The 57,671-nt window shown below is 69.9% G+C and carries 48 protein-coding genes and 1 riboswitch (2 of these 49 cut by a window edge); of the genes, 25 read left to right on the top strand and 23 right to left on the bottom strand.

Translation table 11 applies throughout. The features are described from left to right. The 3 genes from OO69_RS07660 to OO69_RS07650 all read right to left on the bottom strand — a co-directional run. On the bottom strand, positions 1-846 hold the 5' portion of the coding sequence (locus OO69_RS07660; protein ID WP_051800831.1) for a thiamine pyrophosphate-dependent dehydrogenase E1 component subunit alpha. 294 nt of this gene lie to the left of the window's left edge; only the first 846 of its 1,140 coding nucleotides appear in the window; it begins with the start codon at positions 844-846; its stop codon lies beyond the left edge, outside the window. Between the two features lie 69 nt (positions 847-915). Then, on the bottom strand, positions 916-1,677 hold the full coding sequence (locus OO69_RS07655) for an SDR family NAD(P)-dependent oxidoreductase (RefSeq protein ID WP_033279696.1): 762 nt from the start codon (positions 1,675-1,677) through the stop codon (positions 916-918). Between the two features lie 57 nt (positions 1,678-1,734). Continuing rightward, positions 1,735-2,880, bottom strand: coding sequence for an acyl-CoA dehydrogenase family protein (locus OO69_RS07650; protein ID WP_033279695.1), 1,146 nt, complete (start codon positions 2,878-2,880; stop codon positions 1,735-1,737). Positions 2,881-3,057: 177 nt separating this feature from the next. Between OO69_RS07650 and OO69_RS07645 the strand changes: the two genes are divergently transcribed. Further along, the gene (locus tag OO69_RS07645) at positions 3,058-3,507 is read left to right on the top strand and encodes an Lrp/AsnC family transcriptional regulator (protein WP_033279694.1); all 450 of its coding nucleotides are present in this window, start codon (positions 3,058-3,060) and stop codon (positions 3,505-3,507) included. A 114-nt stretch (positions 3,508-3,621) separates the two neighbouring features. Continuing rightward, positions 3,622-4,428: a class II aldolase/adducin family protein gene (locus OO69_RS07640; protein WP_051800830.1), complete on the top strand. Its 807-nt coding sequence runs from the start codon at positions 3,622-3,624 to the stop codon at positions 4,426-4,428. A 17-nt stretch (positions 4,429-4,445) separates the two neighbouring features. Here the strand turns inward: OO69_RS07640 and OO69_RS07635 are convergent, their stop codons facing one another. Together OO69_RS07635 and OO69_RS07630 are read right to left on the bottom strand one after the other, a co-directional pair. Then, on the bottom strand, positions 4,446-5,375 hold the full coding sequence (locus OO69_RS07635) for an oxygenase MpaB family protein (protein WP_033279693.1): 930 nt from the start codon (positions 5,373-5,375) through the stop codon (positions 4,446-4,448). A 30-nt stretch (positions 5,376-5,405) separates the two neighbouring features. Beyond that, on the bottom strand, positions 5,406-5,843 hold the full coding sequence (locus OO69_RS07630) for a hypothetical protein (RefSeq protein WP_033279692.1): 438 nt from the start codon (positions 5,841-5,843) through the stop codon (positions 5,406-5,408). 82 nt (positions 5,844-5,925) lie between these two features. Here OO69_RS07630 and OO69_RS07625 point away from each other — a divergent pair, with 82 nt between their 5' ends. The 5 genes from OO69_RS07625 (at position 5,926) to OO69_RS07605 (ending at position 17,941) form a co-directional block, all read left to right on the top strand. After that, positions 5,926-13,752 carry a type I polyketide synthase gene (locus tag OO69_RS07625; protein WP_033279691.1) on the top strand — a complete coding sequence of 2,609 codons (7,827 nt, stop codon included), beginning with the start codon at positions 5,926-5,928 and terminating at the stop codon, positions 13,750-13,752. A 252-nt stretch (positions 13,753-14,004) separates the two neighbouring features. After that, complete coding sequence (locus tag OO69_RS07620) at positions 14,005-14,208, top strand: cold-shock protein (protein WP_019056860.1); 204 nt, start codon at positions 14,005-14,007, stop codon at positions 14,206-14,208. 180 nt (positions 14,209-14,388) lie between these two features. Then, entirely contained in the window at positions 14,389-15,954 is a 1,566-nt protein-coding gene (locus tag OO69_RS07615) for a DEAD/DEAH box helicase (RefSeq protein WP_033279690.1), read from the top strand. A 64-nt stretch (positions 15,955-16,018) separates the two neighbouring features. Next, on the top strand, positions 16,019-16,345 hold the full coding sequence (locus OO69_RS07610; RefSeq protein ID WP_033279689.1) for an SCO5918 family protein: 327 nt from the start codon (positions 16,019-16,021) through the stop codon (positions 16,343-16,345). 150 nt (positions 16,346-16,495) lie between these two features. Beyond that, complete coding sequence (locus tag OO69_RS07605; RefSeq protein WP_033279688.1) at positions 16,496-17,941, top strand: glyceraldehyde-3-phosphate dehydrogenase; 1,446 nt, start codon at positions 16,496-16,498, stop codon at positions 17,939-17,941. A 100-nt stretch (positions 17,942-18,041) separates the two neighbouring features. Here OO69_RS07605 and OO69_RS07600 read toward each other — a convergent pair whose 3' ends face one another. Next, on the bottom strand, positions 18,042-20,120 hold the full coding sequence (locus tag OO69_RS07600; protein ID WP_051800829.1) for a DUF1996 domain-containing protein: 2,079 nt from the start codon (positions 20,118-20,120) through the stop codon (positions 18,042-18,044). 334 nt (positions 20,121-20,454) lie between these two features. Further along, a riboswitch (cyclic di-AMP (ydaO/yuaA leader) is annotated at positions 20,455-20,628 on the top strand. Positions 20,629-20,636: 8 nt separating this feature from the next. On the opposite strand from OO69_RS07600, the gene OO69_RS07595 reads away from it, so the two are divergent. Next, positions 20,637-22,325 carry an NlpC/P60 family protein gene (locus OO69_RS07595; protein WP_033279687.1) on the top strand — a complete coding sequence of 563 codons (1,689 nt, stop codon included), beginning with the start codon at positions 20,637-20,639 and terminating at the stop codon, positions 22,323-22,325. A 197-nt stretch (positions 22,326-22,522) separates the two neighbouring features. Further along, entirely contained in the window at positions 22,523-22,981 is a 459-nt protein-coding gene (locus tag OO69_RS07590; RefSeq protein WP_106970980.1) for a hypothetical protein, read from the top strand. Position 22,982: 1 nt separating this feature from the next. Here OO69_RS07590 and OO69_RS07585 read toward each other — a convergent pair whose 3' ends face one another. Next, complete coding sequence (locus OO69_RS07585) at positions 22,983-23,843, bottom strand: endonuclease/exonuclease/phosphatase family protein (RefSeq protein WP_051800828.1); 861 nt, start codon at positions 23,841-23,843, stop codon at positions 22,983-22,985. 146 nt (positions 23,844-23,989) lie between these two features. Between OO69_RS07585 and OO69_RS07580 the strand changes: the two genes are divergently transcribed. From OO69_RS07580 to gndA, 3 genes are all read left to right on the top strand, one after another. After that, complete coding sequence (locus tag OO69_RS07580; protein ID WP_033279685.1) at positions 23,990-24,535, top strand: GtrA family protein; 546 nt, start codon at positions 23,990-23,992, stop codon at positions 24,533-24,535. 54 nt (positions 24,536-24,589) lie between these two features. After that, entirely contained in the window at positions 24,590-25,123 is a 534-nt protein-coding gene (locus OO69_RS07575; protein WP_033279684.1) for a hypothetical protein, read from the top strand. A gap of 144 nt (positions 25,124-25,267) precedes the next feature. Continuing rightward, positions 25,268-26,737 carry an NADP-dependent phosphogluconate dehydrogenase gene (gndA, locus tag OO69_RS07570; protein WP_033279683.1) on the top strand — a complete coding sequence of 490 codons (1,470 nt, stop codon included), beginning with the start codon at positions 25,268-25,270 and terminating at the stop codon, positions 26,735-26,737. A gap of 51 nt (positions 26,738-26,788) precedes the next feature. Here gndA and OO69_RS07565 read toward each other — a convergent pair whose 3' ends face one another. After that, complete coding sequence (locus OO69_RS07565) at positions 26,789-27,775, bottom strand: LacI family DNA-binding transcriptional regulator (protein WP_033279682.1); 987 nt, start codon at positions 27,773-27,775, stop codon at positions 26,789-26,791. A gap of 293 nt (positions 27,776-28,068) precedes the next feature. Between OO69_RS07565 and OO69_RS07560 the strand changes: the two genes are divergently transcribed. The 4 genes from OO69_RS07560 (at position 28,069) to OO69_RS07545 (ending at position 33,525) form a co-directional block, all read left to right on the top strand. Beyond that, complete coding sequence (locus OO69_RS07560) at positions 28,069-28,995, top strand: carbohydrate ABC transporter permease (RefSeq protein ID WP_033279681.1); 927 nt, start codon at positions 28,069-28,071, stop codon at positions 28,993-28,995. A gap of 3 nt (positions 28,996-28,998) precedes the next feature. Beyond that, on the top strand, positions 28,999-29,949 hold the full coding sequence (locus OO69_RS07555) for a carbohydrate ABC transporter permease (RefSeq protein WP_033279680.1): 951 nt from the start codon (positions 28,999-29,001) through the stop codon (positions 29,947-29,949). A 46-nt stretch (positions 29,950-29,995) separates the two neighbouring features. Continuing rightward, positions 29,996-31,336, top strand: coding sequence for an ABC transporter substrate-binding protein (locus OO69_RS07550; protein ID WP_033279679.1), 1,341 nt, complete (start codon positions 29,996-29,998; stop codon positions 31,334-31,336). Positions 31,337-31,473: 137 nt separating this feature from the next. Beyond that, positions 31,474-33,525 (top strand): beta-galactosidase, encoded by a 2,052-nt coding sequence (locus tag OO69_RS07545; protein WP_033279678.1) that lies wholly within the window; start codon positions 31,474-31,476, stop codon positions 33,523-33,525. Here the strand turns inward: OO69_RS07545 and OO69_RS07540 are convergent. The 5 genes from OO69_RS07540 to OO69_RS07520 form a co-directional block, all read right to left on the bottom strand. Continuing rightward, positions 33,518-34,165 (bottom strand): response regulator, encoded by a 648-nt coding sequence (locus OO69_RS07540; RefSeq protein ID WP_033279677.1) that lies wholly within the window; start codon positions 34,163-34,165, stop codon positions 33,518-33,520. The two genes, OO69_RS07545 and OO69_RS07540, sit on opposite strands and share 8 nt — an antisense overlap. Then, positions 34,162-35,409, bottom strand: a complete 1,248-nt coding sequence (locus OO69_RS07535) for a sensor histidine kinase (RefSeq protein ID WP_033279676.1) — start codon at positions 35,407-35,409, stop codon at positions 34,162-34,164. Before OO69_RS07535 ends, OO69_RS07540 begins: the two co-directional genes overlap by 4 nt. 85 nt (positions 35,410-35,494) lie before the next feature. Then, the gene (locus OO69_RS07530) at positions 35,495-36,580 is read right to left on the bottom strand and encodes an ABC transporter substrate-binding protein (protein ID WP_420707855.1); all 1,086 of its coding nucleotides are present in this window, start codon (positions 36,578-36,580) and stop codon (positions 35,495-35,497) included. A 206-nt stretch (positions 36,581-36,786) separates the two neighbouring features. Continuing rightward, on the bottom strand, positions 36,787-37,566 hold the full coding sequence (locus OO69_RS07525; protein WP_051800827.1) for a hypothetical protein: 780 nt from the start codon (positions 37,564-37,566) through the stop codon (positions 36,787-36,789). Beyond that, a complete protein-coding gene (locus OO69_RS07520; protein WP_033279674.1) occupies positions 37,563-38,141 on the bottom strand; it encodes a TetR/AcrR family transcriptional regulator in 579 nt (192 codons plus the stop codon). The genes OO69_RS07525 and OO69_RS07520 overlap by 4 nt, the downstream gene beginning before the upstream one ends. 76 nt (positions 38,142-38,217) lie before the next feature. On the opposite strand from OO69_RS07520, the gene OO69_RS52895 reads away from it, so the two are divergent. After that, a complete protein-coding gene (locus OO69_RS52895; protein WP_234444364.1) occupies positions 38,218-38,823 on the top strand; it encodes a DUF2218 domain-containing protein in 606 nt (201 codons plus the stop codon). Between the two features lie 108 nt (positions 38,824-38,931). Further along, positions 38,932-40,110 (top strand): permease, encoded by a 1,179-nt coding sequence (locus tag OO69_RS07510; RefSeq protein WP_033279673.1) that lies wholly within the window; start codon positions 38,932-38,934, stop codon positions 40,108-40,110. Between the two features lie 2 nt (positions 40,111-40,112). Here the strand turns inward: OO69_RS07510 and OO69_RS07505 are convergent, their stop codons facing one another. Then, positions 40,113-40,811, bottom strand: a complete 699-nt coding sequence (locus tag OO69_RS07505; protein WP_051800826.1) for a TetR/AcrR family transcriptional regulator — start codon at positions 40,809-40,811, stop codon at positions 40,113-40,115. Between the two features lie 135 nt (positions 40,812-40,946). Between OO69_RS07505 and OO69_RS07500 the strand changes: the two genes are divergently transcribed. After that, positions 40,947-42,080 carry an FAD-dependent oxidoreductase gene (locus tag OO69_RS07500; protein WP_033279672.1) on the top strand — a complete coding sequence of 378 codons (1,134 nt, stop codon included), beginning with the start codon at positions 40,947-40,949 and terminating at the stop codon, positions 42,078-42,080. 60 nt (positions 42,081-42,140) lie between these two features. Here the strand turns inward: OO69_RS07500 and OO69_RS07495 are convergent, their stop codons facing one another. Further along, on the bottom strand, positions 42,141-42,965 hold the full coding sequence (locus tag OO69_RS07495; RefSeq protein WP_051800825.1) for a phosphotransferase: 825 nt from the start codon (positions 42,963-42,965) through the stop codon (positions 42,141-42,143). 441 nt (positions 42,966-43,406) lie between these two features. Here OO69_RS07495 and OO69_RS07490 point away from each other — a divergent pair, with 441 nt between their 5' ends. After that, positions 43,407-44,183 carry an SDR family oxidoreductase gene (locus OO69_RS07490; protein ID WP_033279671.1) on the top strand — a complete coding sequence of 259 codons (777 nt, stop codon included), beginning with the start codon at positions 43,407-43,409 and terminating at the stop codon, positions 44,181-44,183. Positions 44,184-44,231: 48 nt separating this feature from the next. Here the strand turns inward: OO69_RS07490 and OO69_RS07485 are convergent, their stop codons facing one another. Next, on the bottom strand, positions 44,232-45,098 hold the full coding sequence (locus OO69_RS07485) for a winged helix-turn-helix transcriptional regulator (protein WP_033279670.1): 867 nt from the start codon (positions 45,096-45,098) through the stop codon (positions 44,232-44,234). A 100-nt stretch (positions 45,099-45,198) separates the two neighbouring features. Here OO69_RS07485 and eno point away from each other — a divergent pair, with 100 nt between their 5' ends. Beyond that, positions 45,199-46,482, top strand: coding sequence for a phosphopyruvate hydratase (eno, locus tag OO69_RS07480; protein ID WP_033279669.1), 1,284 nt, complete (start codon positions 45,199-45,201; stop codon positions 46,480-46,482). Between the two features lie 9 nt (positions 46,483-46,491). On the opposite strand, the gene OO69_RS07475 is transcribed toward eno, so the two are convergent. Beyond that, positions 46,492-46,788: a putative quinol monooxygenase gene (locus OO69_RS07475; RefSeq protein WP_033279668.1), complete on the bottom strand. Its 297-nt coding sequence runs from the start codon at positions 46,786-46,788 to the stop codon at positions 46,492-46,494. Between the two features lie 112 nt (positions 46,789-46,900). Here OO69_RS07475 and OO69_RS07470 point away from each other — a divergent pair, with 112 nt between their 5' ends. Beyond that, positions 46,901-47,863 carry a GlxA family transcriptional regulator gene (locus tag OO69_RS07470; protein ID WP_033279667.1) on the top strand — a complete coding sequence of 321 codons (963 nt, stop codon included), beginning with the start codon at positions 46,901-46,903 and terminating at the stop codon, positions 47,861-47,863. A 12-nt stretch (positions 47,864-47,875) separates the two neighbouring features. Here OO69_RS07470 and OO69_RS07465 read toward each other — a convergent pair whose 3' ends face one another. From OO69_RS07465 to OO69_RS07455, 3 genes are read right to left on the bottom strand one after another with little or no spacing between them, the layout of a single operon-like run. Next, positions 47,876-48,808 carry an NADP-dependent oxidoreductase gene (locus OO69_RS07465; RefSeq protein ID WP_033279666.1) on the bottom strand — a complete coding sequence of 311 codons (933 nt, stop codon included), beginning with the start codon at positions 48,806-48,808 and terminating at the stop codon, positions 47,876-47,878. Then, complete coding sequence (locus tag OO69_RS07460) at positions 48,808-49,287, bottom strand: MarR family winged helix-turn-helix transcriptional regulator (RefSeq protein ID WP_033279665.1); 480 nt, start codon at positions 49,285-49,287, stop codon at positions 48,808-48,810. Before OO69_RS07460 ends, OO69_RS07465 begins: the two co-directional genes overlap by 1 nt. A gap of 57 nt (positions 49,288-49,344) precedes the next feature. Further along, on the bottom strand, positions 49,345-51,576 hold the full coding sequence (locus OO69_RS07455) for an MMPL family transporter (protein WP_033279664.1): 2,232 nt from the start codon (positions 51,574-51,576) through the stop codon (positions 49,345-49,347). A gap of 199 nt (positions 51,577-51,775) precedes the next feature. On the opposite strand from OO69_RS07455, the gene OO69_RS07450 reads away from it, so the two are divergent. Next, positions 51,776-52,501, top strand: a complete 726-nt coding sequence (locus OO69_RS07450; protein ID WP_033279663.1) for a TetR/AcrR family transcriptional regulator — start codon at positions 51,776-51,778, stop codon at positions 52,499-52,501. A gap of 62 nt (positions 52,502-52,563) precedes the next feature. Next, the gene (locus tag OO69_RS07445) at positions 52,564-53,220 is read left to right on the top strand and encodes a maleylpyruvate isomerase N-terminal domain-containing protein (RefSeq protein ID WP_033279662.1); all 657 of its coding nucleotides are present in this window, start codon (positions 52,564-52,566) and stop codon (positions 53,218-53,220) included. A gap of 70 nt (positions 53,221-53,290) precedes the next feature. Here the strand turns inward: OO69_RS07445 and OO69_RS07440 are convergent, their stop codons facing one another. Beyond that, the gene (locus tag OO69_RS07440; protein ID WP_033279661.1) at positions 53,291-55,069 is read right to left on the bottom strand and encodes an FAD-binding dehydrogenase; all 1,779 of its coding nucleotides are present in this window, start codon (positions 55,067-55,069) and stop codon (positions 53,291-53,293) included. A 136-nt stretch (positions 55,070-55,205) separates the two neighbouring features. Beyond that, positions 55,206-55,904, bottom strand: coding sequence for an SDR family NAD(P)-dependent oxidoreductase (locus OO69_RS07435; protein ID WP_033279660.1), 699 nt, complete (start codon positions 55,902-55,904; stop codon positions 55,206-55,208). Between the two features lie 89 nt (positions 55,905-55,993). Between OO69_RS07435 and OO69_RS07430 the strand changes: the two genes are divergently transcribed. Continuing rightward, positions 55,994-56,887: a helix-turn-helix transcriptional regulator gene (locus OO69_RS07430; protein WP_033279659.1), complete on the top strand. Its 894-nt coding sequence runs from the start codon at positions 55,994-55,996 to the stop codon at positions 56,885-56,887. A 5-nt stretch (positions 56,888-56,892) separates the two neighbouring features. On the opposite strand, the gene OO69_RS07425 is transcribed toward OO69_RS07430, so the two are convergent. Next, on the bottom strand, positions 56,893-57,671 hold the 3' portion of the coding sequence (locus OO69_RS07425) for an expansin EXLX1 family cellulose-binding protein (RefSeq protein ID WP_033279658.1). Its footprint extends 145 nt past the window's final position; 779 of the gene's 924 nt are visible here — the last part of the coding sequence; its start codon lies beyond the right edge, outside the window; the stop codon is at positions 56,893-56,895.

Genomic DNA, 57,671 nt, shown 5'->3' with positions numbered 1-57,671 from the left:
CGTCGCGTCGTCGGCCGTCGTATGGGCGTTGACTCGGTAGGTGACGGCCTCGATCAGCGTCGGGCCGCCGCCGGTTCGCGCCCGGTCCAGGGCCTGGCGCGTCGCGGCGAGGCAGGCCAGGACGTCGTTGCCGTCGACGCGGATGCCCGGGAAGCCGTACCCGGCGGCTCGTCGGGCCGCGGGGATCCGGCTCTGCACGCTGTAGGGGGCGGAGATGGCCCACTGGTTGTTCTGGCAGAAGAAGACCACCGGCAGGTTCTGGGCGGCGGCCCAGATGAACGCCTCGTTCGTCTCGCCCTCGCTCAGCGCGCCGTCGCCGAGGAAGGCCAGCACGGCCGTGTCGCGCTCGGGATCGCCCGAGCCGGTACTGCCGTCCCGGTACAGGCCCATCGCGTAGCCCACCGCGTGCAGGGTCTGCGCGCCGATGACCAGCGTGTACAGGTTGAAGTGATGTGCGTAGGGGTCCCAACCGCCCAGCGTGGTACCCCGGAAGAGCCCGAGCAGCGACACCGGGTCGAGGCCGCGGCACCAGGCCACGCCGTGTTCACGGTAGGTGGGGAAGACCATGTCCCGGTCGTTCAGCGCGTACGCCGCTCCGACCTGTGCCGCCTCCTGGCCACGAAGTGACGGCCACAGGCCCAACTCCCCTTGTCGTTGAAGGGCGATGGCCTCCGTGTCCAGTCGGCGGACGAGTGCCATGTCGCGGTAGAGGGCGGGGAGGTCGACGGTCGCCAGGTCGAGCGGCAGCCGGGGGTCAGTACCCAAGCTCCCTGCGGGATCGAGGAGTTGGATGGGTGGATCGGCCAATGACGTTTCCGTCAGCGGGTCTTGTGCGGCGTGTGCCATGCGAATTCTCTTTCCGGGCGACGCTTTCGGCGTGGAGAGCGGGTCAACGGGCCTTGTCGGTGCGGGGGTTCAGCGCGGGGCCATGCGCAGGGCGCCGTCGAGGCGGATGACCTCGCCGTTGAGCATCGGGTTGTCGAGGATGTGGGTGACCAGGGCGGCGTACTCATCAGGTGAGCCGAGACGGGACGGATGCGGTACGGATGCGCCCAGTTGGGTCCGCGCCTTCTCCGGCAGGCCCGACAGCAGCGGGGTGTCGAACAGCCCCGGCGCGACCGTGACGACGCGGATGGCGGAGTCGGCGAGGTCCCGGGCCGCGGACAGGGTCAGTGAGACGACCCCGCCCTTGCTCGCCGCGTACGCGGCCTGGCCGATCTGGCCGTCGTAAGCGGCGATGGACGCGGTGCAGACGATGACGCCCCGATCCCCGTTGTCCGGGGCATTGTCGGCCATGACGGCGGCAGCGGCGGAGAGCACGTGGAAGGTGCCGAGCAGATTGATCTCGATCACACGCCGGAAGTCCTCGGCGGGCAGCACTCCCCGTTTGCCCAGGATGCGGCCGGGCGTCGCGACTCCGGCGCAGTTGACCGCCGCGCGCACCGCCCCATGGCTCACCGCGTAGTCGAAGGCCTGCCGGACCTGGCCCGGATCGGTCACGTCCGCCGCGATGAAATGCGCGCGCTCCCCCAACGCGGCGGCCGCGGCCTCCCCTTGGCTGTCCGGGAGGTCCAACAGCACGACGGTACGGCCCTGTCGGTGCAGCCGGTGTGCGGTCGCCCGCCCCAGCCCCGAGCCGCCTCCCGCTATGACGGCAACAGCATCGCGAGATGTCACGGTGCCCGCCTTCCTCAAGTCGTCGGAACGTTCAAGTCGTAGAAGCCGTAAGCCGGTTCAGGAATCGGCGAGATGGCGGCTGATGACCATGCGCTGGATCTGGTTGGTGCCCTCGAAGATCTGCGTGATCTTCGCCTCGCGCATATAGCGCTCCACGGGGTGCTCACGGACGTATCCGGCACCGCCGAGGACCTGCACGGCGTCGGTCGTCACGGCCATGGCGGTGTCCGTCGCGACGAGTTTGGCGATGCTGGCCTGGCGGCTGAACTCCTGGCCGGAGTCCTTGCGTCGGGCGGCGACCAGGTAGGTGGCGCGGGCCGCTTCGGTGCGCGCGGCCATGTCGGCGAGCAGGAAACCGACGCCCTGGTGCTCGATGATGCGGCGGCCGAAGGTCCGGCGCTCGCGGGCGTAGTCGACCGCGTGGTTGAGCGCCGCCTGCGCGATCCCGACCGCGACCGCGGCGATGCCGAGCCGGCCGGCGTCGAGTGCGGACAGCGCGATCCTCAGGCCCTGGCCCGGCTCGCCGATCAGCCGGTCGCCGGGGATGCGCACATCGTCGAAGTGCATCAGCGCGGTGGTCGAACTGCGCAGCCCCATCTTCCGCTCCGGCGCACCCGCGCTCAGACCGGGCGACCGCGCGTCCACGTGGAAGCAGGAGATGCCGTTGCGCGGGTCCGGGGACGTGCGCAGAAACGCGGTGTAGAAGTCGGCTTCGCCGCCATGGGTGACCCAGGCCTTGGTTCCCCGGGCCGCCCACGCCTCGCCGTCACGTGTCGCGCCGGCCCGGATGGCGCTGGGGTCGGAACCCGCGTGCTCCTCCGACAGGCAGTAGGCGCCGAGCACCGCACCGCTCAACTGCCGCGGCAGCAGCGCCTCCCGCTGTGCCGCGGAACCGAAGTGAGAGACGGGGTGGCACGACAGCGTGTGGACGCTGACACCGACGGCGACGGCGGCCCAGCGGGCGGCCAGCTCTTCGAGTACTTGCAGGTAGACGGCGTAGGGCTGGCCCCCTCCCCCGACGTCCTCGCCGAACGGAAGGGTCAGCAGCCCCGCCTCGCCGAGGACGCCGAACACCTCACGCGGGAAGCGGCCCTCCTCCTCGAACTCCGCTGCGCGCGGGGCGAGTTCCTTGTCCGCGATGTCGACCGTCAGCTCCAGTAGCTCCCGGGCCTCGCCGGAGAGCAGTTCGCGCTCAACCTTCACCGCTGGGTCCCTTCCTCACGCCCTCGAACGGCGGTCGCCGACCAGTTGCAGGCGTTGCCAGTGGACCGGCGGGACACAGGCGGCGGCAATTAAGTTGCGGGTATCTTGCATGTGATGCAAAAAAGCCCAGCCTGAGCAGGCTTGCCCGCACAAAACATGCACCAGCAGGAGGACCACATGACCGACACGGCACTCATCGACAGCGTCGACCGCGCGATTCTCGAGCTGCTGGTCGAGGACGGCCGCCGGACGATGACGGAGATCGCGGAGCGGGTCAGCCTCTCCCCGTCGGCGGTCAAACGCCGGGTCGACCGGCTGGAGCGGGTCGGAGTCATCGCCGGCTACACGGTCACCCTCGACCACGGCAAGCTGGGCTCCAGCTTCGAGGCGTTCGTCGAGCTGCGGTTCGCCGGCGACGTCAAGGTCGAGGCGATCACGATGGCCGCCACCAGCGTCCCGGAGGCCCTGGAGGTCTTCACCGTCGCGGGCGACCCCGACGCCCTGGTCCGCGTCCGGGTGACCAATGTGCAGCACCTGAGAGACGTCATCGACCGGCTCCGGCGCACGGGTGCCGTGATCGGCACGAAGACGCTGATGGTGCTGGGCGCCTGGCGCAGGGGTGACTGACAGGCTGGATCACCGGTACCCAGGAGGCAATATTTCTTGCCTCTGAGGTTGACACGGAATGGAAGATGGTTGCAGCCTGAAAGAAATTCGCCGCGCATCGGAAAGGACGTACCGATGTCCATCACCACCGGCAGCAACGACATCGACTTCGAGAACACCGAGGAACTGGACATTCCCCGCCTGGCCGAGAGCCGCGAGACCATCGAGGCCGAACGCGCCCACCGCAAGCGGCAGTTGGCGGCGGCGTTCCGGATCTTCGCCCGCTACGGCTTCGACGAGGGCATCGCCGGTCACATCACCGCGCGGGACCCGGAGTTCCCCGACCGGTTCTGGGTCAACCCGTACGCGGTGCACTTCTCCAAGATCCGCGTCAGCGACCTGCTCCTCATCGACGAGGAGGGCCGGGTCATCGAGGGCGAACGCCGGACCAACAAGGCGGCCTTCTGGATCCACTCCTCCATCCACCAGGCCCGCCCGGACGTCGTGGCGGTCGCGCACGCCCACACCATCCACGGCAGGGCCTTCGCCTCACTGGACAAGCTCCTGGACCCGATCGTGCAGGAGTCCTGCGCCTTCTACGACGACCACGTGCTGTTCGACGAGTACAAGGGCCTGGTGCTGGAGCGGACCGAGGGCGAGCGGATCGCCGTCCGCCTCGGTGACCGGCGGGCCGCCATCCTCCGCCACCACGGCCTGCTGACGGTCGGGCGGTCCGTCGAAGAGGCCGCGTGGTGGTTCATCACCATGGACCGCGCCTGCCAGATGCAGCTCCTCGCCGACGCCGCGGGCAAGCCCCGCGTGATGACGGAGGAGGAAGTCACCCTGGCCCACCGGCAGTTCAGCAACGCCAACATGGCCCGCCACAACTTCAACCTCCTGGCCGACCTCGTGGTGGAGGAAGAACCCGACGTCCTGGGCTGATTCCGGAACGCCCACGGCTACACATCGGGCGCGTAGTGCTTGCCGTCACCCCGGCGCTCTACCGGCGGCAGATTCCGCCGCGGCGTCTCGACCGGTCCTACGACGAGACCGCGCACCCGGCGCCAACCGGCCCTGGCCCGTGGGTGGTAGCGCCGCTCGAACGGCACCAGGTGCCAGCCGAGCGCGACGGCACGGCCCACCAGCCACAGCCCGACCGCGCTCCGACGGGACCAGCGGTAGCCCAACCTGGCGCGCACCGCAGGCGGATACATCCCGACCGTGAGCCACACGAAGGGCCGGGTCAACGGCCCCCGGATCACCCGCCACACCGCGTCCGGCAGCCACTTCAGAAACGGCGGCTTGCCTATGCGGCGGATGTCCAGCACGGTACGCGCCGCCCAGTTGTCCTCCAGGGTGTCGGCGCACATCCGCTCGAAGTACGCGGTGAATCCTGCCCAGTTGGCCGGTGCGGGCCGGTCGCTGACCCCGTAGAGCCGGTACCACTGAAGGCACTCGGCGTAGAACTCCTCCTTCTGTTCCTCCGTCAGCGGCCGGCCGAAGTACCGGCACACCAGCACCGGGACCATGACGAAGGTCGCGTGCGCCCAGAAGAAGGTGTCCGGGTCGAGGGCGTGATAGCGCCGCCCCTGGCTGTCGACTCCCTTGATACCGACGTGATAGTCGCGGACCTCGCGGGCGGTACGGGCCGCGTCCGGGCCGTCGTAGATGACTCCGGCGATGGGGTAGAGCGAGCGGAGCAGCCGTTCCCAGCGCTCCTCGAAGAACTGTGAGTGTTCCTCGACTCCGGCGCCGAGGGCGGGATGCATGTTCTGCATCGAACCGGCCCAGAGGCCGATCAGCATGCCCCGCCAGTCGCTGAAGTACCGCCAGACCAGAGACGACGGCCCGAGCGGCTCGGGGGTCGACGGGTCGCCGGGTGTGGTCACGGGCCGCTCCTGAATGCCGAGTTGAGGTTCTTACAGGGGCCACCAGCAGTACAGCCGCCGGTTCTCCGCCGCTGCTCTCCGGGCCAGGCCGGACAACCGATGGAGCAGTTCCGACGTCTTGGTGGGCGTGAATCCCAGTTCTTCGACAGCCGCGAACGGCCCTGCTGCCAGGTCCAGTCGCTTATCGGACGCCGAGGCCAGGGCGTCCCGGAGGGTGTCGGAGACGCTGATGACGAAGGCTGCTTCGGCCTCGGGGTCCGAGAGCAGTTGCCCGGAGCGGGGGCGGGCACGCGCCTCGTCGTAGGTGCAGTCGGTGAGGATGCTTTCGAGCCGCGCCAGCACGACCACCGGGTCGACGCCCTTGAGCGGCAGCACGTCGAACACCGACGCGTCGGGCCCGCCCGGTCCGTCGAGGACACCGACGGCAGCCTCGTCACTCGAGGCCGAGAAGTACTCGCATATCACCATGCCGTAGAGCGTGCCCTATGCAGCCGTCCGACGGCGACTGTCGTACGGTGACCGCTCACGGTGGGGGAACGAAAGGGTGGGAATGGGAATTTACGGGGGCGAGTCGGTGCGTACACTGCCGGACATCCTGCGGGAGCACGCGACTCGGATCGGCGCGAAGACCGCGTACCGGGACGACCGACGTGCCGTCACCTACGGGGAGTTGGAGCAGCGCACCGGCCGGGTGGCGGGGCATCTGGTGCGGCTCGGGGTACGGCGTGGGGACCGGGTCGCGATCCATCTGGGCAACCGGGTGGAGCTGGTGGAGACCTGGCTCGGGGTGCTGCGCGCCGGGGCGATCGGCGTGCTCCTCAACCCCGCTGCTTCGGAAGAGGAGTTGGCGTACTTCCTCGACGACTGCGGTGCCGTGGCGGTGGTGAGCGAGGGGCCGCTCGCCCAACTCGCTTCCGCACAGCGGGTGATCGCCGTCGGACAGGACGACCCGGCCGAGGGCGCGATCGCCTTCGAGAGCCTTGCCGGTACGGAGCCGGGTACGGCACCCCGTGACGACCTCGATCTCGACGAGCCGGCCTGGATCCACTACACCTCCGGCACCACCGGACAGAGCAAGGGCGTTGTCTCCACGCAGCGTTCGGCACTGTGGTCGGTGACGGCGGCCTATGTACCGGCGTTCGGACTGGAGCAACAGGACCGGCTGCTCTGGCCGTTGCCGATGTTCCACGCCCTCGGCCACTCCGTGTGCCTGTTGGGCGTCCTCTCGGTCGGTGCGACCGCGCGTGTCCTCGCGCCGGGCGCGAACCTCGCCGAGGCGTTGGCGGCCGAGCCGTTCACGATCCTCGGCGGGGTGCCCGCCACCTACCGCCTGCTGCTGGAGTCGCTCCGGGCGACCGCGCGTCCGGTGCCGCCCTCGCTGCGGGTGTGCGTCAGCGGAGGCGCACCCTGCTCCCCCGAGCTGCGAACCGAGGCCGAACTGACCCTGGCGGCGCCCCTGTTGGACGGCTACGGCTCCACGGAGACCTGCGGGAAGATCGCGATCGAGCGTCTCGACGGCCCCCGTGACGACCCCTCGCGTGGCTTTCCGCTGCTGGTGCTGGACGTCAGGATCACCGATCCGTCCACCGGTGCCGAGGTCGACGAAGGGGACGAGGGTGAGATCTGGGTGCGCGGTCCCGGGCTGATGACCGGCTACCACAACCGCCCGGACGCGACCGCCGAGGCGTTCACCGACGGCTGGTACCGCACCGGGGACCTGGGTCGGCGCGACGCGAACGGACACCTCCATGTCACCGGCCGCGTCAAGGAGTTGATCATCCGGGGCGGTGTGAACATCAACCCCTCCGAAGTGGAACGGGTGTTGCTGGCCCGCCCCGACATCGCCGACGCCGCTGTGGTCGGCCGACGGCACGACGTGCTGGGCGAGGTGCCGGTGGCGTTCGTCGTGCCCGGCCCGGACGGGGTCGACGTGGCACTGGCCCTGGCCGCCTGCCGGGAGCGGCTTTCCGGGTTCGAGGTGCCGGACGAGATCTACCCGACCGCGGCCCTCCCCCGTACCGCCTCCGGCAAGATCGCCCGGGCCGTGCTCGCCGAACAACTGCCTGAGCGCCTCGCCGCGGAACGTACAACCGCGTCGGCCGCACTGCGCGAGCGGCTCGCGGCCGCGTCCGACGCCGTACTCGACCTGGTTCTCGAGGTGACGGCGAGGACTCTCGACGTACCCGTGCGGGAGCTGGCCCCCGAAGTGCCGTTCAACGAACAGGGGTTGACCTCGCTCGGCGCGGTCCTGCTGCGCGACCGCCTGGGCACGGCGACCGGCCTCGCGCTGCCCGCGACGCTGGTGTTCGACCATCCCACGCCCGCTGCCGTGGCGACCCTGGTGCGCGACGCGCTGCACGGCGACAACTCCGCGCGTACGTCCGGAGACGGCCGTGACGCCGAACCCGGTGAACCGATCGCCATCGTGGCCATGGCCTGCCGCTACCCGGGCGGAGTCGAATCGCCGGAGGATCTATGGCAGTTGGTCGCCGACGGCACCGACGCGACCTCCGACTTCCCCGCCGACCGCGGCTGGAACGTGGCCGACCTGTACGACCCCGATCCCGACCAGCTCGGCAAGTCCGTCACGCGCCGGGGCGGATTCGTGGACCGCGCGGCCGACTTCGACGCGGCCTTCTTCAACATGTCACCCCGCGAGGCCCTCGCCACGGACCCCCAGCAGCGGCTACTCCTGGAAACCGGCTGGGAGTTGCTGGAGCGGGCGGGCATGGACCCGGCCGGGCTGCGTGACAGCGACACCGGCGTCTTCGTCGGCGTCATGCACGCCACCTACGCGAGCCGTCTACTGCACCGCGGCGGGCACGAGTTGGAGGCGCACCTCGCCCTCGGTTCGGCGGGCAGTGTGGCCTCCGGCCGTATCGCCTACACGCTGGGACTGCGCGGTCCCGCGGTCACGGTGGACACCGCGTGCTCGTCGTCGCTGGTCGCGATGCATTCGGCGGTACGGTCCCTGCGCGACGGGGAGTGCTCGCTCGCCGTGGCCGGCGGAGTCACGGTGATGGCCTCGCCCGGCCCGTTCATCGCGTTCAGCAGACTGCGCGGACTGGCTCCGGACGGCCGCTGCAAGCCCTTCTCCGTGGCGGCCGACGGCACCGCCTGGGGTGAGGGCGTCGGCCTGGTCCTGCTGGAACGGCTCTCCGACGCACGGCGCAACGGCCATCCCGTACTGGTCGTGCTGCGCGGCTCGGCCGTCAACTCCGACGGCGCGTCCAACGGCCTCACCGCGCCCAACGGCCCTGCCCAGCAACGGGTGATCCGCTCGGCACTGGCCGACGCGGGACTGGCCCCGGCCGACATCGACACCGTGGAGGCCCACGGCACGGGCACCGCACTCGGCGACCCGATCGAGGCACACGCACTCCTCGCGACCTACGGCCAGAACCACACCGCCCAACGCCCCCTGTGGCTGGGCTCGTTGAAGTCCAACCTCGGCCACACCCAGGCCGCGGCCGGTGTCGGCGGCGTCATCAAGACCGTGCTCGCCATGCACCACGACCGGCTCCCCCGCACCCTCCACGCCGACGAACCGTCGCCCCACGTGGACTGGTCGTCCGGCACCGTACGACTCCTGTCCCAGGACGAGGAATGGCTCCCCGAACCCGGCCGCCCGCGACGCGCGGCGGTGTCGGCATTCGGCATCGGCGGGACCAACGCGCACGTGATCCTGGAGGAGCCCGAGGCATCTGTAGTCGACGAACCACCCCTTCGCCGCCCGGTGACACCCCCGCTGCTGCTCTCCGCAGCGAGCCCGGCAGCCCTGCGCGAACAGGCCGCACGCACCGCCACCTTCCTGCGCGAGCACCCTGAACTCCCCCTGCCGGACGTGGCGTTCACCCTCGCCACCGCCCGAGCCGCACTCCCCCACCGAGCCACCGCCCCCACCGACGACCGCACGGCGACACTCACCGCCCTCGACAACCTGACGGCATCCGCCCCGCCACGCACCACCAACTCCGCCGCCCGCCTGGCCCTGCTCTTCACCGGCCAGGGAGCCCAACGGGCGCGCATGGGGAAGGAGTTGTATACAACCTTCCCGGAGTTCGCGACCGCCTTCGACGCCTTGTGCGCGCGTTTCGACGCCCATCTGGAGCGTCCGCTGCGCTCAGTCCTCTGGGACGCCGACGCAGACGCGCTGCTGAACCGCACGGACTTCGCCCAGGCCGCGCTGTTCACCTTCGAGGTCTCCGTCTTCCGACTGCTCGAATCCTGGGGCGTGCGGCCGGAGTTCCTGGCCGGGCACTCGGTCGGCGAGCTGGCGGCAGCCCACTGCGCGGGCGTGCTGTCCGAGGCGGATGCCGTCGAACTGGTCGCCGCGCGCGGCAGGTTGATGCGGGAACTGCCGGAGGGCGGTGCCATGGTGGCACTCGACGCCACCGAGGCAGAGGTGACGTCCGAGTTGACCGACGGGGTCGCGATCGCGGCGGTTAACGGCCCCCGCGCCGTCGTCGTCTCCGGCGCGGAGGAGCTGGTCCTCGCGCTCGCGGAGCGGTTCGCCGTGCACGGCCGTCGTACCGTCCGGCTACGGGTCAGCCACGCCTTCCACTCCCCTCTCATGGAGCCGATGCTCGCCGAATTCGGGCGTGTGGCAGGCGAGTTGACGTACCGCGCTCCCACCATCCCCGTGATGTCGGGCCTGACCGGGCTACCGGCCACCGGGGACGAGCTGCGGTCGGCCGAGTACTGGGTGCGGCATGCCCGTGAGGCCGTGCGGTTCGGGGACGCTGTGCACTGGCTGGCGCACGAGGGGCGGGTGACCGCGTTCGCCGAGATCGGGCCGGACGCCCACCTCACGGCCCAGGCCGCGGCGAGCCTGGCCGGGACCGGCAAGGAACTCCTCTTCACCCCGGCGGCCCGCCGGGACAGCCCCGAGTCGCGGACGGTGTTCGACGCGCTCGGCCAACTCCACGTCCACGGCGTGCGGTTGGACTGGCGTCGGGTGTACGCGGACAGCGGCGCCCGACGCGTCGACGGCCTGCCGACCTACCCCTTCCAGCGGCAGCGCTACTGGCTGCCCGACACCGGTTCCAACGCGAGCGCCGGTTCCGGGCACCCGCTGCTCACCCAGACGGTCACGGTGCCGGGCACCGAACGCCTGCTGTGCACAGGCCGGTTGTCCGGCGCGGCCCAGCCATGGCTGCGCGATCACGTCGTGGGCGGGCACACCCTCGTGCCCGGCGCCGCGTTAGCCGACCTCGTGCTGCACGCGGGCGACCTGTGCGGTCTCGCCGTACTGGAGGAACTCGCCCTGCTCAACCCGCTGTTCCTGCCCGAGGACGACGAAGCAGGCATCCAACTCCAGGTGGTACTGGGCGAGCCGGACGACTCCGGGCGCCGTAGCGCGGATGTGTACGCGCGGCCCGAGGAGTCCGGTGCGCTGGGCACTTGGACCCAGCACGCGACGGGTCGGCTCGGCCCGGGTGCCCTGGCCGACGCGGTCTCGCTCACCGCGTGGCCGCCGGCCGGAGCCACGCGGGTCGATCTCTCCGGCGCCTACGAGCGGGTGGCCGAGGCCGGGCTGGCGTACGGTCCGGCGTTCCAAGGCGTCACGGCGTTGTGGCGGCGGGACGACGAACTGTTCGCCGAGGTCGGCCCGTTGCCGGTCGCGGACGCCCGGCACCACATGCTCCACCCGGCCCTGCTGGACGCCGCCCTGCACCCGGGGCTGCTCGCCGAGCCCCCGACCGGAGCACCCCGACTGCCGTTCGCCTGGCGGGGGTTGACCCTGCACGCCACGGGTGCGACGGCCCTGCGCGTCCGTATGACCACGGCCGGCCCGGACTCGATCACCCTCGACCTCGCCACTCCGACGGGCGCGCCCGTGGCCCGGCTGGAGTCGATGACGACCCGCCCCGCACCGGAGCTGGCTCACGCCCCGGCCGGAGAGCTGTACCGGCTGCGCTGGACGAGCGTTCCGACCGCCGGCGAGGTACCCGCCGTAGCGATGTCGGAGACGGACCACCTGAACCTGGCCGCGTTCCTCGCCTCCGCCGACGACGAGTCGTCCTGGTCCGAGGAGACGCCGGAGTTGGTGGTGGCTTCCTTGTCAGCTCCCGGCGGCGCCAGCGCGGACCCGGTCGCCGCAGCGCACGAACTGACCGCACACGCAATGCAGTTGCTGCAAACACATCTCGCCGGTTCCGGGCGGCTGGCCGTGGTCACACGCGGTGCCGCCGAGGCCTCCCCCGATCTGCCCGCCGCCACGGTGTGGGGTCTGCTGCGGACCGCACAGTCGGAGTACCCCGGGCGCCTCACTCTCGTGGACGTCGACGGCCGCCCCGAGTCACTGCGGCAGGTGCTCGGAGCCCTCGCCACCGGTGAACCCCAAATCGCCGTCCGCGAGGGCATGTTGAGTGTCCCCCGGCTGGCGGTCTCACCCGGTTCGGCAACCGACGGCTCGCTCGGCGACGGCACTGTCCTCATCACCGGTGGCACCGGGTCGCTGGGGGCGATGCTGGCCCGGCACCTTGTCGATCAGCATGGAGTGCGGAGGCTCGTGCTCCTCAGTCGGCGTGGTGAACAGGCGCCGGGCGCAGGGGAGTTGCGGGACGAACTTCGGCGGGCGGGCGCGCAGGTGGACCTCGTGGCCTGCGACATCGCCGAGCGGGACCAACTCGCCGCCGTAGTGGAGAGGTTCGGGCCCGACCTGACGGCCGTAGTGCACGCGGCCGGGGTCCTGGACGACGGTGTGCTGGCTGCGATGACACCCGAGCGGCTGACGGCCGTACTGCGGCCGAAGGCCTACGCGGCTTGGCAGTTGCACGAGTTGACGAAGGGGCTGCCGCTTGCGCGGTTCGTGCTGTTCTCGTCGGCGGCCGGGCTGCTGGGCAATCCTGGGCAGGCCAACTACGCGGCGGCGAACTCCTTCCTGGACGCGCTCGCCTGCCATCGCGCTGAACTGGGCCTGCCCGCACTGTCGTTGGTCTGGGGTGCGTGGGCGGACGAGGAGGGCATGGCGGCCCGCAGCGGCCGGGTTCACGGCGGGCCGGTGCGGGCGGTCTCCCCCGAGCAGGCGTTCGCGTTCTTCGACGCCGCGCTCGGCAGCGGTGAACCGGTCCTCGCGCCACTGCCGTTGGACCGTTCGCCGAATGCCGTCCCGGCCGGGACCGTCGTTCCGCCGCCCCTACGCGGGCTGTTGCGTGCGAACCGGCGGTCAGCCTCTGCCGCCATCCCGGCGGACGGTGCCGCCGGGTCCTGGCGGGACCGGCTCGCGGCGCTGCCCGCGCCCGAGCGACTGCCCGCGCTGGAGGGGCTGATCCGGACCGAGGTGGCCGGTGTGCTCGGGCACACGGACGCCGACGCGGTCGACCGGGACTTCTCGGAACTGGGCCTCGACTCCTTGATGCGGGTCATGCTCTGCAACCGGTTGAGCCTGCTGACCGGGACGCCCCTCGCGGTCACCGTGGCCTACGACTGGCCGGACACGGAGCAGCTCGCCGAGCACCTGTACGGCGAGCTGCGCGGCGGCCTGTCCGACGAGGTCTCCGCCACGCCCGTCCCGTCGCCGGTGGGGCCAGGTCAGCGCGGGCGCGGTGCCGGGCGGTCGCTGCCCGCCCTGTACCGGAAGGTCTGCGAGACCGGTGATGTCGTATCGGCCATGCATCTCCTGGTGACCGCGTCCATCGGCGCGCCCTCCTTCGAGCCCGAGGAGGCGGCCCGGCACGCGCTGCCGCCGCTGCGGCTGGCCGCTGGTACCAGGGGTCCTGCCCTCGTCTGTGTTCCCGGCTTCGCCAGCAACCTGGGGCGCCCCTGGTACGCGGGGCTCGCCCCCTGTTTCGAGGGCGAGCGGGACGTCTTCGAGGTGCGGCACCCCGGGATCGACGACGGAGACGCGGTGGCGCGGGATCTGGAGTCGCTGACGGGGGCGCACGCCACGGCCGTACGGCATCAACTCGGCGACCGGCGTTACGTGTTGGTCGGTCATTCCATGGGCGGTACGGCCGCCCACGCGCTCGCCGCCCGGCTGGCGGACCTCGGTGCTCCCCCGGCCGGGCTCGTGCTGATCGACTCGTACCACGTCACCCCGGACCGGGAGGCCGAGCCGTGGCTGCTGTCCCTGCCCGCCCGGATTCCGCTGATGGTCGGCGAGAGGTTCGACACGATGGTGGACGATCTGACGCTGCTGTCGCTGGGTGCGTACACCCGTATGTTCCGGGGGTGGCAGCCTGACCACACCGAGGTGCCCACCCTGTTGGTGCGCGCGTCCGAGCCGCTGGCGGACATGCCGCGGGAGTGGCGTTCGTCCTGGCCAGGTGTAGGGGACACGGTGGACACCGCCGGCACGCATCTCAGCGTGCTGGAGGAGGACGCCGCGACGACGGCCAAGGTCGTGCGCGACTGGATCGACGCGCTGGCGTAGTCCGGCACGAAACCCAATATCTACGTCGGCGACATGAGAAATGAAATTAACGTCCGCACACGGCCGATCGCGCCGTGCTACTATTGATCTCAGTTGCAGTTGTGGTTGCCAAACCCTTCAGATGCCCGCACCGCCCTCCGGGACGGTGGAGCATTTTTTTGTGTGTCCGGTTTTTTTCCGGCGGGGTGATCATCACGGCGACACGGAGTCCGCACACTGTGGGCTCCGGTGACCGCCCCGAAGGAGAACAAAATGGCTAGTGGCACCGTGAAGTGGTTCAACGCGGAAAAGGGTTTCGGCTTCATCGAGCAGGACGGTGGCGGCGCTGACGTCTTCGCCCACTACTCGAACATCGCCGCCCAGGGCTTTCGCGAGCTGCAGGAGGGTCAGAAGGTGACCTTCGACATCGCGCAGGGCCAGAAGGGCCCGACGGCCGAGAACATCGTTCCTGCGTAACGACGACGTTTACTTCGCAGCTGGGGCCCGCACCTTGGGGTGCGGGCCCCAGCTCGCTGCATTTTCCAAGCTATCGGCGATATTCCGCCGAAGCCACCGGCTCGTTCTTGCGATTCTCTGCGCCGTTCATTCACCGCGGGAATTCCTTGATACGTGCCATATCAAGGAAGGTTCCACATTTTGAACCGCGCACGTACGAATGACCGTTTCTCGCGAAAGCGCAATGGAAATCCGGAATCCGGAAAGAGCGGCGGCGGCTACCGCTCGGCAGCTCCGTCCGGCAACCGCTCCAGCGCCCCGCGCCGCTCCAAGGGCGGCGGCGGCCGACCGGTCGCCCTCCAGGGCGAGTTCGCGCTGCCGAAGACGGTCACCCCCGGCCTCCCCGCCGTGGAGTCGTTCGCCGAACTCGACATGCCCGCAAAGCTGTTGGCCGCGCTCGGCCACGAGGGCGTCACCGTCCCGTTCCCGATCCAGGCGACGACGCTCCCCAACTCCCTCGCCGGACGTGACGTGCTCGGCCGCGGCCGCACCGGCTCCGGCAAGACCCTGGCCTTCGGCCTGGCGATGCTGGCCCGTACGGCGGGCCGCCGCGCCGAGCCGCGCCAGCCGCTCGCGCTCGTCCTCGTGCCGACCCGCGAGCTGGCCCAGCAGGTCACCGACGCGCTCACCCCGTACGCCCGCGCCGTCAGCGTGCGGATGACCACCGTCGTCGGCGGTATGTCGATCGGCCGTCAGGCCGGGGCGCTCCGCGGTGGCGCGGAGGTCGTGGTCGCCACGCCGGGACGCCTCAAGGACCTGATCGAGCGCGGCGACTGCCGCCTGGACAGCGTCTCCATCACCGTCCTCGACGAGGCCGACCAGATGGCCGACATGGGCTTCATGCCGCAGGTCACCCAGTTGCTCGACCAGGTGCAGACGGGCGGCCAGCGGATGCTGTTCTCGGCCACCCTGGACCGCAACGTGGACCTCCTGGTCCGCCGCTACCTGACCGACCCCGTCGTCCACTCCGTCGACCCCTCCGCGGGCGCGGTCACGACGATGGAGCACCACGTCCTGCACGTGCACGGCACGGACAAGCAGCGCGCGACCACCGAGATCGCGGCGCGCGAGGGCCGGGTCATCATGTTCCTGGACACCAAGCACGCGGTGGACCGGCTGGTGAAGCACCTGCTGAACAACGGCGTCCGCGCGGCCGGTCTGCACGGCGGCAAGTCCCAGCCGCAGCGCACCCGCACGCTCGCCCAGTTCAAGGACGGGCATGTGACGGCGCTGGTGGCGACCAACGTCGCGGCACGCGGCATCCACGTCGACAACCTCGACCTGGTCGTCAACGTCGACCCGCCCACCGACCCCAAGGACTATCTGCACCGCGGCGGCCGTACGGCCCGTGCGGGCGAGTCCGGCAGTGTCGTCACGCTGGTCACCCCCGACCAGCGCCGTGACTTCACCCGGCTGATGACCGCGGCCGGCGTCACTGCGGAGGTCACCGCGGTGCGCTCCGGCGAGGAGGAGCTGACCCGGATCACGGGCGCCCAGGCCCCGTCCGGCGTCCCGGTCGTCATCCAGGCCCCGGTCGTGGAGCGCGAGCGCACCCGTCGCCCGTCCTCCTCGTCGTCCCGGGGCCGTCGTGGCCGTCCGGCCGGCGAGGGCGGCCGGTCCTCCGGTGGCGCCCCGCGGCGCAGCGGCGGCACCGGCGGAAGCAGCAGCCGGGGGCAGCGACGGTCGTCCTTCGGCCCTGCGGCCTGAGGACCAACTCGGCGCCTCCGGGCACCCGTTCGGCCCCCGATCCTCCTTCTCTCTGTGAGGCAACATGCGCTGTGTCATCGCCCGGTATCCCTTCGACCTCACCAAGATGGGTGTCCTGGAGACGATGAAGGGCATCAAGCCCGAGCTGATCACGGGTGAGTCCGTGACCATCGGGCGGCGCCGCTACCCCGTCAAGCAGGTGGGGCAGGTCATCACCCGGCAGGACCCCCGTGACTTCAACAGCGGCGAGGTCATCCGGGCCATGACCCGGCTCGGCTTTACCTGCCACGGACTGCCCGAGGTCGTGCCCGCGCACGTCCTCACTCCGCTGGAGAACGCGTCCGCCCTGCTGGGCAGCGGCGCGACCCAGGACGTGTCGGAGACCGTGTAGAAGCGACACCAGTACCGCCGAGAGGGGCCCTGCCGACGCGCGTCGGCAGGGCCCCTCTCGGCGTTCCCCGGGCCGGGCGGCACCCCTGCTGAACGAGCAGATGAACAGCGGGTTAGCATATGAGCGCCGCCTAGCTCGAAAGAGAAATCTGTGCCTGTCAACGAGGACTCGTTCACCAACTGGAAGACCCGCGAGGAGATCGCGGAGTCGATGATCCCGATGATCGGGAAGCTGCACCGCGAGCGGGACGTCACGGTCCTGCTGCACAGCCGCTCCCTGGTCAACAAGTCGGTGGTCAGCATCCTCAAGACCCACCGGTTCGCCCGCCAGATCGCCGGCGAGGAGCTCTCCGTCGTCGAGACCCTCCCCTACCTCCGCACCCTCACCACGCTCGACCTGGGCCCCTCGCAGATCGACATCGGCATGCTCGCCGCGACCCACCGGAGCGACGAACGCGGCCTGACCGTCGAGGAGTTCACCGCCGAGGCCGTCGCCGGTGCCACGGGCGCCAACAAGATCGAGCGCCGCGAGGGCCGCGATGTCGTCCTCTACGGCTTCGGCCGCATCGGCCGCCTGGTCGCCCGCCTGCTCATCGAGAAGGCCGGCTCGGGCAACGGGCTGCGACTGCGTGCCATCGTCGTACGGCAGGGTGGCGAACAGGACATCGTGAAGCGGGCCTCGCTGCTGCGCCGCGACTCGATCCACGGCCAGTTCCAGGGCACGATCACCGTCGACGAGGCGAGCAACACGATCGTCGCCAACGGCAACGAGATCAAGGTGATCTACGCGGGCGACCCGTCGGAGGTCGACTACACGGCGTACGGAATCAAGGACGCCATCCTCATCGACAACACGGGCAAGTGGCGTGACCGGGAAGGACTTTCGCAGCATCTGCGGCCCGGTATCGACAAGGTCGTGCTGACCGCGCCGGGCAAGGGCGACGTCCCGAACATCGTGCACGGCGTCAACCACGACACCATCAAGCCGGACGAGCAGATCCTGTCCTGCGCGTCCTGCACCACCAACGCGATCGTGCCGCCGCTGAAGGCGATGGCCGACGAGTACGGTGTGCTGCGCGGCCACGTGGAGACCGTCCACTCGTTCACCAACGACCAGAACCTGCTGGACAATTACCACAAGGCCGACCGCCGCGGCCGTTCGGCGCCGCTGAACATGGTGATCACCGAGACCGGTGCCGCCTCCGCCGTCGCCAAGGCGCTGCCCGATCTGAAGGCGCCGATCACCGGCAGCTCGATCCGGGTCCCGGTGCCGGACGTCTCGATCGCGATCCTCAGCCTGCGGCTCGGCCGCGAGACCACCCGCGCCGAGGTCCTCGACTACCTCCGCGACGTCTCACTGACGTCCCCGCTGAAACGCCAGATCGACTTCACCACCGCCCCCGACGCGGTGTCCAGCGACTTCATGGGCTCGCGCCACGCCTCGATCATCGACGCGGGCGCCACCAAGGTCGACGGCGACAACGCGATCCTCTACCTCTGGTACGACAACGAGTTCGGCTACTCCTGCCAGGTCGTCCGGGTCGTCCAGCACGTCTCCGGGGTCGAGTACCCGACGTATCCGGCGCCTGCTGCCTGAGACATCCGCCCCGGCACGCTGAACGTGTGACGGCCCGGCCACCCCCAAGTGGGGGCGGCCGGGCCGTCGTTGTCACCGACGTGCACCTGGGTGCGCTGTGTCAGCGTGTACTGCGCTTACCTCGCCACAGCACGACGAATCCGGCGACGAGCAGCAGCGCGCCGGCCACCGCGGGCCACAGATTCGCGCCGGTCTCCGCCAACCCGCCCTGCGCCTGCGGCTGGTTGGGGCCTACGGCTGCGTAACTCTCCCCGCCCGAGGAGGAAGCGGGCGGTGTCGTCACCGCGCTGCCGACCTCGCCGCCGGAGCCGTTGGCCGAACTCCCCTGCGTCTCGGAGGACTTGGACCCTTCGGTCTTCGTGTCGGCCTTGGGCACCGAGACGGCGGTCGTCAGGTCACCGGGGTCGGTGCTCTGGGTGTCGGTGGGCTCGGGGGCGTTGGTCTCGGTGTCCGGGGCGCTCGTCGCGGGATCCGAGGTGGCCTGGCCGCCGTTGTCGCCGTTCCCGCCGTTGTCACCATTCCCGCCGTTGCCGCCGTTGCCCTCGTTGCCGCCGTTCCCGGCGGGCTCGTCGGACGCGGTGGCCGTGGGCGCCGCCGTAGCGGTGTCGGTGGCCGTCGGTGACTCCTGCGGCTCACCCGAACCGCCACCCGAACCCGAGCCACCGCCCGAACCGGAGCCGCCACCGGAGCCGGAGCCGTCGCCCGAGCCGCCGGGGTCGTTGTCCGTCCCGGCGCCGCACTTCTCGCCGTTGTTGATGCAGTTGACCATGTCCTTCATCAGGCCCTCGTCGAAGACGTTGATGAAGTCGCCGTGGTCCGTGACCGGCTTGTGCTGCTGCTCCGGGAAGGAGTCCACCGCGAACAGCGGGGTCGTCTTGCCGCCGTCCTGGAGGCTCGGCGCGTCCACGTCGTAGACGATCCGCTGCACGAGCTGCGGAATGGCCTCGAAGCCCGCCGGGCAGGAGCCGTCGGCGGCCTCGAAGGCCACGTGGGTGCGGTGGTTGGCGCTGTCGATGTTGCGGCCGTCCCAGCAGCTCTGGAACTTGAAGGTGCGCACCACGTCGCTGCCCGCCGGGCACAGCGGGTACTTGTCCTTGAGCTGCCGGTCCTCGAACCCGGTGCAGCTCCAGGAGGCGTTGGCGTTGGCCGGGCCGTTCACGAAGGCCTTGGCGTCGCCGGTGATGATGCGCAGGAGGCGCGGCATCGCGACGACCTTGCTCTTCGGGTTGCCCACGAACGTCAGCGTGGCCGCCTTCGCGGTGACGATCTGACCGGAGTTGCCCTCGGTGCCGCCGCCGGGCTTGTCGGCGTCCCGCTCCTGCTTGCCGTTCTGGAGGCGCAACACGGGCCAGTAGTACGTGGACTTGTCGCCCTGGTTCTCGCAGCTCGTGTTCGCCTTCGCCAGGTCGTCGTCGCTGGCGAACGCGTTGTTGGACTGGTTGCCGATGTAGTCGTGGAAGTGGTGGGCGCCGTTGGTGACTCCGGGGGCGACGATCACGTTGTCCGAGTTGAACAGGCCGTTCTCGTTCACGCCGCACGCGGTGACGAACGTGCCGCGGGAGGCGTCGGCCTGGTCCTGCGGGGTGTTCACGTTGGGCTGTACGGAGGTGATGTCCGCGTAGTCCGAGGCGACGGGCCCGTTGCTGACCGGCTGGCTGCCCTGGCCGCCGGCACTGGCGCTCGCGCTCGCACTGGCGCTCTGGTCGTCGCCGTTGCCGTTGCCGTTGCTGCCCTGGTCCCCGTTGTCGTTCGTGGGTGCGATCAGGGTGCAGCCGGCGAGCGCGTCGAGTCCCTCCGGGCGGTCGCCGACACGCGCGATGGCTTCGTCGATCCGGCCGATGGTCGCGGCCCGCTTCTCCTTCAACGGATTCATGATCGCGTTGTCGGCGAAGGAGGCGTCCTGGCGTATGGACTCCGTCGAGTCCTTCAGTTTCTGGTAGGCCTCGGTTATCTGCTGGTCCAGAAGCGCGAGTTGGGCGTCGACCTCGGTCTTCGCCTCGTCGGGGACGGTCGTCAGCTGGGTGCCGACGTCCGGGCAGTCGATCGTCGCACCGCTCGACGCCGCATCGGGAGACCCTTGCTGGGACGAGTCACCGCCCCAACCGCCTTCGGACGCCGACGCGTAGACGTTCGCCGCCACCAGTCCTCCGCCGCCCAGCATCAGGGCGACTGCTGCCATCGTCGCGCGTCGTGCGCCCGTGGGGCGTCTGCGCGTGTTGCGTGCCAAGGAAGTTGCTCCTACACGTATCGGTCGGCCCGGATCGTCCCGGCATGGAAATCCCCCGTTCCAATACGGAGCAGGATGCCGGTGTGTTCAACCGTCCCAAAAATTCATAGCGACCTCATATGGATCACCCGACCCGGCGGGCTCATGAGCCCAGGACACGTTTGGGAGAGGTAAAGGTCACAAAAACGTATCGGACATATCGCGCTTCAACCTTCACACGAGGCACACACGTTGGCTAAGTTGACGCTCAGACCGTACGACCTACTCCGGCGAGCAGCGCCGGGCCGCACGGTTTGCGCCGAGTCCGGCGTGTCGCTCGCGACAGCCGGAGCCGGGGACCCAACCGACTTGGGGTGAATCGACCCAACTGCCCGTCCGGGCAAGGGTCGTAGGGCAATCCTTCCGTGATCGGCCGCCCGAACCCGACAGCTAACTCGGTAGGCGCGATACGGAAGGAGCACGTCTGCCATGCCGGCAGAACGAAGTACGCGCACCGGAGGCAGTGGCCCCACCGTGGACGACCGACCCAGCCGTGACGAAGTGCAGCGGCGGATCAACTCCCTTTACGACAGGGCCGAGACGGCCACCGGAAACTACAACGCCACGCGCAAGATGTCCGGGGGTCCGCGCCAGCGTGTCGAGCCCCGTCCCAGCGCGTCGCGTCCTTCCGACCCCGCCCAAGATGCCGTCACTCGGCAGTTGTTCGACCGCGCTCGCGCCCAACTGGGCCCGACCGTACCGGCGAAACTGCCGCCCGGCAGGACTCCCGCCCGCTCGGCGGCACCCCGGCCCGAGCGCCCCGAACGTCGCCCCGAGCCCGAAGGCGGCGGCCGCGCACTCGAGGCGCAGCCCGGCCGCGCCGTGGCCGAGCTGACCGCGGGGACCACCGCACCGGAGCCCGCCAACCTTCAACTCACCTCGCCCGTCGCGGAGTTGACGGCGGGACCGGTCGCCACGCTGCCGCCCGCCGCGCCGCAGATGCCTCAGATCGCCGCGCCGCAGGCACCCCAGTCGCCTCAGATGCCGTACATGCAGCAGATGGCCCAGATGCCGCAGGCCACCGTCTTCGACCTGCCGCCGGTGCCCGCCATCGAGGTGCCCCCGACTCCCGTCGTCGAGGCACAGCAATTCGCCGTCGCGGCCGCCCCGGCGCCGGTCTTCGACCCGCTCACCGCGGACCTGGAGCTGCTCCCGTACATCGCGGCGCCGCGCACCGAGGCCGCCCCGACCGGTGCCACCTGGCCGCCCCCGGAGACCAACTGGCCCACCCCGGAGACGACTTGGTCGACCGGGTCGATGCCCATGGTCCCCGAACAGCAGATGTGGTCGACCGGTCAGATGCCTGCCGTGGCCGAGCAACAGGCCTGGTCCACGGGGCAGATGCCTGTCGTGCCGCAGCAACAGGCTTGGTCGACGGGCCAGATGCCGATCGTGGCCGAGCAACAGCCATGGGCCACCGGTCAGATGCCGATCGTGGCCGAGCAACAGGCCTGGTCGACCGGCCAGATGCCCGTCGCCCCCGGGCAACAGGCCTGGTCCACCGGTCAGATGCCCGCGGTGACCGAGCAGCGGACCTCGTACCCCACACCGGAGCCGGACTGGCGCCCGCCGCAGCAGGAGTGGCAGCCGGCCCCGCCCACCGCCGAGGTCTCCTTCGCCGCGCCCCCGGCCGTCGCTCCCGAGTTCACCCTGCCCACGGCTCCGACGATGGCCCCGGAGATCATCCTCCCCCCGGCCCCGACCATCAGCCCGGCGCCCGCCACTGCCGTACCCGCCGCGCCGCAGGACCCCACCACGCTCAGCAAGACCAGCACCGCTCTCGCCTTCGCCCGCGCCCAGATCGGCAGGCCCTGCCTGTGGGGCGCGGCGGGACCGGACGCGTACGACTGCTCCAGCCTCACCCAGGCCGCCTGGAAGGCCGCGGGCGTCCTCCTCCCGCGCACCGCCCAGGAACAGTCGGGCGCCGGCGCGCTCGTGCCGCTCACGGACATCCGCCCGGGTGACCTGATCTTCTTCTACGACAGCATCGACCACGTCGGCCTCTACACCGGCAACGGCCTGATGATCCACGCGCCGAGCCCGGGCACGCCGATACGCGAGGAGTCGATCTTCTACGCCGGTGCCGCCGCCATCCGGGGCGCCGTACGGCCCGCCTGATCCGATCGGGGCCGGGCATTTCCCGGCCCTGACCGCACACCCCGCGACACTCCCGGCCAACCGCGTCGTAGACCCGTACGAGTGGTGCATCCTGGGACACGGTCGTAGCGTCGACAGAGACACGACGACCGTGCCCCGGCAGGCGGGCCCACCGCAGGTGCGGGGCGACGAGGACGAACAGGCGGCCGGGAGCGGACATGTACAAACACACCATGGTCGGAATCGTCACGCTCTGTGCGGCGGCCCTGCTCGGGCCGGCCGTCGCCACCTCGTCGGCGGCCCCGGCCACGGTCCCGGCGACCGCCCACCGACAGCTCCAGGACCCGGTACTGGTCGACTGCCTGTGGCATCCCGAGGTGCGTCCCACCGACTTCATGCTCGCCTGCGGCGACGGCAACAGCCGTCTCACGTCGCTGCGTTGGACGTCCTGGAACGGCAACTCCGCGACGGCCACGGGCTTCAACGTGGTGAACGACTGCAACCCCTATTGCGCGGTGGGCAAGTTCCACTCGTTCCCGGTCACCGTCCGGCTCGACGACGCGCAGACGTGGAAGCGGCACCCGCGGGCGCGGCAGTACACCGAGATCACCCTGACGTACCCCGGCGCGAGGCCGGACAAGTTCCAGCACACCGTGACCTACCCCCTGTGGAACTGACTCAGAGCGCCAGCTCCACCACCAGCGGCCGGTGATCAGAGATCGCCGTCCTCGGTGCGCATACGGACCCTACGGCGTCCTTGCCGAGTCCCGTCGTCATGATGTGATCGAGCTGGACGAGCGGCCGGTGCGAAGGGAAGGTCGCCTGCCGGGCAGAACTCTGCCAGCGTCGCCTCCCCATCCCGTTGAGAGTGATCCGGGGCAGCGCGCCGAAGAGGTTGAAGTCGCCCATCAGCACCCGGGGTTGAGGCAGATCGGCGATCCAGCGACGCACGGTGCGCAGTTGCCCGATGTTCCACCCCGGCACGAACGAGAGATGGACGGCCACCACGGTGAACGGGCCGTGCGGTCCTTCCAGCACGGCGGCCAGGGCGGCCCGCGGCTGATCCCGGGCCAGCACTGGAGCGGCCCGCCCGGCCACCCGCAGCGGCATGCCGAAGGGCGCCGCCGGGAGCCGTAGGGCCCGCCACTCGTGGACCGGAAGCCGGGACAGCAACGCCAGTCCGTGCGAAGGGACTTCGGGCTGCTGAGCCCCGGGGCCGTAGACGCGCATCCCGGGCTCGGTCGGGTCGGGGACCCAGCCCCGGCCCGGCACGGAACGGCAGTGCAGCGCGGTCGCGTAGCGCCAGTCGCGTGCGCCCATCGCGTCGGCGGCGACGGCCGCCTGGTCGACACCGCCCGACCGTTCCTGGAGGCAGTCGATCTCCTGGAGCGCCACCACGTCGGCGTCCAGGGAGGCGACGGCTTCGGCGAGGGGTGCCGAGGGGGCGCCGGGGGCAACGGGGTTCGGCCGACCGTCCGGCTGGATCCGCCGGCCGTGCAGCACGTTGAACGTCGCGCATCTCACCAGTAACTCACCCATGATCAGGCCGCATTGTACGGAGGTCGCCTGTGGATCGGGCTCCCCCGCTATGAAAATGTACTTGCGTAACTCAATCAATCCGCTATAGTTGAGTAAGTCAAGCAAACTTACGCGGCCGCATGACAGAGGCGCAGCGTACGGAGCGGATGGAGACCGCCATGGACGACGCGCCCCGGACCCCGGCCGCTCCCGGTCCGCTCGCCTCCTTCGCCCGGTTCGTGGCGCTGGGCGGCGGTGTCGGACTGCTCTCCAGCGGCGCCGTGGCCCTGGTGGCCGAGCGGCTGCCCTGGGCGCTGGCGAACGCGCTGATCACCGTCGTCTCCACCCTCCTGTGCACGGAACTCCACGCCCGCTTCACCTTCGGCGCGGGCCGGCACGCCGGATGGCGCCAGCACTGGCAGTCGGCGGGCTCGGCCGCGGCGGCCTACGTGGTGACCTGCGCCGCGATGTTCGTCCTGCACCTGATCCAGTCGTCACCCGGAATGCTCACCGAGCAGATCGTCTACCTCGGCGCGTCGGGGCTCGCGGGCCTCGCCCGGTTCCTGCTGCTGCGGCTGTACGTCTTCGCCGGCGGCCGGGGCCGGACGGTGACGAACGAGTCGCGGCAACTCCGGTGTCTTCAGGGCGTGTTGGAGGCTCCGACCGCCGTAGGAGCCTTGCCGCAGCGGCAGTTCGCGCTCGCCTCCCCCTGACGCCGGCCAATGATCAGTTACGCTGACCGTTTCCAATTAACGGGCGGCGGGGGCATGTTCACCAAGCGATTGATCGCGGGCGGGCTGACAGCACTTCTGATCGGAGCGCTCAGCGCATGCGGGAGCGGTGAGAGTGCGGGCTCCTCGTCCAGCGTAGGCCGGAGCGGTGCGAGCACCACCGCACCGAAGGCCCGGCCCACCCCCGACACCGTGACCGGCCTCCGCGATTCGGTCCGGCACCTCGCCAGGCAGACGGCGAAGGGCACGCGGCCGCACACTGTCACCAAGTGCGCGCCCGCCACCAAAAAGGTCCAGCACAGGTCCAGTTCGGGATCGGGCTCCAAGAAGAAGACCCGGACCTGGACCACCACGGAGCACTACCGGAAGTGCTCGAAGGTGCGCAGCGGCACCGAGACGTACACCCGGACCGTCCGCGCGGAACGGTGGTGCGTGAGCCTCGACGACGTCGGCGGCGACACCGCCAAGGACGACGTCTGGTACCAGGTCACGCGTGCCGCCTACGACGAGGTACGCATCGCGGACGAGCACGCGCGCGTGGAGTTCGCTCCGACCCGTTCGGGCTGCTGAGACCACGTTCCGAGGACGCGGCGCGGGAACGAATTACGAATCAGGGGCCCGTACTTCGAGTCTTTTCGCGATCACAGACGTACCAGCGGTCATGGGCGCCCAGCGCCGACCCGCCACGTCACCGACTCGGAGAACAGGCACCCCATGAACGCATCCGCACCGCACGACCCCGCCGCCGACGGAACCGCCCAGATCGGCGTCACCGGCCTCGGCGTGATGGGCCGCAACCTCGCGCGCAACTTCGCCCGCAACGGCTACACGGTCGCCGTCCACAACCGGTCGCCACACCGCACCCATGAGTTGATGAAGGAGTACGGCGACGAGGGCGCCTTCGTCCCGGCCGAGACGGCCCAGGAGTTCGTGGCCGCGCTCGAGAAGCCCCGCCGCCTGATGATCATGGTGCAGGCCGGTCCGGCCACCGACGCCGTGATCGACGAGTTCGCCGCGCTCATGGAGCCCGGCGACATGATCATCGACGGCGGCAACGCCCACTTCGCCGACACCCGCCGCCGCGAGGCAGCCCTGCGCGACAAGGGCCTGCACTTCGTCGGCGCCGGTGTCTCCGGCGGCGAGGAGGGCGCGCTGAACGGGCCCTCGATCATGCCCGGCGGTTCGGCGGAGTCGTACGACGTGCTGGGTCCGATGTTCGAATCCGTCAGCGCGAAGGTCGACGGCGAGCCCTGTTCCACGCACATCGGGACCGACGGCGCCGGGCACTTCGTGAAGATGGTGCACAACGGCATCGAGTACGCCGACATGCAGCTCATCGCCGAGGCGTACGACCTGCTGCGCCAGGTCGGCGGCTACACCCCGGCCGAGATCGCGGAGATCTTCCAGCGCTGGAACGAGGGGCGACTCGGTTCCTATCTGATCGAGATCACCGCCGAGGTCCTCGCCCACACCGACGCGGAGACCGGCAAGGCGTTCGTCGACATCGTCACCGACGCCGCAGGTCAGAAGGGCACCGGCCGCTGGACCGTGCAGACCGCGCTGGAGCTGGGCTCACCGGTCACCGCGATCGCGCAGGCCACCTTCGCGCGCGCCTCGTCCAGCCAGGGCGACCTGCGCGCCGCCTACCGCGGGCTGCCCGGCGGCACCACTCCCCCGCTGAGCCGCACCGAGGCCGACCGGTTCACCGCCCAGGTCGAGCAGGCGCTGTACGCCTCGAAGGTCATCGCCTACGACCAGGGCTGGAAGATGATCCAGGACGCGGCGACCGAGTTCGACTGGTCGATCGACCTGGCCGCGGTCGCCGGTATCTGGCGCGGCGGCTGCATCATCCGCGCCTCCTTCCTCGACCGCATCCGTGCCGCGTACACGGCCGACCCGGGGCTGGTCAGCCTGCTGGGCGAGGAGCGTTTCGCGCAGGAGATCGGCGACGCGCAGGTCCCCTGGCGCGAGGTGGTCGCCTCGGCGGCCCGGCGCGGCATCCCCGTCCCGGCGTTCTCCGCCGCGCTGTCGCACTACGACACGCTGCGCGCCGACCGGCTGCCCGCGGCCCTGCTCCAGGGCCAGCGCGACTTCTTCGGCGCGCACACCTACGGCCGCACGGACCGCACCGGCATGTTCCACACGCACTGGTCCCGTCCCGGCCGCCCGGAGACGACGGCCTGAGCCACCCCGCCAGGAGGGCCCTCCCGCGTGGTTCGCGGGAGGGCCCTCCTGCTATGCGACGGGCGGTGCCGTGCTGTCACGTATGACGAGTTTCGTGGGCACCAGCGTGGTGCCGTGTTCGTCGCCGCGGTCCCGCATCCGCCGTAGGACACCCTCGACGCACAGGCGGCCGACCTCGGCGAAGTCCTGGTGGACGGTGGTCAGGGGCGGCAGGAAGGAACCCGCCTCGGGGATGTCGTCGAAGCCGATGACGCTGACGTCCTCGGGGATGCGCCGGCCGCGCTCGTGCAGGGCCCGCAGCAGGCCCAGGGCCATCTGGTCGTTGGCCGCGAACACGGCCGTGCAGTCGGTCTGTTGGGCGAGGTCGAGTCCCACGCGGTAGCCGGATTCCGCGGACCAGTCGCCGCGTGCGACAGGGGGCACGGGCCGTCCCGCGTCGGCGAGTTCGGCGCTCCAGGCGTCGGCGCGGCGCTGGGCCGCGAAGGACTCCTCGGGGCCCGCCAGGTGCCAGACCGTGCGGTGGCCGAGGTCGAGGAGATGGCGTACGGCGGCCCGCGCGCCGCCGTTCTGGTCGGTGTCGACCACGCTGTAGCGGTCGCCCGCGTCGGAGTCGGCGACGACGACCTGGACGTGGGGCGGCAGGGAGATGGTCGCCGCGTCCAGGAGGTGGACCTCCATGATGGCGATGACCGCGTCGACGGCGAGTTCGCCCAGCCGGGAGAACGCGCCGCGCACCTCGTCCTGGGTGGGCACGGCGACCGGCAGCAGCGTGACGGCGTAGCCCTCGTGCGCGGCGGAGGTGGCGATCGCCTCCAGGGTGCGCATGTTGCCGGTGGTGGAGAGGTTGAAGGTGATCACGCCGATGGTCCGGAACTCACCGCGTTTCAGCGCCCGGGCCGCGCTGTTGGGCCGGTAGCCCAGCTCCTTCATGGCGGCGAGGACTTGCTGCCTGGTCTCCTCGTTGACCCCCGCGAAGCCGTTCGACACGCGGGAGACGGTCTGTGACGACACGCCGGCGACGCGCGCGACATCCGCCATGGACGCGCTCGGGGCGCGTCTCGACGACCGCTTCCCGCTGCGTCTGCGTGGCTTCTCCGTACCGCCCGAGGCACCGTCCACTGTGTCCACCTGTATCCCTCACATATCGATCCGATCGCCTCGGCCGTGTTTCCCCAAACGACCCTTGACCACCGACATTGGGGCAGTGTAGACATGCCGCCATCAGATGTTTACGTAAACATAACAGCCCGGGGCCGTTCCGGACCGTGCTGTTTACGCAACATCGCGACGGCGTGTGACGCCGGTTCCGAGATGGACGAGCGAGGAACTACATGACGACGCTTCAACCCCCTGCGGCCGCGACTCGGCCTCCTACCAGGCCGTCGGCGAAACGGGACCGACGATCCTGGACCGGATGGGGTTTCATCGGACCCTTCGCGGTGGTCTTCGCTTTCGTCTTCCTGGCTCCGATCGCGTACTCGATCTATCTCAGCCTCTTCCGCGACCAGCTCATCGGCGGCAACCACTTCGTCGGCCTGGACAACTACACGCAGGCCTTCCAGGACGACCAGTTCTGGTCCTCCCTGGAGCGGGTCTCGCTGTTCCTGCTGATCCAGGTGCCGATCATGCTCGGCATCGCCCTGTTCGTGGCCCTCGCCCTGGACAGCGGCCGGCTCTTCGGCCGGGACTTCTTCCGGATCTCGATCTTCCTGCCGTACGCCGTGCCCGCCGTGGTCGCCACCCTGATGTGGGGCTTCATGTACGGCACCCAGTTCGGTCTGGTCGGTGACATCAACAGCGCGTTCGACGTGACGCTGCCCGACCCGCTCTCCGCGCACCTGGTGCTGGCGTCGATCGGCAACATCGTGACCTGGGAGTTCGTCGGCTACAACATGCTGATCTTCTACTCCGCGCTGCGGGTCATCCCGACCTCGCTGTACGAGGCGGCGGAGATCGACGGTGCCGGGCAGTTCCGCGTCATCACGGCCATCAAGCTCCCCGCGATCCGCGGCGCCCTGGTCATCGCGACGATCTTCTCGATCATCGGCAGCTTCCAGCTCTTCAACGAGCCGAGCATCCTGCGACCGCTGGCGCGCAACGCCATCACGACGGACTACACGCCGAACTTCTACACCTACTCGCTGTCCTTCAACGGACAGCAGCACAACTACTCCGCGGCGGTCGCCATCATCATGGGGCTGATCACCATGATCATCGCCTACGTCGTGCAGCTCCGCGGCATGCGCAAGGGAGCCTGAGCCATGAGCACCCCCGTCACCACCGCCTCTCCCTCCGCATCCACGCCGTCCGGAGGAGGCCACAAGGGCGCGCCCCGCCTGCGCACACCCCGCAAGAAGCACTCCCCCGGGCGCCCCAAGCGCAGCGTCCTGCTGACCGTGCTCACCGGTCTGGTCCTGGTCTACACCGTGGTGCCCCTGCTGTGGCTGGTCATCAACGCGACCAAGACGCAGCAGGGACTCAGCGACTCGAACGGCCTGTGGTTCGCCCACAAGTTCGCCCTCTGGTCGAACATCCACGACACGTTCACCTACCACGACGGCATCTTCGGCCGGTGGCTGCTGAACACCCTGCTCTACGTCGTGCTCGGCGCCGGCGGTGCCACCTTCCTGGCGATCCTCGGCGGCTACGCGCTGGCGAAGTTCAACTTCCCCGGGAAACGCGCCGTCTTCGCCGTGGTCATCGGCGCCGTAGCGGTTCCCGGTACGGCCCTCGCGGTGCCCACCTTCCTGATGTTCAGCAAGGTGGGGCTGACGGACACCCCGTGGGCGGTGATCATCCCGTCGCTGGTCTCGCCGTTCGGCCTGTACCTGATGTGGGTGTTCGCCACCGAGGCCATCCCGGTCGAACTCCTCGAAGCCGCGCGGATCGACGGCGCGGGTGAGATCCGCACCTTCTTCCAGGTCTCCCTGCCGCTGCTCGCCCCCGGTGTCGTGACGGTCCTGCTGTTCACCACGGTCGCGACCTGGAACAACTACTTCCTGCCGCTGATCATGCTCCGGGATCCGAACTGGTACCCGCTGACCCTGGGTCTGAGCGCCTGGAGCTCCCAGGCCCAGACGATCGGCGGCGACGTCATCTTCAACTTGGTGATCACGGGTTCGCTGCTCACCATCGTGCCGCTGATCGCCGCGTTCCTGCTGCTGCAGAAGTACTGGCAGTCGGGTCTCGCCGCCGGAAGCGTCAAGGAATAACCCAACCCTCAAGAAGTCCCACCCACGAAGAAGTGGAAGCACCTCCATGCGCAGAACCACCAGCCGCCTGCTGCGCGGCTTCGCCGTCCTCTCCGTCCTCTCCCTGGGCGCGACCGCGTGCGGCAGTTCGGACGACAGCAGCTCCAGCAGCAAGGCAGTCTCCGCGTCGGACATCCAGGCGGCCCTGAAGAAGGGCGGCACGGTCAACGTCTGGGCCTGGGAGCCCACGCTGAAGACGGTCGCCGCCGACTTCGAGAAGAAGTACCCGAAGGTCAAGATCAACCTGGTCAGCGACAGGTCCGGTGACAAGTACTACACCGCGCTGTCGAACGCGATCGCGGCCGGCAAGGGCGTCCCCGACGTCGCCCAGGTCGAGTACTTCGCGCTGAGCCAGTACTCCCTCACCAAGGGCCTGACCGACCTCACGCCCTACGGCGCCGACAAGCTGGCCTCCAAGTACACGGCCGGTCCGTGGAACGCGGTGAGCGACGGCTCCAAGGTCTACGGCCTGCCGATGGACTCGGGCCCGATGGCGATGTTCTACAACAAGAAGGTCTTCGACAAGTACAAGATCGCCGTCCCCACCACGTGGGACGAGTACGTCATCGCGGCCCAGAAGCTGCACAAGGCCGACCCGAAGGCCTACATCGCCGCCGACGCCGGTGACGCGGGCTTCACCACCAGCATGCTGTGGCAGGCCGGTTCGCGCCCCTACAAGGTCGACGGCACCAAGGTGACGATCAACTTCGAGGACGCGGCCGCCAAGAAGTACACCGACACCTGGCAGAAGCTCATCGACCAGAAGCTCGTCACGCCCATCAACGGCTGGACCGACGACTGGTACAAGGGCCTCGGTGACGGCACCATCGCCACCCTGACCACCGGCGCCTGGATGCCCGCCAACTTCGTCAGCGGTGTCGCCGGTGCCTCCGGTGACTGGCGCGCGGCCCCGATGCCGCAGTGGACCGCGGGCGGCAAGGCCAGCGCGGAGAACGGCGGTTCGTCCCTCACGCTGCCCACCCTGGGCAAGAATAAGGAACTCGCCTACGCGTTCGTCCAGTACGCCAACGCCGGCGCCGGCGTCCAGACCCGCGTGAACGAGGGCGCCTTCCCGGCCACCAAGGCCGAGCAGCAGTCCGCGGCGTTCCAGGACAAGGCGTTCCCGTACTTCGGTGGGCAGCAGGCGAACAAGATCTTCGCCCAGTCCGCGTCCGAGGTCGCTTCCGACTGGTCGTACCTGCCCTTCCAGCAGTACGCCAACTCGATCTTCAACGACACCGTCGGCAAGGCGTACATCTCCGGTACGACGCTGGCCCAGGGTCTGAAGAGCTGGCAGGACGCCTCCGTCAAGTACGGCAACGAGCAGGGCTTCACGGTCAACAAGTGACCCGCTCGAAGTAACGGCTCGAAGAAGTAACCGGCACCACCCCGGGAGCCGCCGCTGAGCAGCAACCGCTCAGCGGCGGCCCGCCCGGAATCCACCACGCATCTCGTACCGCCTGTGCAGTAACCGGAAGGACCACCATGATCTCCACCCTCCTGTCCCAGTTGCGGCACGGGCCGGACGGTGACGCCACCCCCCGTCTCGCCTACGGCGCCGACTACAACCCGGAGCAGTGGCCGCGGGAGGTGTGGGACGAGGACATCCGGCTGATGCGCGAGGCCGGCGTCAACATCGTCTCCGTGGGGATCTTCTCCTGGGCGCGCATCCAACCGGCCCGGGACGAGTGGGACTTCGGCTGGCTCGACGAGGTCATGGACCTGCTGCACGCGGGCGGCATCGGCGTCGACCTGGCCACCGCCACCGCGTCCCCGCCGCCGTGGCTGAGCACGGAGCACCCGGAGATCCTCCCGGTGACCGCCGCCGGCGAAACCCTGTGGCCCGGGGGCCGCCAGCACTGGCGCCCCACCTCACCGGTCTTCCGCGAGCACGCGCTGCGCCTGGTACGGAAGTTGGCCGAGCGCTACGCCGGCCACCCCGCGCTGGTCGCCTGGCACGTCTCGAACGAGCTGGGCTGCCACAACGTCTACGACTACTCCGACGACGCGGCCCGCGCCTTCCGCGACTGGCTGCGCGCCCGCTACACGACGATCGACACGCTCAACCAGGCCTGGGGCACGGCCTTTTGGTCCCAGCGGTACAGCGACTGGGGACAGATACTCCCGCCCCGGCTGGCCGCCTCCTTCCCGAACCCGACCCAGCAGCTCGACTTCAAGCGCTTCTCCTCCGACGCGCTCAAGGACCATCTCCGCGCGGAACGCGACCTGTTGCGCGAGATCACCCCCAACGTGCCGGTCACCACCAACTTCATGGTGATGGGCAACACCAAGGGCATGAACTACGCCGACTGGGCGTCCGAGATCGACTTCGTCTCCAACGACCACTACGTCACGCCCGGTTCGCAGGACCGCGACGAGCTGTCCTTCTCCGCGAACCTCGTCAGCGGGATCTCCGCCGGCCGCCCGTGGTTCCTGATGGAACACTCCACCAGCGCGGTCAACTGGCAGCCCGTCAACGTCGCGAAGCGCCCCGGCGACCTCGCCCGTGACTCCCTCCTGCACGTCGCGCACGGCGCCGACGCCGTCTGCTACTTCCAGTGGCGCCAGTCGGCCGCCGGTGCCGAGAAGTACCACTCGGCGATGGTTCCGCACGCCGGAGAGGACAGCGAGGTCTTCCGCGCGGTGGCCGAACTCGGCCGCACCCTACGGACGTTGGCCCCCGTCGCCGGATCGGACCGGGAGACAGCCCGGGTCGGCATCGTCTTCGACTGGGAGTCCTGGTGGGCGAGCGAGCAGGACTCGCACCCCACCGACCGCCTCGACTACCGCCAGGAAGCGCTCGACTGGTACTCCGCCCTCCTCGACCTCGGCGTCCGCGCCGACCTCGTCACGGCGCAGACCGCCCTCGACCGCTACGACGTGGTCATCACCCCGATCCTGCACATGATCCCGGCGGCCCTCTCCAAGGAACTCACGCGCTACGTCGAGCAGGGCGGCCACCTCGTCTCCACGTACTTCTCCGGTGTCGTCGACGAGAACGACCACATCTGGCTCGGCGGCTACCCGGGCGCCCTGCGCGACCTTCTCGGCATCCGCATCGAGGAGTTCGGCCCGCTGCTCGACGGCGACACGGTGGAGCTGGACCTCGACGGCACCGCCACCGGCTCCCTGTGGACCGACCGCATCACGGTGACCGACGCCGAGGTGGAGGTGCTGGCCCACTACGGCAGCGGTGCGTACGCAGGCCACCCCGCCGTCACCCGCCGTACGGTGGGCGGAGGTTCGGCCGCGTACGTCTCCACGCGCCTGGGCCGCGAGGGCCTCACGGGTCTGCTCCCGGAGCTGCTCGCGCCCGCCGGTGTGACCAGTGAACTCCCGGACACCGCAAGGGGTGTTGTGGAGCTGACCGTGCGCCGGAACGCCGAGAGCCGCTACCTCTTCCTGGTCAACCGGACCGACGGAACAGTGCCGTTGACGGGTCTGTCCGGCGAACTCCTGGTCGGCAGCGCGGGCGACGACGGTTTCCCCGTCCTCGCCCCCAGGGACGTCGCCGTCGTACGCCAGCCCGTCAGGTGAGTTCGAGCAGCCCGCGGCGGACGGCCTCCGACACGGCCGCCGCCCGGTTGTCGACCTTGAACTTGCGGTAGATCCGCACGAGATGGGTCTTGATCGTGGCCTCGCTGAGGAACAACGCCTCGGCGATGGCCCGGTTGCTGCGCCCCTCCGCCATCAGCCGGACGACCTCGACCTCGCGCTGGGTCAACTCCCGCGCGGGGTCGACCACTTGGCCGACGAGCTCGCCGACGACCTCCGAGGCCAGCCCGACCGAACCTCCGGCGGCCGTACGCACCGCCTGGAAGAGTTCCTCGGGTGCCCCCGCCTTGAGCACATAGCCACGGGCGCCCGCCTCCAACGCCCGTACGACATCGGCCCGTCCGGCATAGCTGGTCAGCATGACCACCGCGACGCCCGGCGCCCGCGCGGCGAGCCTCCGTACGGCCTCGACACCGTCGATCCCGCTCCCCGCCCCGGCGAACCGCAGATCCATCAGCGCGACGTCGGGCGTCAACTGGGCCGCCAGACGCACGGCTTCCTCGCCGCTCCCGGCTTCGGCGATCACGTCGAGGTCCGGTTCGCCGTCGAGCAGGGCGCGCAGCCCGGCCCGTACGACGGCGTGGTCGTCCGCGATCAGGAGGCGGAGCGGGGCCGCGGTCATGCGGTGGTCGCGGCGGTGAGAGGTGCGACGGGCTGGATCCGGGGTGCGGCGGAGACCATGGCGCGGACCCTGGTCCCCCGCCCCGGCACGCTGCTCACGTCGAGGTCTCCGCCGCATTCGCGCAGTCTCGCCCGGGCGGCGGGCAGCCCGAAGCCGCGGTCCGCGCGGGCACCGGCCGCGAAGGCCGCGGTGGGGTCGAAGCCCCGCCCGTCGTCGCTCACTTCGAGTTCCACGCGGTCCCGGTGTCGCCGGTAGGTGACCAACACGCTTGCCGCGCGGGCGTGTTCGCGTACGTTCGCCAGCGTGCTCTGGGCGACGCGGAAGAGGGTGGTGGCCGTGTGCTCGTCGAGGACCGGCCGGTGCGCGCCCACCGCGCGGAATTGGACCCGGGCCCCGGCGCCTTCCGTGCGCGACCGGGCGCACAGCAGCCGCAGCGCGTCTTCGAGGCCCGCCTCGGCGACAGCGGCGGGAGTGAGATCGCGGATGATCCGCCGGGTCTCCGCCAGATTCGCGCCGAGTCCATCGGCCACGGCACGGACCCGGGTGCGCGCCACGTCCGGCCGCTCGTCCCAGTCCCGCTCGGCGACTTGCAGCATCATCACGCTGCCGGCGAGTTCCTGGGCCAGCGTGTCGTGCAGGTCGCGGGCGATCCGGGTGCGCTCCTCGAGCACACCCGCCTGCCGCTGTTGCTTCGCCAACGTGTCCCGGGTGTCCCGCAGTTCGTCCACGAGCCGCTGGCGGACGGCCGCGTCCCGCTGCTGGGTCCGGTAGAGGGCGACGGTCGCCCACACCGCGGCCAAGGGGACCAGCACGACCTCGGGGTCGAACCGCCCGGCGGACCGGACGAGCGAGCCGACGAGTACGACGGTGATCACACCCACCGTCACCACGGCGCCCCGCCGGTCGAGCACACGCAGGGCGGCGCAGGCGAGCGGAACGGCGCACCACACGTAGGCAGTTGTGAGCGGCGCCTGCGTGAGGAAGGTGAGAACAGTCCACAGCAGGATCAGTATGGGAACCCAGGCACGCCTGCCGAACGGTCCGAGCCGGTCCCACCACGTCAGTCCACCGGCGTACACCAAGGCCAGCGCTCCGCTGAGGCTCACGATGTACCAGCACAGCGGGACGTCGATCAGGGCGAGCCGGACGAAGCCCGCCCCGACGACGAGGAACAGCGCGAGATGGGAGACGTGCTCCAGGGTGTGCCGACTGCCGCGAGCGGTCAGCTGGGTGCGTGCGGACACGGCGGATCCCCTTGGGCCACATGATCCGGACAGGGCTCCCGAGTCTATCGACCACCTGTATGACCAGTGTGAACAGTGGGGATCGTCACGCCCCCGGGTGCAGCCCCAGCCAGCCCGGCGAGGGATCGCCCTTGACCTCGCCGAAGTAGAGGGCGAAGGTCTGCTTCCAGCGTTCGACCTCCGCGCGGTCGGCCATGAAGCGGGGGAAGCCGTCGATGTTCGCGTTCGGGTACTCCCAGATCGGCTTCAGTCCCGCCGGGAGCGTGGTGTCGGTCCGTACCGACCAGCCGTTGAAGGACGCCCGCTGCTGGGCGTCGGACAGCTGCCAGTTGAGGTAGAGCTTGGCGGCCGTCGTGTTCTTGGCCTGCTTCAGGATCGCGGCGCGCTGCCCCCAGGCCATGAAGGGGTGGCCATCGGGTACGACCCACTTCACGGGGTCCGAGGAGAGCAGGGTGCCGGCCGTGGAGATGCCGATCGCCTTCTGTCCGGCGCGGACCGCGTCTCCCGGGGAGTTGCTGCCCCGCGCGAACCGCACGTCCTGCCCCGCGAGCGCGGCCACCCAGTCCCAGCCGTAGCGCTGCGCGTACAGCGTGTAGAGGTAGAGGGACGCGTCGTCGTCGTGCGGGTAGGACGAGGCGATCTTGCCCTTCCACTTGGGGTCGATCAGGTCGAGCGGGCTCGTGGGGGCATCCGCACCGACCGCGGCGACGTCGTACAGGAAGCTGAAACCGACCGCGCCGATGGCGACCCAGGCGCCGTGCGGGTCCTTGAACTTGTCGTAGACCTTCGAGAACCCGGCCGCCTTGTAGTGCAGCAGCCGCCCTTCCTCCTTCCAGCGCGTGAAGTCCTGCAGCGTCTGAAGCTGTACGACGTCGGGCACCAGGGTGTCGGTCGCGAACTGGTTGTCCACGCGGACGTCGTGGTACTTGCTGTAGTCGACGATCAGCGTCAGATCCATGGCGGGGAAACGCTTCTTGAAGGCCGCCTTGGTGGCGTCCTGCTGGGTCGGCGTGTCACCCCCCGCATAGACCACCAACTTCCCACCGTCCGCCAGGGCGGCCCGGTACAGCTCGTCGAGCGTCCGGCTCTCCTCGACTCCGGAACCACTCCGCGAGGACCGCCCGCCCGAGGCGGCTACGGCGGGCGTGGCCGCGGCACCGAGCACACTCATCCCGAGGGCTGCACCGGCTCCACCGGCAAGAACACGTCGCCTACTGAGAAAACTGGACACTCTGAGGGGCCTCTCTGAGGGGGCTGAAGCCACGGGGTGCGCGGGCGGAAGCCCTGCGCCATGGTCATCCGTGATTCTTCTGCCGCCCGGGGGCCGGTCGCGTCGTCCGTACGGAGCGAGGGGTGTGCGCAAGGTTGAAGCGGGGTTCAACCGATCGGTTGAACGGGAAGTGGCCGCCCTCCGCCGCCCAGCATGCCCCGCGCCGCGTCGCCGACCTGTCGCACCTGGTCCTCCGTCAGGCGACGGACCTCCCACAGCAGTTCAGCCGCGTCGGCCGCCGCCGGATTCCGGGGCGAGGGGCCGTCGGAGAGGTCGACTCCGGTGACGACGGACAGGAAGTCGGCGGGAACACCCAGTACGGTCGCGAAGTCGACGAGCAGGTCGGGGGTGAGTTCCTTACGGCCGTTGCCCACTCCGCCATACGTGGACGCGGCCCAGTACCGGCCGGTCAGATGGGCAAACGTCCAGGCCGTTCTGGTCAAACTCAGGTTCCGGTTGCCCACCATGCGCATGAGCACACCACCAGGACCTCGCTCGAACCGTTCGTACACCCGCAATTCCGGAACCGGCTGTGTGCGGTCCTCCTGGGGCAGCGACCGGACGAGTTGACGCAACCGGCGCCTGCACTCCGGTGGCAGACCCATGAAGTCCCCCACCAGATGAGGAAGCATCACACCCGCCCTCGCGTCCAGTGGAGCCAATTCGTCCGGTACCGCCACCCCGGCGATCACGCACAAGTCCGCGGCGCGCAGCTGCAACGCGGGCGCGAGCCCCTGAAGCAGCGACACACTGGGCACCGTTCCGTCGAGCACCACCCGGAGTTCGGTTTCCGGGATTCCCGCAGCTCTCGACAGGCCGGCGAAGTCCAGTTGCCGGTGTCTCGCCAGCCGCGTCAACAGCACGCCGAAACCCGGGAGTTCCGTCATTCCGCCGCCGGGCGCAGCCCCGTGACCGTGACCGACACGAGGCGTCGTACCGCCGCCTTGGACGGCAGGACGCCGGCCGCGGCGAGGGCGTGGAGGCAGTAGGTCGCGAGTTCGTCCGGGGAGACGTCGGCGCGGATGTCGCCGGACTGGGCGCCCTCGGCCAGGAGTTCGCGGAGGAAGCGGTGGAGGTGCTGCTCGGCGCCGATGACGTGTTCGCCCTGGTGCAGCAGCGCGCCGAGTTCGGGGCCGTGACCGTGGCGCCGTTGCTGGATGAAGGCGTAGGCCTCCAGCACCGCCCTCAGGCGCTCCCCCGCACTGCCCGAGCCGTCCCGGAGTTCGGCGAGTTCCTGGAGATGCCCGGCGATCTGCTGCTCGTGCCACGCCGTCATGATCGACTCGACGTCCGGGAAGTACTTGTACAGCGTGGCCCGGCCGATCCCGCTCTCCTGGGCGATCTTCGACATCGTCACCGAGCGCAGGCCGTGCTCGGTGACCAACACCGCCGTGGTCTCCAACACCGTGTCCCGGACGGCGCGACGGTGCTCTTCGATGGTCTCGTTCCACAGCTTCGGCACCGGCTCAGCATACGTCCCGCCGCCATCGATACATGATGCATTGACAGCGACACACTGTCTCGATAAACCTGTCACGGTGACAGCAGAACGCACACTCACCGCCGAAGCCCGCATCCCCACCGACCGCCCCAGCCGCTACCTCGCACAACTCTGCAAGCACTTCGCCAACAAGGGCCGCCACCTGACCCATCGCCCGCGCACTCACACCCTCCCGGAGCTTCGACCCGACGAAATCCAGGTCGAGTGGACGGACAGCGACGGGACGCTCCGCCTGCCGTGGGGGCAGTGCACGCTGCGGGCCCTCCCCGGCACACTGCTGGCGCGCGTCGAGGCCGACGACCAGGAGAACCTGGAGCGGCTTCAGGATCTCGTCAGCACACACATCGACAGGTTCAGCAGGCGCGATCCGTTGCGGGTGGAGTGGCGGTCCTCCGATACCGCCGTCGACACGCCCACCGAGGGAGCGCATCCGCCACACCAACGGCCCGGTGGCCGGACCAGGTTCATCGTCATCGGCGTGGCGGCCGTCGCCGTAACCCTGCATCTCGCGCTCGGCGGAACCGTCCTGGCCAACACGCCGTGGACCGGCTGGGTCGTGGGGTTCGTGGTGACGGTCGTCCTCGCGAAGGCGGCTCTCGTCGGCGGTCTCGCCCTACGGCGCCACAGGAGCCGTATCGGATAGGCCGCACCCGCATCCCGACCGACACCAACCGGACAGGCCCCATCACGCGCGTTTCATACCCCCTGGGGGTATAGTCCTGCCAGACGCACACCGGAGAGGGGCGGGTTCATGGGAGCGATCGGGCACGCGTTGTCCATTGCCGGGTCGATGACCTGGGAGGTCACCTGGGCGCTGATCCTCGGGTTCACGCTCTCCGCCGTCGTGCAGGCGGTGGTGCGTCGGTCGACGGTCGTACGGCTGCTCGGTGACGACCGGCCGCGCACGCTCGCCCTGGCCGCCGGGCTCGGCGCGGCCTCGTCGTCCTGTTCGTACGCGGCCGTCGCGCTCGCCCGTTCCCTGTTCCGCAAGGGCGCGAACTTCACCGCGGCCATGGCCTTCGAGATCGCCTCCACCAACCTGGTCGTCGAACTCGGCGTGATCCTGGCCCTGTTGATGGGCTGGCAGTTCACCGCCGCGGAGTTCGTCGGCGGACCGATCATGATCGTCGTCCTCGCCGTATTGTTCCGGCTCTTCCTGCGGCAGCGCCTGCTGGACCGGGCGCAGGAGCAGGCGGAGCGCGGGCTGGCCGGTTCCATGGAAGGGCACGCGGCGATGGACATGTCGATCGGGGGCGAGGGGAGCTTCGTCCGTCGGCTGTTCTCGCGGAACGGTTTCACGTCCGTCGCGCACATCTTCGTGATGGAGTGGGCCGCGATCCTGCGCGACCTGGTGGCCGGACTGCTGATCGCGGGCGCGATCGCCGCCTGGGTGCCGGACAGCTTCTGGCACACGTTCTTCCTCGCGGACCATCCCCTCGCCGCGAAGCTGGTCGGACCGCTCGTCGGCCCGCTGGTGGCCATCGCGACCTTCGTCTGCTCGATCGGCAACGTGCCGCTCGCGGTGGTGCTGTGGAAGGGCGGCATCAGCTTCGGCGGGGTGATCGCCTTCATCTACGCCGACCTGCTGATCCTGCCGATCCTGAACATCTACCGGAAGTACTACGGTGCCCGGATGGCCGGCTTCCTCCTGGTCACCTTCTTCGCGGCGATGGCCGTCGCCGGGTACATCGTCGAGTTCGCCTTCGGCGGCCTGGGGCTCGTCCCGGACCAGGCCGACGCCAAGATCCCCGACGACGGGATCACCTGGAACTACACGACCTGGCTCAACATCGTCTTCCTGCTGCTGGCCGCGAGTCTGGTCGTACGGTTCCTGCGCAGCGGCGGTCCGGCCATGCTGCGGATGATGGGCGGCTCACCGGACGAGGGCGAGCAGGAACACGGGCACGAGCACCATGAGCACCACCACTAGCCCTAGCCCAGGGTCGCGATACCCGCGAGGAAGATGTCGACGCCGGCGAGGAACTGCTCGCGGTCGTCGTGCTCGCGCAGGTTCGTCGCCGCGGCGTGCACGTACGGGTACCGGCCGGGATCCAGTTGCGCCCATTGTGCGGCGACGGTGTCCAGGAAGGCCGCTCGGTCCAGGTCGCCGTGGGCTCGGCGTCGGGCGTTCGCGGCGTTCTGCCCGGCGACGCCGAGGACGTAGTTCACCAGCGTGCCGGCCGCGTCGAAACGGGCCCGCTCAGGGACGGCGAGTGCGTGCAGCAGCCTGCCGATGCTTTCGTAGAAGTCCAGCATCGCGGGCCGCCACGGTTCACGGGAGAGCTCGGCACCGACCCAGGGATGCGCGTCGATCGCGTCGAACAGGCCCACAGCCACGCGACGGAGCGCTGCCCCAGGGTCCGCGTCCACGACCACGTCGGTCAGCACGCACGCGATGATGTCGTCGGTGGCCGCCGCGAGCAGGTCGCCCTTGTCCGCGACGTGGTGGTAGATCGCTCCGTAGCCGGTGCTCAGGTGCACAGTGAGCGCGCGCAGGGTCAGTGCGCTCTCGCCTCCGGCGTCCAGAAGGTCGGTCGCCGCCTGGATGATCACTTCCCTGGACAGACCGTCCGTGCGCCGTGGGGCTCGCGAAGTTCCCTTCGCCGTCCCCTTCTCCGTTCTCCTCACCATGGTCCGCAGTGTCGCATGAATGGATCGCCGATCCAAAGCGGTGCTAGCTTGTTGGAGCGACGATCCAACGCGGATCCGTTCGGGGATGCCGCATGGGGAATCCGTCGCCGATCCGGCGAGCTTGCGAGGGAAACCATGACGAAACCGGTCACGATCATCGGCGCGGGGCTGGGCGGTCTGGTCCTGGCCCGCGTGCTCCACGTGCACGGCATCCCGGCCACGGTCCATGAGGCGGAACCCTCACCGGCGGCGCGCCGCCAGGGCGGGCTGCTCGACATCCACCCGGAGAACGGCCAGTTGGCGCTCGAAACGGCGGCCCTGACCGAGGAGTTCCGCAAGCTGATCCTGCCCGGCCGCGAGTCCTACCGGGTCTTGGACCGAACAGGAACCGTACTGCTCGACCTCCCCGACAGCGGCGCCGGCCGACGCCCCGAAGTGCCACGCGGTGCGCTACGGCAGATGCTGATCGACGCGCTTCCGGCCGGCACCGTCCGCTGGTCCCACAAGGTCACCGGCGTGCGGACCCTCGACGAGAGCCGTCATGAGGTCCGCTTCGACGACGGCACCACGATCATCGCGAGCCTGCTCATCGGCGCCGACGGCGCGTGGTCGCGGGTGCGCCCGGTGCTCCCCGATGCCCGCCCCGCGTACGTCGGCGTCTGCAGCGTGGAAACGTTCTTGTTCGACGCCGACAACCGTCATCCCGCCGCGGCGGAAGTGGTCGGTGCCGGATCACTTTTCGCGCTGGCGCCGGGCATCGGGCTGCTGGCCCATCGCGAGGGCGGCGGAACCCTGCACACCTACGCGCAGTTGAGGAAGCCCGAGGGCTGGCTCGCCGACGTCGACACCGTCGATACGGCAACCCTGATCGCCGAGGTCGCCAAGGAGTACGACGGCTGGGCACCCGAGCTCACCGCCCTGATCACCGGCAGCGACACCCCGCCGATCCTGCGCCGCATCTTCACACTGCCGGCCGGGCACCACTGGGATCGCGTACCGGGGGTGACCCTGCTCGGAGACGCGGCCCACCTCAGGGCACCGAACGGCGAAGGCGCCAACCTGGCCATGCTGGACGGCGCCGAACTCGGCCAGGCCCTCGCCACGCGCCCGGACGACGTGGAAGCAGCGCTCGCCGAGCACGAGCGGAGCATGTTCGCCCGCGCCGCCGCCATAGAGGCGAACGACGACGACATGTACACCATCATGATCGACGACGACGCACCCCAGAGCATGCTCGCCCTGATGAATGGAGCCGAGCGCGAGGCCTAGCTCACGGCACCCGTGAAGCGCGCCTACAGGCCGCCCACTTCGGCACCGATGAGCGAGCCCCTACGGTCCCACGACGAGCCGTGACCAGACCTCGGCGTGGTCGCGGATGTAGTCGATGTCCCGTACGTACAGGGCGAGATGGCCCTCCTCGATGTGCCGCTGGAAGTTCTCGTCACCGGCGTCGGCCGCATCCTGCAGGAAGTCCGCGAGGGACTGCAGCCGGAGTGCCGCCATGTCCATCACGGACTGCCGCTCCTGGCAGGTGCACCCGTACGCGTCGAGGAAGTCCCGGGCGCGGTAAGCCTGTTGCTCGGTCGTGCCCCAGCCGTCGTGGTTGTCGGGGTGGGTGAGCGGGGCGTAGCGGTAGAGGGCGTAGGCGAGGTCCCAGGCGCGGGGGCCCGGGCGGGCGGCGTCGAAGTCGATGAGACCTACGGCCTTCTCACCGGTGAAGACGCAGTTGTACGGGGCGAAGTCGCCGTGACAGATCACTTCGACCGGCGCGAGCGCGTCGAACTGCCAGTCACCGCCGGGGTGTTGGGCCAGGTCGGTGGTCGCGTCGTGGTAGCGGCGCAGGAGGCGGGCCGAGGTGGTGAGCGCCCGGCTGGTGCGAATCGCGTCGGTCAGCGGGTAGTTGGCGACGTCGCCCGTCAGGTACGTCAGGATCATCCGACCCTGTTCGTCGGTGCCGTGCGCGGCGGGAGCGCCTTCAAATCCCCGGTGTTCGAGGTGGTCCAACAGGCGCTGCACGGCGGGGGTCCAGGGCATGACCGGCTTCCGTACGGTCTCGCCGGCGCGGAAGACACGGGCGGTGCCGCCGCCGGTCAACTCCTGCTCTTCCGCCTCCACATCCCCTTCGTCGGAGTACGAGCGCGGGTCGACGGACATGCGGGACTCCTTGCGTGCCGGGATGTTCTGGCTGCTGTGCTGCAGTCCTCGCCGATGAGGAGCGGCGAAGGTGGATTGCCGATCAAGTAGCTTACGTGGACGGCCTGTTACTACGCCGCGGTCAAAAAAAGGGGGGATGCGATGTCGGCGGTCGTCGAGATGGAGAGGGTGTGGGCACCGTCCGTCGTCGATTCACCCACTCCACGGGCGAGGTGACCAGCTGGCCCAGCCCTCACCCGAACCGGACGGCGCGACGGCTTTCTGTGGCTTCGCGCCGGCGACACCTGGCTTCGCATCGAGCCCTGAACCACCGCGCCGAGCGGAACCTCGCGAGTGTCGGGGGATGCTCAGTGGGGACATCCGACAGCCGCTTCCGTACAGAAACAGCCCTGCGCAAAAGGCAGTTGCCGATCCGATCCCGGTCATGAACGATCTCCGACCATGACGCCGAACCCCGCCCACCCATCTCCCCGCCCGCTCGCCCTGATCACCGGAGCAGGGCGAACCGTCGGCATCGGCGCGGGTATCGCACGTCGACTCGCGGCCTCCGGTTGGGACATCGCCTTCACCTACTGGGCTCCCTACGACGAGCGCATGGCCTGGGGCCCCGAGGCCGGCGCGGCCTCCGCCATCACCGACACCCTCACTCAACACGGTGCCGCCACCACGGCAGTTGAGGCGGACCTCGCCGACCCGGACGCCCCGGCCCGTGTCTTCGACGAGGTCGAACGCGAACTGGGCGGTGTCACGGCCCTGGTGATGTGCCACTGCGAGTCCGTCGATTCCGGCCTCCTCGACACCACCGTCGAGAGTTTCGACCGGCACTTCGCCGTCAACGCCCGCGCCACCTGGCTGCTGATCCGCGAGTACGGCCGACGGTTCGCCGCAGCGCCGGGCAGCGGTCGGATCATCGCCCTCACCAGCGACCACACCGTGAACAACCTCCCCTACGGCGCCAGCAAGGGCGCCCTGGACCGCATCACCCTGGCCGCCGCGCACGAACTCGCCCACCTCGGCATCACCGCCAACGTCGTCAACCCGGGCCCGGTGGACACCGGTTGGATGACCGACGAGGGGCGGGCACACGTACTCCGCCAAACGCCGCTCAACCGCCTCGGCACCCCACAGGACACCGCCCACCTCGTCGACTTCCTCTGCTCACTGGAAGGCCAGTGGATCAACGGCCAACTCCTCATGAGCAACGGCGGGTTCGCGTAGCGCGCCCGAGCGACCCATCCCGCGACGGCCCCCGACAGGCAACCCGCCTCAAGCCGCACGTACGCAGTCCTCAGCCAGCCGCAGGCTCCGCGTGACGGCGTGCGGAATGTCGTCGACCGGGAACAGCGTGTGCCGTACGGTCCGTTCGGCGTCGACGATCAGGATCAGGCGTTTGTGGCGAAGGCGGCCGGCGCCCCGGAAGGTCGGTAGCCGCAGGGCCGCGCCCAGTTGGTGGTGGGCGTCGGAGAGGAGCGGGTACGGGATCTCCTCGGCACGGGCGAACTTCGCCTGCTCGTACGGGAGTTGGGTGCTGATGCCGCGTACGTCCACGCCTGCCCGGCGGAAGTCGGGCCAGGCGTCGCGGAAGAGGCGGTTCTCCAGGGTGCAGCCGGCCACTCCGGGGATCTCCTCGTCCCAGTCGACCCCCGTGCCGGGGTAGGTGAACAGCACGGTAGCGGCGGCGTCCGGCGAGACCACGGGCAGGTCGGCGCCCTGCGTGCCCGGGAGTTGGAGGTCTTCGGGAACGCGGGCGCCGGCCAGGGCGTGCACGCGGGCGTGCTCGGCGCCGTCGGCATCTGCCGTGGCGGTGAGGCTTCCGTCGCCCAGCACCCATCGGTCGCCCCAGTCCTGCATGGCGACGAGCAGCGGGAGCAGTGCGACTCCGGCGTCGGTGAGCACGTACTCGTAACGCACCGGGCGCCGCTGATAGAGGCTCCGGTGCAGCACTCCGCCCGCGACGAGCCGGCCCAGGCGCTCGGTGAGGACGTTGCGGGACAGGCCGATCTCGGCGGCCAGCGCGTCGAAGCGGACATGGCCGCGGGCGATCTCCCGCAGGATCAGAACGTTCCACCAGTCCCCCAGAACCACGGCGGCCCGGGCGATGCCGCAGGTCTCGTCGGCGTTGTGCTTCCTCATGCACCCATAGTAAGTTCCTTTTCAGGACTCACTTTGTTTCTAGTCGGAACTTACCGCCCGCCGTTACCCAGGACGCGGGCCCAGCGTGAGGAGTTGCACCGTGACCGCCATCAGCCGGGTCGTCGCACGGGAGATCATCGACAGCCGGGGCAACCCGACCGTCGAGGTGGACGTGGAACTCAAGGACGGCTCGCTCGGCCGGGCCGCCGTACCGTCGGGCGCCTCCACCGGCGCCCGGGAAGCGGTCGAACTCCGCGACGGAGACCCGACCCGCTTCCACGGCAAGGGAGTTCGGCGCGCCGTCGACGCCGTCAACGAGAGCATCGCGGACACCGTGATCGGACTCGACGCCGAGAACCAGGCCGCCGTGGACCGGTCCATGATCGAACTCGACGGTACGGACAGCAAGTCCCGGCTCGGCGCCAACGCCCTGCTCGGAGTCTCGCTGGCCACCGCCAAGGCGGCCGCGGCCGCCCACCGACTGCCGCTGTACCGCTACATCGGCGGCGTCGACGCCCGGCTGCTGCCGGTGCCGATGATGAACATCGTCAACGGCGGCGCCCACGCCGACAACCCGCTCGACTTCCAGGAGTTCATGATCGCGCCCATCGGCGCGGCCACCTTCGCCGAGGCCGTCCGGATGGGCTCCGAGGTCTTCCACACCCTGCGCCGCGACCTGATCGCCGCCGGCCACAGCGCCAACGTCGGCGACGAGGGCGGCTTCGCCCCCGACCTGCGCACCGCCGACGAGGCCCTCGACTTCGTCCTCCACGCCATCGAACGCACCGGCTACAAGCCCGGCACCGACATCACCCTCGTCATGGACCCGGCCACGTCCGAGTTCTTCCACGACGGCGTCTACGACTACAAGGGCGAGGGCGTCCGCCGCACGCCCGCCCAACACGCCGACTACCTGGCCGAGTTGGTCGACCGCTACCCGATCGCGTCGATCGAGGACCCGATGGCGGAGGACGACCACGACGGCTGGCAGGCGCTCACCGCCCGGCTCGGCGAGCGCTGCCAGCTGACCGGCGACGACGTGTTCTGCACCAACGAGGCGCTGTTGAGCGCCGGGATCCGGGACGGGATCGCCAACTCGATCCTGGTGAAGGTCAATCAGATCGGCACCCTCACGGAGACCCTGGCCACCGTCGCCACCGCCCACCGCGCGGGCTACACCGTCGTCATGTCCCACCGCTCCGGCGAGACCGAGGACACCACCATCGCCGACCTCGCCGTCGCCACCGGCTGCGGCCAGATCAAGACCGGTTCACTGTCCCGCTCCGACCGCACCGCCAAGTACAACCAACTCACCCGTATCGAGGAGGACTTGGGGGACCAGGCGCGGTACGCGGGGCGCGCCGCGCTGGGGCTGCGCCGCTGACACCTCTGATCAGGAGACCTTGACCCCCAGCAGGTCGACCGGGGCGATCACCGGCGGCGCGTTGAGCTTCGTCTGCGCCGCCTCCCCAAGGGCGGCGGCGATCCGGCCCGTCAGGTGGGCCTGGCGTCCCTGTTCGTCCTCGAAGGTGTCGAACACCCCGAAGGTGGTGGCGCTCTCGCGGAACGCGAACCACGCCATCGTGCCCTCCTCCTGCTCGGCCAGCTCCTGGGCGCCGCGCAGCATGGCCTCCACCTCGTCGGCGTATTCCGGCTTGGCCTCGATGCGTACCAACAGACCGACCTTCACTGTGACCACTCCTCGCGTTCGAACCGCCGGGCTTCCGGCGCACAACGAACGTATGGCGGCGGCCGGTGATCACAGCAGTGGCAGAAACGACACGGTTGATAGTGTTTCCGCCATGCGGGTAGCGGTCGTCGTCTACGACGGAGTGTTCGACTCGGGGCTCTCGGCCATCCTCGATGTACTGAGCAACGCCAACGCGCTGGGCGGGCAGATCCACGAGTCCTCGCCGACCTGGAACGTGACCCTGGTCGGTCCGACTCCGCAGGTACGGACAGGCGCCGGACTCCTCGTGGCGCCCGAGCCGCTCGACGTCGCCGACACCGCCGACCTCCTGGTCGTACCGGCACTCGGCGAGAGCGATCCTTCGGCGCTGCTCGACCACGTCGGCGGCGACGTGTCCCTGCCCGTCCGCGACCTGATCGCCCGAACTCGCGTGCGCGGTACGCCCATTGCCTCGGCGTGCGCGGGTACCTTCCTGCTGGCCGAGGCGGGCGTGCTGGACGGGCTGCGCGCCACGACGACCTGGTGGCTGTCGCCCGCGTTCCGGAACCGGTATCCCAAGGTCCGGCTCGACCACAGCCGGATGGTGATCGGCTGCGAGGGCATCACCACCGCCGGCGCGGCCTTCGGCCATGTCGATCTCGCGCTGGCGATCGTCCGGGCCGGCAGCCCCGCGCTCGCCGACCTGGTCGCCCGCTACCTCGTGGTCGACGAACGCCCCTCGCAGGCGGCGTACACGATTCCCAGCACGCTGGCCCAGAGCGATCCCACCGTCGCGGCCTTCGAGGTCTGGACCCGCGAGCATCTGACCGAGCCCATCAGCATCCCCGAGGCGGCCAAGGCCATCGGAGTCAGCGAACGGACCCTGCAGCGTGCCGTGCGGCGCACGGTCGGGACGTCTCCCATCCGTTTCGTCCAGGATCTGCGGATCGAGCACGCGTCACATCTCCTGCGCACCACCGGCCTCTCCCTGGAGACCATCTCCAGGAAGGTCGGCTACGAGCATCCCAACACGCTGCGGGTGCTCCTCCGCGAACGCACCGGGAAGACTACGTCGGCGCTGCGCGGCACCAAGTGACGTCAGGTCGCTTCAGGGAATGAGCACGATCTTTCCGCGCGTGTGACGCTTCTCGAGTTCGGCGAACGCGTCGCGGACGGCGTCGAGCGGGTAGGTCGCGGCGATCGGGATCTCGATACGGCCGGAGGCGACGAGGTCGGCCACCTCGGTGAGGACCTCGCGGGTGGAGGCGTCGGCGCTGCCCGCGCTCTTGGTGCCGAGTTCCTGGGCCTTCTGGAAGGAGATGATCGTCTCGATCCGGTCCCTGGGAATGCCCAGTTTCACGGCGAGTTGGACGTACTCGGGGGCGAAGAGGTCGATGAACGCGTCGATCCCATCGGGCGCCGCCGCGGTGAGCGCGTCGGCGAGCCGGTCGCCGTACGGGACCGGGGTCGCGCCGTGGGCGGTGAGCCACTCGGCGTTGGCGGGCGAGGCGATGCCGAGGACGTGCGCGCCGCGTACGGCGAGGAGTTGGACGACGACGGTACCCACACCGCCGGCCGCGGCCGAGACGGCGACGGTCTCGCCGGGCTTGGGGGCCACCGCCTCGACGGCGGCCCACGCGGTGCAGCCGACGACGTAGAGGGATCCGGCCACCTCCCAACTCAGGGCCTCCGGCTTGAGGATGAGCTGCGACACCGGTACGACGACGTGAGTGGCCTGGCTGGAGCGCTGCCAGGAGAAGCCGAGAACTTCGTCGCCGACGCCGAAGTCGGTTACGCCCGTGCCGAGTTCGGTGACGACACCGGCGAGGTCGCTGCCCTGGCCGGACGGGAAGGTCGCGGGGAACAGCTCGTGCATCGCGCCCGAACGGATGGCCGCCTCACCGGGGTTGATGCCCGCCGCCCGGACCTCTACGAGGACTTCCCCTGCGGCGGGTCGGGGCATCGGCACCTCGGTGACGTGGAGGACGTCACGGTCGCCGTACGAGTCGAAGCGCACTGCTCGCGCTTGGGTGGTGCTCATCAGGTCTCCTTCGTCAGGGGTGTTGGGCTGGGTGCAGCGGATGCACGGAGTACGGCGAGCGCATTGGCCAGGTGACCGAGCGCCGTGTCGGGGAGTGGGGCTCCCAGCCGTGTCGCGAGTTCACGGTCGAACACCGGACCGGCCCGCGCCACCAACTCCCGCCCGGCCGCCGTCAGTTCGACGATCGAGGAGCGGCGGTCGGCGGGGTGGGGGCGGCGGATGCAGTGGCCGAGTTTCTCCAGCCGGTCGACGGCCTGGCTCGCGCCGCCGACCGTGATCGAGAGGGCGGCGGCTATGTCGTTCACCCGGCAGGAACCCTCGCGCTCGACGACGAGCAGCACGTTCAGACCGCCCAGGGTCACCTCGCACTCCTGGCGGAGCCGGGCGTCGATCCCGTTCCACAGGTCGGTCTCGAAGCGCACCAGGTCGTCGAATATCTGCCGCAGGTCCACGGGCCAGGCCCTTCCAGCTCGATGCATTAGCTCTAATCATATTAGAGCTAATGCATCGAGCTGGCTACCGGTGGCCTCGCCTGATCAGACCTGCGTCGAGTCCTTCCCGTACGACGGCTCGGTGACGAGCTGCGGCGCGGGCGCGGGACCGCCCTCGCTCAGACCGAACCGGTCGTGGAACCTGCGCAGGAAGCCGGGCGCGTACCAGGCCGAGCGGCCGAGCACGCGCATCGCGGCGGGGACGAGGATGCCGCGTACGGCGACGGCGTCGATGAGGATGGCCAACCCGCTGCCCAGGCCGAAGAGTTGCATGAAGCTGAGCTTGGCCGTCCCGAAGGCGAAGAAGCTCACCGCGAGCAGGCAGGCGGCCGCGGTGACGATGCGTCCCGTGTGGCCGAGGCCGTTGGTCACGGCGGACTCGTTGTCCTCGCCCAGGTCGTGGAGTTCCTTGATCCGGCTGGTGACGAAGACCTCGTAGTCCATCGAGAGGCCGAAGGCGATGCAGAACATCAGCACGGTCATGGAGACGTCCATGGGCTGTGCCGTGAAGCCGAGCACGGAGGAGAGGTGGCCGCCCTGGAAGATCCAGGTCATGACGCCGAGGGTCGCACCCAGGCTGACCATGTTCAGGAACAGCGCGCGCAGCGGCTGGACGACGCTTCCGGTGAAGAGGAAGAGCAGGAGGAAGGTGGTGAGGGCGACCAGGGCCACGGCGAGCGGGAGCCGGCTGCCCACGGAGTGCTTGGAGTCGACCAGTACGGCGTCAACTCCGCCTACCAGAGGGTGTGTTCCGGCGGGAGCGGTGACTGCCCGCACGTCCTTGACCAGGCTCTGGGCCTCGTCGGACTTCGGGGTCAGGGTGCTCACGACATTGAGCTGCTGGGCGTCGGGGCGGCCGAGGGCGGTGTTGCCGGGGGCGGTCGCCGCGGGCTGTCCGTCGGCGTAGGTTCCCGTGCTGGTCTCGACGCGGACGACGCCCTTGAGGCCGGAGAGTTCGGTCGCGTACGACTCCAGCGGGGCCTTGCTCAGGGGCTTGTCGATGACGATGTGGAGGGCGGAGTCGTCGTTGCCGTCGAACTTCTCGCGCAGGACGGAGGAGACCTGGCGGCTCGTGGCGTCCTCGGGCAGGACACGTTCGTCCGGGGTGCCGAAGGTGATGCCGAGGAGCGGGCTCGCCGCGACCAGCAGGACGGCGAGGACGGGCAGCGCGGTGAGCGCGGGCCGCTTCATGACGGTGGCGGCGAGCCGTCCCCACAGGGGTGCGCGGGTGGCGGAACGCGTGCGGTTCGCCCAGGGCAGCCGCCCGCCGTTGACCCGGTGGCCCAGGACGACGAACAGCGCCGGCATGACGAACAGGGTGCTGACGGCCGCGATGACGACGACTCCGACACCGGCGTAGCCGAACGAGCGCAGGAAGTACTGCGGGAACACCAGGAGCGCCGCGAGCGCGGCCGCGACGGTCGCGGCGGAGAACGCGACCGTACGGCCCGCCGTACTCACGGTGCGCCGGACGGCGTCCTCCACGCTTGCCCCTGAAGCGAGTTGCTCCCGGAACCGGCTCACCATCAGGAGGGCGTAGTCGATGCCGAGGCCGAGGCCCAGCGCGGTGGTCAGGTTGATCGCGAAGACGGAGACGTCGGTGACACTGCCGAGGACGTACAGCTCCGCGAACGTGCCCGCGATGGCGATGGTGCCGATGGCCAGCGGCAGCAGGGCCGCGACCAGGCTGCCGAAGACGAGCACGAGCAGGAGCAGGGTGAGCGGCACGGCGATGGACTCGGCCAGGACGAGGTCCTCGCCCGACTGCGTGCCCATCTCGCTGGTCACGGCCGCGCCGCCGCCCGCCCGGACGGTGAGCGTCTTCTCGTAGGTCCCGGTGTAGGCGTCGATGACGCTCTTCGCGTTCTCGTCCCGCTCGGTGTCGTCGCCCTTCACATGGGCGAGCACCATGGCGTCGCGACCGTCCTTGGAGCGGAGGTCCGAACTGCCCGTGTCCCAGTACGAGATGACGTTCTCAAGGTGCTGGTCCTTCTTGAGTTCGGCCACCAGGGCTCTTCCGCTCCGCTCGGCGGCCGGAGCGTCGACACGCCCCTCGGAGGCACCGACCAGCAGGACCAGATTCGTCTCCCCGCCGAATTTCCGGTCGATGGCCTGCGCGGCCCGGGAGGACTGGGAGGCCGGGTCGTCGTAGCCGCCGCCCTGCAGTTTGGCGAAGGCGCTGGCGCCCAGGACACCCATGAGGGCCACCGCCAGGACGGCGACGACCAGTACCAACCGGGAGCGACGGATGGCCAGTTCGGCTATGCGTTCAAACACGCCTGTTCTCCTTAGATATCCATACGTTTGATGCCCATACGGTGAAAGAGGCGCGAAACAGCCGGAGTTGAACAACGGGGCACTCTTCGTCGCCGTGCACGACGTTAGTGAGGAGCAAGAAGATTTGGCAGTGTTAGATTTTCCTCACACTTTGCAACGTCGGGGCGCAGGATAGGAGTTGGCGTCGTACGGTCGCCGCATGGCCGTCGACGAACGCACCACCGCACCGCCCTCGCTGCGCGAACGGCGCCGGGCCGCCGCCACCCAGGAGATCGTGGACGCGGCCGAGCGCCACCTCGCCGAACACGGGCCCGCCGCCCTGTCGTTGCGCGCGGTCGCCCGCAGTCTCGGCATGACCGTGCAGGCGCTCTACCACTACTTCCCGAGCCGGGACGCCCTCGTCACGGCGCTCGTCACCAAGGGGTACGAGGACCTGGCCGACGCCGTGCATGCGGCCGTGGACGCCCCGTCGGACGATCCCGATCTGCCCCGCCTGGTGATCGCGGCCGAGGGCTACCGCCGCTGGGCCATCGCCCATCCCGAGAGCTTCCAACTGCTCTACGGAACACCGCTCCGGGGCTACGCGGCACCCGCCGACGGCCCGACCACCCAGGCGACGCGCCGGATGAGCGAGATCTTCGAGCGCGAGCTGTTCGACGGATTCAGCGCGGAACAACTCGCCGCGGTCGACCTACCCGTGCTCTCCCCCGCACTCCGCGCCTACCTGGAACAGCTGCCGCACTACGGCCACGGACATCTGCCCGCCCCCGCGACCGCCCTCCTCATGAACGCGTGGGGACACCTGCACGGCCTCGTCGCCCTGGAGGTGTTCGGGCACACTTCCTTCCTCGGTGAGCACCAGGCCGAACTGTTCCGCATGGCCATGCGGAACCTGCTGGCGGACCTCCACCGCCGGATCCCGTGACACGGTCAACGCGAGAACACCGTTGCTTGCGGCCCGCGTTGGCGTCGCACTAGCTTGCCGACGTGGATCTCTTCTCACGCTCTTGGACGGCCCTGCTCACGGCGGTGGCCGACCTCTCGGACGAGGATTTCGCGCTGCCGTCGGGCTGTGCCGGGTGGCTGGTGCGGGACCTGGTCTGCCATCTGGTCATCGACGCCCAGGACGTCCTGATCACCCTCGTGACCCCCGCCGACACACCACCGACGCGCGACGCGGTGACCTACTGGACCGTCACCCAGACCCCGCCCACCGGCGACGACCCGCTCGACGCGCTGATCGTGCGGCTGGCCGCCGCGTACGAGGAGCCCTGGCTGCTCAAGTTCCATCTGGACGACGTCGGTTCGGCAGCGGGCCGCGCGGCCAGGCTCGCAGACCCCGGCCTGTGGGTGAGCACGCAGGACGAGGTTCTCACCGCGGGCGACTACCTCTCCGCGTACGTCCTGGAGTGGACCCTGCACCACCTCGACCTGGTCGCGCACCTCCCGGACGCGGCCGGGCCCTCGGCTGAAGTGCTCGTCGGGGCACGGAAGTTGTTGGAGAGGATCGCCGGGTCCGCGTTCCCGTCGTCGTTCTCCGATACGGCCGCGCTGCTCGTCGGCACCGGTCGGCGCGCGCCGACCGACGAGGAGAAGGCTCAACTGGGCCCGCTGGAAGCCAAGTTGCCGCTCGTTCTGGGATAGTCCCGCGCCTCTCGGCAACTCGGTCCGAGGTCGACCGAGTTGCCGAGGGGACGGCGAGCGGCCGGGCCACTCAGATCGCGGCAGCCGCCGCGCGGCCCGCCTGGCGGCCGGAGAACAGGCAGCCGCCGAGGAACGTGCCCTCCATCGAGCGGTAGCCGTGCACTCCCCCGCCGCCGAAGCCGGATACCTCACCGGCCGCGTACAGACCGGGTATTGGCGTACCGGCGGCGTCCAGGACGCGGCCCGAGAGGTCGGTCTGGAGGCCGCCGAGGGTCTTGCGGGTGAGGATGTTGAGGCGGACGGCGATCAGGGGTCCGGCGCTCGGGTCGAGGATCTTGTGGATCGCGGCCGTGCGGCTGAGTGAATCCCCGGTGTAGGAGAGGGCGTTGCGGATGCCCATCACCTGGGCGTCCTTCGAGTACGGGTTGTCGATCTCCCGGTCCCGGGCCTCGATCTGCCGCTGGAGATCGGCGAGCTTGATGAGGCCGTCGCCGGTCAACTTGTTCATTCCCAGGACGAGTTCGGAGAGGGTGGTGGCGGTGATGAAGTCGACGCCGTTCTTCCTGAACTTCTCGATCGGCTCCGGCGTCTGCCAGATGCGCGAGAGCAGCATCAGGATGTCCTTGTTGGTGAGGTCCGGGTTCTGCTCCGAGCCGGAGAGCGCGAACTCCTTCGCGATGATCTTGCTCGTGGTGACGAACCACGAGTAGTCGTACCCGCTGGCGGTGATCGAACCCAGCGTGTGGAGGGTGTCGTAGCCCGGCATGTCGGGGGCGGAGAAGCGCTTGCCGGTGGCGTCGAACCACATCGACGACGGTCCTGGGAGGATGCGGATGCCGTGGTTGGGCCAGATCGGGTCGTAGCTCCTGAGGCCCTCGGTGTAGTGCCACATCCGGTCGGGGTTGACGATACGGCCGCCCGCCGACGCGGTGATCCCGAGCATCCGGCCGTCCACGTACGCGGGCACACCGGTGATCATGGTCTTGGGCGGGTTGCCGAGCCGGGCCGGCCAGTTCTGGCGTACGAGATCGTGGTTGGCGCCGATGCCGCCCGAAGTCACGATCACCACAGGGGCGTTGAGCTCGAAGGCACCCACCACGGTGCGGGACGTGGCCTTGCCGCGCTGGGCGGTGCTGGGTTCGAGGATCGCGCCGCGCACGCCGGTCACGGCACCGTTGGTGCGGACGATCTCGTCGACGCGGTGGCGGAACTTGAAGGTCACCTTGCCGCTGGCGACACCGGCCCGCACCTGCTTCTCGAACGGCTCGACCACGGCCGGTCCGGTGCCCCAGGTGACGTGGAAGCGGGGCACCGAGTTGCCGTGTCCGTCGGCGAGGCCGCCGCCGCGCTCGGCCCAGCCGACGATCGGGAACCAGCGGATGCCGAGGCCGTAGAGCCAGGACCGCTTCTCGTTGGCCGCGAAGTCCACATACGCCTCGGCCCACTTGCGGGCCCAGTAGTCCTGGCCGGTCGGGTCGTCGACGCCGCGGTCGAAGCCGGCCGTGCCCAACCAGTCCTGCCACGCCAGCTCTTGGGAGTCCTTGATGCCCATGAGCCGCTGCTCGTCGGAGTCGATCAGGAACAGTCCGCCGAAGGACCAGAACGCCTGACCGCCGAGGTTGGACTCGGGTTCCTGGTCCAGGAGCAGCACTTTCTTTCCTGCGGCGACCAGTTCGGCGGTGGCGACGAGACCGGCGAGGCCGTGTCCGACGACGATGGCGTCGGCGGACGAGGTGTCGGCCGCGAACGCCGGTACCGCGTGCGCCGCGAGGGCGGCGCCTGCGGCGACACCGCCGGCCACCGTCAGGGCTCTTCGTCGGCTGATGGTTGTGGGGGCCGAGTTCTCCATGGGGTGCCTTCCGGGTCAGGTACGGGAGGTGCGGGAGATGTGTTCGACACGTGGAACGTGCCGCGACACCCCTGTTGTTACCGCCGGTAGCACCCCGGGAAACCAAGCTGTGTCGGCCATGTTGCGGGGACCTGGTTCAGGACCAGTCGATGGGCCCGTGACGGTCGACGAACCGACCCGAGCCTGCCCCGGGTTCCTCCGTCGCGAGCCGGACGATCGCGTCCGTTCCCTCGGTGACGGTCTGCGGGCCGCTGTGGCCGTTGAGGTCGGTCGCCGTGTAGCCGGGATCGACGGCGTTGACGCGAACTCCCTTGAGTCCCTTGGCGTATTGAGTGGTCAGCATGGTGAGGGCGGCCTTCGAGGCGGTATACAGCGGCGCGACGACGGAGGACTCGATCCGCGACGGGTCGTGGGTGATGGCCAGCGAGCCCATGCCACTGCTGACGTTGATGATCACCGGGTCGGGTGAGCGGCCCAGCAGCGGGAGGAACGCGGTGATCGTCCGGACCACCCCGAAGACGTTGACGTCGAAGACGCCGAGCGCGTCCGCACCGGTCAGGTCGGCGGGGTCGCCGTGCGGGCCGTGTACACCGGCGTTGTTGATCAGGACGTCGAGGACGCCTTCGTGTGCGGCGACGTCGGCAGCCGCCGCGGTGACGGAGGCGTCGTCGGTGACGTCGATACGGACGAACCGCGCACCGAGCACGGCGGCGGCCTCGGCGCCCCGTTCCTCGTCGCGGGCTCCGATGATCACGGTGTGGCCGAGGGCGAGAAGGCGGCGGGCGGTCTCGTGGCCGAGGCCCTTGTTGGCTCCGGTGATGAACGTGGTGGTCATGCGTCGATCGTGCCCGGGGTGCGGGTGCGCTGCCAGGGACGCCTCGACCGTAGGAACGGCGTTACCAGGACCAGGGGCCGGGGTGGAAGATGGAAGGCATGGCGACGCACGATGGGATCGATCTGGGACTGGGTGCGACGATCCGTGCCTGGCGGGAGCGGTTGTCCCCGTCGGCCGTGGGGCTGCCGTCCGGTCGGTCCCGGCGGGCCACCGGTCTTCGGCGTGAGGAACTCGCCGAGCGTGCCGGGGTGTCGGTGGACTATGTGGTGCGACTGGAGCAAGGGCGGTCCACGGCGCCCTCGGCCCAGGTCGTCGCCTCGCTCGCGCGGGCCCTCCAACTGGCCGCCGTGGAACGCGAACACCTCTACCGCATGGCCGGGTTGGTGCCGCCGAACGACGAGCCGATCCCCGATCACCTGCCGTCGGGCGTGCACCGGGTGCTGGGGCGGCTCGGGGACGTCGCCGTCGCCGTGTTCGCCGCCGACTGGCAGTTGCTCTGGTGGAACGCCGGGTGGGCGGCGCTGCTCGGCGACCCGTCCCACAAGCCGCCCGAGGAGCGCAACTTCGCGCGTGAGCGGTTTCCGATCGCCTCCGGCGACGACGTACGGGATGTACGCATCGCCTCGTGGCCGGTGCTGGTGCGGAACGGGGAGGCCTCGGACCTCGCGATCGTGTCCGACCTGCGCCGAGCCACCGGCCGTTTCCCGCACGACGTCCGCCTGGCGGAGCTGATCCGTCAACTCACCGCGGGCAACGCGACGTTCGCGCGGTTGTGGGCGAGCGGCACGGTGGGCGCACACCGCGAGGACCGCAAGACGGTCGAGCATCCCGAGGTCGGGCCCGTGGACGTGGACTGCGATGTCCTGACGGACGGCGACTCCGACCTGAAGATCGTCATCCTGACCGCGGCGCCCGGGAGTTCGGGCGAGGCGCGGCTGCGGCGGACGATGACCGGTGACGGCGTGGGCGCGTCCAGCGTCTGAGCGGGTCAGTGCTTGGCGAACTGGACCTGTGTGGACTGCGTGACATTCGCCCGCACCGCGAGTGCGGGGACGGTGAGCTGTTCGCCGTAGATGTCGGTGAGCCTGAGCGCGCCGCCGCAGCCGCTGCCGTCCTCCGAGAGGAAGTAGTTGTAGTCGGCGCGCTGCAACTGCCGCCAGCCGCTCCCCACGGCAACTTCGAGGCGGGCCAGGGGATTTCGGTGGCCGATCGCCTGGATACCGCACCAGTAGCGGGTGGAACCGGTCTTGTAGCGGATCGAGATCGTATCGGAGGTGCTGGGGCTCACCAGGTTCCAGGTGATCGGGATCCGGCCGGCCGAAGGGGCGGCGAGTTTGGCGAAGGCCTGGGCGCTGAGGTCGATCTGGCCGGGAGCGCAGTCCCCCGGGCATTCGTTGGTGATGCGGACCGTGACGGTGGCGCCGTTGGCCGCGTGCACCAGCACGTACGCCCCGCACGCCTTGGACGACTCGTAGTCCGCGGTGTTCATCGCGCCCGTCATGACGTCGCCGCTCGGGTCGTACATGCAGGCGCCGCCGCCGTCCGCGTCGTAGAAGGTGGCGACTCCTCCGTAGGTGACGCCGGGGCGGATGCGTCCGGCCAACGAGGCGGTGCCGGAGGCCTGTTGGCGGGTCTTCGTGGTCGGCGTGGCGGCGGGCTTGGTGGTGACGCGGGCGGACGGGGTCGCCGACGGCTTCTTCGATGCGGCGGTCGCCTTCGCGGAGGCGGTCGAAGTGCCGCTGGGGGACGGCGAGTTGGCCGGACTGG

It is taken from the genome of Streptomyces sp. NRRL F-525 (genome assembly GCF_000716605.1).
In the GTDB taxonomy this organism is placed as follows: Bacteria; Actinomycetota; Actinomycetes; order Streptomycetales; family Streptomycetaceae; genus Streptomyces.
Note: the sequence above shows the minus strand (reverse complement) of the source record. Positions and strands in the feature narration are given on the sequence as shown.

Excerpts from the sequence above, each read along its gene's own strand:
- OO69_RS07575 (WP_033279684.1), top strand. The coding sequence starts at position 24,590 with ATGTTCACCAAGCGATTGATCGCGGGCGGGCTGACAGCACTTCTGATC.
- OO69_RS07590 (WP_106970980.1), top strand. The coding sequence starts at position 22,523 with ATGTACAAACACACCATGGTCGGAATCGTCACGCTCTGTGCGGCGGCC.
- OO69_RS07565 (WP_033279682.1), bottom strand. The coding sequence starts at position 27,775 with ATGGCGGATGTCGCGCGCGTCGCCGGCGTGTCGTCACAGACCGTCTCC.
- OO69_RS07640 (WP_051800830.1), top strand. The coding sequence starts at position 3,622 with ATGTCCATCACCACCGGCAGCAACGACATCGACTTCGAGAACACCGAG.
- OO69_RS07630 (WP_033279692.1), bottom strand. The coding sequence starts at position 5,843 with ATGGTGATATGCGAGTACTTCTCGGCCTCGAGTGACGAGGCTGCCGTC.
- OO69_RS07645 (WP_033279694.1), top strand. The coding sequence starts at position 3,058 with ATGACCGACACGGCACTCATCGACAGCGTCGACCGCGCGATTCTCGAG.
- OO69_RS07470 (WP_033279667.1), top strand. The coding sequence starts at position 46,901 with ATGCGGGTAGCGGTCGTCGTCTACGACGGAGTGTTCGACTCGGGGCTC.
- OO69_RS07450 (WP_033279663.1), top strand. The coding sequence starts at position 51,776 with ATGGCCGTCGACGAACGCACCACCGCACCGCCCTCGCTGCGCGAACGG.
- OO69_RS07585 (WP_051800828.1), bottom strand. The coding sequence starts at position 23,843 with ATGGGTGAGTTACTGGTGAGATGCGCGACGTTCAACGTGCTGCACGGC.
- OO69_RS07545 (WP_033279678.1), top strand. The coding sequence starts at position 31,474 with ATGATCTCCACCCTCCTGTCCCAGTTGCGGCACGGGCCGGACGGTGAC.
- OO69_RS07530 (WP_420707855.1), bottom strand. The coding sequence starts at position 36,580 with ATGAGTGTGCTCGGTGCCGCGGCCACGCCCGCCGTAGCCGCCTCGGGC.
- OO69_RS07485 (WP_033279670.1), bottom strand. The coding sequence starts at position 45,098 with ATGAGGAAGCACAACGCCGACGAGACCTGCGGCATCGCCCGGGCCGCC.
- OO69_RS07525 (WP_051800827.1), bottom strand. The coding sequence starts at position 37,566 with ATGACGGAACTCCCGGGTTTCGGCGTGCTGTTGACGCGGCTGGCGAGA.
- OO69_RS07430 (WP_033279659.1), top strand. The coding sequence starts at position 55,994 with ATGGAAGGCATGGCGACGCACGATGGGATCGATCTGGGACTGGGTGCG.
- OO69_RS07500 (WP_033279672.1), top strand. The coding sequence starts at position 40,947 with ATGACGAAACCGGTCACGATCATCGGCGCGGGGCTGGGCGGTCTGGTC.
- OO69_RS07495 (WP_051800825.1), bottom strand. The coding sequence starts at position 42,965 with ATGTCCGTCGACCCGCGCTCGTACTCCGACGAAGGGGATGTGGAGGCG.
- OO69_RS07600 (WP_051800829.1), bottom strand. The coding sequence starts at position 20,120 with ATGGCAGCAGTCGCCCTGATGCTGGGCGGCGGAGGACTGGTGGCGGCG.
- OO69_RS07460 (WP_033279665.1), bottom strand. The coding sequence starts at position 49,287 with ATGCATCGAGCTGGAAGGGCCTGGCCCGTGGACCTGCGGCAGATATTC.
- OO69_RS07435 (WP_033279660.1), bottom strand. The coding sequence starts at position 55,904 with ATGACCACCACGTTCATCACCGGAGCCAACAAGGGCCTCGGCCACGAG.
- OO69_RS07620 (WP_019056860.1), top strand. The coding sequence starts at position 14,005 with ATGGCTAGTGGCACCGTGAAGTGGTTCAACGCGGAAAAGGGTTTCGGC.
- OO69_RS07540 (WP_033279677.1), bottom strand. The coding sequence starts at position 34,165 with ATGACCGCGGCCCCGCTCCGCCTCCTGATCGCGGACGACCACGCCGTC.
- OO69_RS07510 (WP_033279673.1), top strand. The coding sequence starts at position 38,932 with ATGGGAGCGATCGGGCACGCGTTGTCCATTGCCGGGTCGATGACCTGG.
- OO69_RS07625 (WP_033279691.1), top strand. The coding sequence starts at position 5,926 with ATGGGAATTTACGGGGGCGAGTCGGTGCGTACACTGCCGGACATCCTG.
- OO69_RS07440 (WP_033279661.1), bottom strand. The coding sequence starts at position 55,069 with ATGGAGAACTCGGCCCCCACAACCATCAGCCGACGAAGAGCCCTGACG.
- OO69_RS07560 (WP_033279681.1), top strand. The coding sequence starts at position 28,069 with ATGACGACGCTTCAACCCCCTGCGGCCGCGACTCGGCCTCCTACCAGG.
- OO69_RS07490 (WP_033279671.1), top strand. The coding sequence starts at position 43,407 with ATGACGCCGAACCCCGCCCACCCATCTCCCCGCCCGCTCGCCCTGATC.
- gndA (WP_033279683.1), top strand. The coding sequence starts at position 25,268 with ATGAACGCATCCGCACCGCACGACCCCGCCGCCGACGGAACCGCCCAG.
- OO69_RS07580 (WP_033279685.1), top strand. The coding sequence starts at position 23,990 with ATGGAGACCGCCATGGACGACGCGCCCCGGACCCCGGCCGCTCCCGGT.
- OO69_RS07505 (WP_051800826.1), bottom strand. The coding sequence starts at position 40,811 with ATGGTGAGGAGAACGGAGAAGGGGACGGCGAAGGGAACTTCGCGAGCC.
- OO69_RS07610 (WP_033279689.1), top strand. The coding sequence starts at position 16,019 with ATGCGCTGTGTCATCGCCCGGTATCCCTTCGACCTCACCAAGATGGGT.
- OO69_RS07595 (WP_033279687.1), top strand. The coding sequence starts at position 20,637 with ATGCCGGCAGAACGAAGTACGCGCACCGGAGGCAGTGGCCCCACCGTG.
- OO69_RS07550 (WP_033279679.1), top strand. The coding sequence starts at position 29,996 with ATGCGCAGAACCACCAGCCGCCTGCTGCGCGGCTTCGCCGTCCTCTCC.
- OO69_RS07465 (WP_033279666.1), bottom strand. The coding sequence starts at position 48,808 with ATGAGCACCACCCAAGCGCGAGCAGTGCGCTTCGACTCGTACGGCGAC.
- OO69_RS07555 (WP_033279680.1), top strand. The coding sequence starts at position 28,999 with ATGAGCACCCCCGTCACCACCGCCTCTCCCTCCGCATCCACGCCGTCC.